Annotated in this window: 37 protein-coding genes, 2 tRNA genes and 1 pseudogene (2 of these 40 running past the window's edge); 17 read left to right on the top strand and 23 right to left on the bottom strand. The window is 61.3% G+C overall.

Annotated elements, in window-relative coordinates; all coding sequences use genetic code 11:
- Window positions 1-1,460, top strand: the 3' portion of a protein-coding gene (locus tag CLV65_RS01070; RefSeq protein ID WP_158216095.1) for an ABC transporter ATP-binding protein. The gene continues 223 nt to the left of window position 1, outside the view; 1,460 of the gene's 1,683 nt are visible here — the last part of the coding sequence; the start codon falls outside the window, past its left edge; it ends in the stop codon at window positions 1,458-1,460.
- A gap of 140 nt (window positions 1,461-1,600) precedes the next feature.
- Here the strand turns inward: CLV65_RS01070 and hisN are convergent, their stop codons facing one another.
- From hisN to CLV65_RS01045, 5 genes are all read right to left on the bottom strand, one after another.
- Window positions 1,601-2,437 carry a histidinol-phosphatase gene (gene hisN / locus CLV65_RS01065; protein WP_244569120.1) on the bottom strand — a complete coding sequence of 279 codons (837 nt, stop codon included), beginning with the start codon at window positions 2,435-2,437 and terminating at the stop codon, window positions 1,601-1,603.
- Between the two features lie 218 nt (window positions 2,438-2,655).
- Window positions 2,656-4,173 (bottom strand): 3-phosphoshikimate 1-carboxyvinyltransferase, encoded by a 1,518-nt coding sequence (locus CLV65_RS01060; protein WP_094691222.1) that lies wholly within the window; start codon window positions 4,171-4,173, stop codon window positions 2,656-2,658.
- Window positions 4,174-4,589: 416 nt separating this feature from the next.
- The gene (locus tag CLV65_RS09170) at window positions 4,590-4,898 is read right to left on the bottom strand and encodes a hypothetical protein (RefSeq protein WP_420848388.1); all 309 of its coding nucleotides are present in this window, start codon (window positions 4,896-4,898) and stop codon (window positions 4,590-4,592) included.
- 209 nt (window positions 4,899-5,107) lie between these two features.
- On the bottom strand, window positions 5,108-7,201 hold the full coding sequence (locus tag CLV65_RS01050) for an ATP-dependent nuclease (protein ID WP_094691000.1): 2,094 nt from the start codon (window positions 7,199-7,201) through the stop codon (window positions 5,108-5,110).
- 310 nt (window positions 7,202-7,511) lie between these two features.
- Window positions 7,512-7,585, bottom strand: a tRNA-Pro gene (locus CLV65_RS01045).
- A gap of 283 nt (window positions 7,586-7,868) precedes the next feature.
- Between CLV65_RS01045 and CLV65_RS01040 the strand changes: the two genes are divergently transcribed.
- On the top strand, window positions 7,869-9,287 hold the full coding sequence (locus tag CLV65_RS01040; RefSeq protein ID WP_094691001.1) for a hypothetical protein: 1,419 nt from the start codon (window positions 7,869-7,871) through the stop codon (window positions 9,285-9,287).
- Window positions 9,288-9,304: 17 nt separating this feature from the next.
- Here the strand turns inward: CLV65_RS01040 and glgX are convergent, their stop codons facing one another.
- The 5 genes from glgX to CLV65_RS01015 form a co-directional block, all read right to left on the bottom strand.
- The gene (gene glgX / locus CLV65_RS01035) at window positions 9,305-11,425 is read right to left on the bottom strand and encodes a glycogen debranching protein GlgX (protein WP_211278406.1); all 2,121 of its coding nucleotides are present in this window, start codon (window positions 11,423-11,425) and stop codon (window positions 9,305-9,307) included.
- A gap of 91 nt (window positions 11,426-11,516) precedes the next feature.
- Window positions 11,517-12,470, bottom strand: coding sequence for a Nif3-like dinuclear metal center hexameric protein (locus tag CLV65_RS01030; protein WP_094691223.1), 954 nt, complete (start codon window positions 12,468-12,470; stop codon window positions 11,517-11,519).
- Window positions 12,471-12,547: 77 nt separating this feature from the next.
- Window positions 12,548-15,592, bottom strand: a complete 3,045-nt coding sequence (gene polA, locus CLV65_RS01025; protein ID WP_244569121.1) for a DNA polymerase I — start codon at window positions 15,590-15,592, stop codon at window positions 12,548-12,550.
- Window positions 15,593-15,816: 224 nt separating this feature from the next.
- Window positions 15,817-15,890: transfer RNA gene (locus CLV65_RS01020), tRNA-Leu, on the bottom strand.
- Window positions 15,891-16,106: 216 nt separating this feature from the next.
- Window positions 16,107-16,799, bottom strand: coding sequence for an ANTAR domain-containing response regulator (locus CLV65_RS01015; RefSeq protein ID WP_094691003.1), 693 nt, complete (start codon window positions 16,797-16,799; stop codon window positions 16,107-16,109).
- 325 nt (window positions 16,800-17,124) lie between these two features.
- Here CLV65_RS01015 and CLV65_RS01010 point away from each other — a divergent pair, with 325 nt between their 5' ends.
- The 4 genes from CLV65_RS01010 (at window position 17,125) to CLV65_RS00995 (ending at window position 25,162) form a co-directional block, all read left to right on the top strand.
- On the top strand, window positions 17,125-17,784 hold the full coding sequence (locus CLV65_RS01010) for an NUDIX domain-containing protein (RefSeq protein ID WP_094691004.1): 660 nt from the start codon (window positions 17,125-17,127) through the stop codon (window positions 17,782-17,784).
- 192 nt (window positions 17,785-17,976) lie between these two features.
- On the top strand, window positions 17,977-18,996 hold the full coding sequence (locus CLV65_RS01005; RefSeq protein ID WP_244569122.1) for a class C sortase: 1,020 nt from the start codon (window positions 17,977-17,979) through the stop codon (window positions 18,994-18,996).
- Window positions 18,997-19,659: 663 nt separating this feature from the next.
- Window positions 19,660-23,217, top strand: coding sequence for an MSCRAMM family protein (locus CLV65_RS01000; protein ID WP_094691006.1), 3,558 nt, complete (start codon window positions 19,660-19,662; stop codon window positions 23,215-23,217).
- Window positions 23,218-23,332: 115 nt separating this feature from the next.
- Window positions 23,333-25,162 (top strand): SpaA isopeptide-forming pilin-related protein, encoded by a 1,830-nt coding sequence (locus CLV65_RS00995; RefSeq protein WP_094691007.1) that lies wholly within the window; start codon window positions 23,333-23,335, stop codon window positions 25,160-25,162.
- 301 nt (window positions 25,163-25,463) lie between these two features.
- Here CLV65_RS00995 and pyk read toward each other — a convergent pair whose 3' ends face one another.
- The 6 genes and pseudogenes from pyk to CLV65_RS00965 all read right to left on the bottom strand — a co-directional run bounded on the left by pyk (window position 25,464) and on the right by CLV65_RS00965 (window position 34,501).
- On the bottom strand, window positions 25,464-26,909 hold the full coding sequence (gene pyk, locus CLV65_RS00990) for a pyruvate kinase (protein WP_094691008.1): 1,446 nt from the start codon (window positions 26,907-26,909) through the stop codon (window positions 25,464-25,466).
- Window positions 26,910-27,275: 366 nt separating this feature from the next.
- A pseudogene (locus CLV65_RS00985) lies at window positions 27,276-28,259 on the bottom strand (TerC family protein); the annotation flags it as partial.
- Between the two features lie 117 nt (window positions 28,260-28,376).
- On the bottom strand, window positions 28,377-30,485 hold the full coding sequence (gene uvrB / locus CLV65_RS00980) for an excinuclease ABC subunit UvrB (RefSeq protein WP_094691010.1): 2,109 nt from the start codon (window positions 30,483-30,485) through the stop codon (window positions 28,377-28,379).
- Between the two features lie 81 nt (window positions 30,486-30,566).
- Complete coding sequence (coaE, locus tag CLV65_RS00975) at window positions 30,567-31,187, bottom strand: dephospho-CoA kinase (RefSeq protein ID WP_157847180.1); 621 nt, start codon at window positions 31,185-31,187, stop codon at window positions 30,567-30,569.
- 674 nt (window positions 31,188-31,861) lie between these two features.
- Window positions 31,862-33,349 carry a 30S ribosomal protein S1 gene (rpsA, locus tag CLV65_RS00970; protein ID WP_094691012.1) on the bottom strand — a complete coding sequence of 496 codons (1,488 nt, stop codon included), beginning with the start codon at window positions 33,347-33,349 and terminating at the stop codon, window positions 31,862-31,864.
- A 240-nt stretch (window positions 33,350-33,589) separates the two neighbouring features.
- Window positions 33,590-34,501 carry a bifunctional methylenetetrahydrofolate dehydrogenase/methenyltetrahydrofolate cyclohydrolase gene (locus tag CLV65_RS00965; protein ID WP_094691013.1) on the bottom strand — a complete coding sequence of 304 codons (912 nt, stop codon included), beginning with the start codon at window positions 34,499-34,501 and terminating at the stop codon, window positions 33,590-33,592.
- A gap of 205 nt (window positions 34,502-34,706) precedes the next feature.
- Between CLV65_RS00965 and CLV65_RS00960 the strand changes: the two genes are divergently transcribed.
- The 3 genes from CLV65_RS00960 (at window position 34,707) to CLV65_RS00950 (ending at window position 37,710) form a co-directional block, all read left to right on the top strand.
- Window positions 34,707-35,750 carry a metal ABC transporter solute-binding protein, Zn/Mn family gene (locus tag CLV65_RS00960; RefSeq protein ID WP_157847179.1) on the top strand — a complete coding sequence of 348 codons (1,044 nt, stop codon included), beginning with the start codon at window positions 34,707-34,709 and terminating at the stop codon, window positions 35,748-35,750.
- Window positions 35,751-35,885: 135 nt separating this feature from the next.
- Complete coding sequence (locus CLV65_RS00955; protein ID WP_094691015.1) at window positions 35,886-36,878, top strand: metal ABC transporter ATP-binding protein; 993 nt, start codon at window positions 35,886-35,888, stop codon at window positions 36,876-36,878.
- A 1-nt stretch (window position 36,879) separates the two neighbouring features.
- A complete protein-coding gene (locus CLV65_RS00950; RefSeq protein ID WP_094691016.1) occupies window positions 36,880-37,710 on the top strand; it encodes a metal ABC transporter permease in 831 nt (276 codons plus the stop codon).
- A gap of 105 nt (window positions 37,711-37,815) precedes the next feature.
- On the opposite strand, the gene CLV65_RS00945 is transcribed toward CLV65_RS00950, so the two are convergent.
- A complete protein-coding gene (locus CLV65_RS00945; protein WP_211278407.1) occupies window positions 37,816-38,358 on the bottom strand; it encodes a 2-C-methyl-D-erythritol 2,4-cyclodiphosphate synthase in 543 nt (180 codons plus the stop codon).
- A 25-nt stretch (window positions 38,359-38,383) separates the two neighbouring features.
- On the bottom strand, window positions 38,384-39,001 hold the full coding sequence (locus CLV65_RS00940) for a CarD family transcriptional regulator (RefSeq protein WP_094691017.1): 618 nt from the start codon (window positions 38,999-39,001) through the stop codon (window positions 38,384-38,386).
- Window positions 39,002-39,268: 267 nt separating this feature from the next.
- Between CLV65_RS00940 and glgB the strand changes: the two genes are divergently transcribed.
- From glgB to CLV65_RS00915, 5 genes are all read left to right on the top strand, one after another.
- On the top strand, window positions 39,269-41,521 hold the full coding sequence (glgB, locus tag CLV65_RS00935; RefSeq protein ID WP_094691018.1) for a 1,4-alpha-glucan branching protein GlgB: 2,253 nt from the start codon (window positions 39,269-39,271) through the stop codon (window positions 41,519-41,521).
- Window positions 41,522-41,612: 91 nt separating this feature from the next.
- The gene (locus CLV65_RS00930; protein WP_094691019.1) at window positions 41,613-42,359 is read left to right on the top strand and encodes a response regulator transcription factor; all 747 of its coding nucleotides are present in this window, start codon (window positions 41,613-41,615) and stop codon (window positions 42,357-42,359) included.
- Window positions 42,352-43,527, top strand: a complete 1,176-nt coding sequence (locus tag CLV65_RS00925) for a sensor histidine kinase (RefSeq protein WP_094691020.1) — start codon at window positions 42,352-42,354, stop codon at window positions 43,525-43,527. The genes CLV65_RS00930 and CLV65_RS00925 overlap by 8 nt, the downstream gene beginning before the upstream one ends.
- A gap of 231 nt (window positions 43,528-43,758) precedes the next feature.
- Window positions 43,759-44,307, top strand: coding sequence for a LexA family protein (locus CLV65_RS00920; protein ID WP_094691021.1), 549 nt, complete (start codon window positions 43,759-43,761; stop codon window positions 44,305-44,307).
- A gap of 187 nt (window positions 44,308-44,494) precedes the next feature.
- Window positions 44,495-46,057, top strand: a complete 1,563-nt coding sequence (locus tag CLV65_RS00915; protein ID WP_244569124.1) for a Y-family DNA polymerase — start codon at window positions 44,495-44,497, stop codon at window positions 46,055-46,057.
- 238 nt (window positions 46,058-46,295) lie between these two features.
- On the opposite strand, the gene CLV65_RS08840 is transcribed toward CLV65_RS00915, so the two are convergent.
- Together CLV65_RS08840 and CLV65_RS00905 are read right to left on the bottom strand one after the other, a co-directional pair.
- Window positions 46,296-47,147, bottom strand: coding sequence for a ComF family protein (locus tag CLV65_RS08840; RefSeq protein ID WP_169925497.1), 852 nt, complete (start codon window positions 47,145-47,147; stop codon window positions 46,296-46,298).
- Window positions 47,148-47,576: 429 nt separating this feature from the next.
- On the bottom strand, window positions 47,577-48,395 hold the full coding sequence (locus CLV65_RS00905) for an HAD-IIB family hydrolase (protein WP_094691023.1): 819 nt from the start codon (window positions 48,393-48,395) through the stop codon (window positions 47,577-47,579).
- Between the two features lie 175 nt (window positions 48,396-48,570).
- Between CLV65_RS00905 and CLV65_RS00900 the strand changes: the two genes are divergently transcribed.
- The gene (locus tag CLV65_RS00900) at window positions 48,571-49,074 is read left to right on the top strand and encodes a metallopeptidase family protein (RefSeq protein ID WP_244569125.1); all 504 of its coding nucleotides are present in this window, start codon (window positions 48,571-48,573) and stop codon (window positions 49,072-49,074) included.
- Between the two features lie 258 nt (window positions 49,075-49,332).
- Here the strand turns inward: CLV65_RS00900 and CLV65_RS00895 are convergent, their stop codons facing one another.
- The 3 genes from CLV65_RS00895 to CLV65_RS00885 form a co-directional block, all read right to left on the bottom strand.
- Window positions 49,333-51,111 carry a DUF5719 family protein gene (locus CLV65_RS00895; RefSeq protein WP_094691024.1) on the bottom strand — a complete coding sequence of 593 codons (1,779 nt, stop codon included), beginning with the start codon at window positions 51,109-51,111 and terminating at the stop codon, window positions 49,333-49,335.
- Window positions 51,104-54,256, bottom strand: coding sequence for a glycosyltransferase family protein (locus tag CLV65_RS00890; protein WP_094691025.1), 3,153 nt, complete (start codon window positions 54,254-54,256; stop codon window positions 51,104-51,106). The genes CLV65_RS00895 and CLV65_RS00890 overlap by 8 nt, the downstream gene beginning before the upstream one ends.
- A 323-nt stretch (window positions 54,257-54,579) precedes the next feature.
- Window positions 54,580-54,885: a WhiB family transcriptional regulator gene (locus CLV65_RS00885; protein ID WP_094691228.1), complete on the bottom strand. Its 306-nt coding sequence runs from the start codon at window positions 54,883-54,885 to the stop codon at window positions 54,580-54,582.
- Between the two features lie 554 nt (window positions 54,886-55,439).
- Here CLV65_RS00885 and CLV65_RS00880 point away from each other — a divergent pair.
- Both CLV65_RS00880 and CLV65_RS00875 read left to right on the top strand, forming a co-directional pair.
- Window positions 55,440-56,927 (top strand): LCP family protein, encoded by a 1,488-nt coding sequence (locus tag CLV65_RS00880; RefSeq protein WP_094691026.1) that lies wholly within the window; start codon window positions 55,440-55,442, stop codon window positions 56,925-56,927.
- An 88-nt stretch (window positions 56,928-57,015) separates the two neighbouring features.
- Window positions 57,016-57,671, top strand: the 5' end (the start) of a protein-coding gene (locus CLV65_RS00875) for an LCP family protein (protein ID WP_094691027.1). Its footprint extends 745 nt past the window's final position; the window shows 656 of its 1,401 coding nt (coding positions 1-656); it begins with the start codon at window positions 57,016-57,018; its stop codon lies off the right edge, out of view.

Below are 57,671 nucleotides of genomic sequence, written 5' to 3'. Positions count from 1 at the left end.
CCCGCAACGCCGACATCGCGGCCCTTGCCAAGCAAGTGGGATCCGTGTTCCAAAATCCCAACACCCAGTTCTTCACGATGAACGTGCGTGACGAGCTGGCTTTCGCCTGCGAAAACTTCGCCATGCCGCCTGATGAAATCCGCGCACGAGTGGAATCCACCGCCCGCCGATTCCATCTGGAAGGCCTTCTGGACCGTCCGCTCGCCGACATGAGCGGAGGGCAACTGCAGCGCGTCGCCTGCGCGGCGGTCTCCACCACCAACCCTGGCATCCTCGTGCTGGACGAGCCGACGAGCAACCTTGACGCAACCGCCATCGCCGCCCTACGCGCCATCGTCGCAACATGGAAAAGCGAAGGCCGCACCATCGTCATCGCCGAACACCGCCTCGCCTGGCTCGACGGTCTCGTCGATACCGCGATCCTATTGGATGGCGGACGGATTGCACGTGTGTTCTCCCGCGAGGAATGGCAAAGGCTGACCGACGCCGAACGGCGGAGCTTCGGGCTGCGGCCGCTCACGCTGCAGCAGTTGCGCGATGACTGCGAGCGCAAGGAGCACACACCGTTGCATGCACCGGTTCACGCAACCGAGCATGCCACGCCCGCTGCTGTTGATACCGGACGCATAATCGCGCATGTTGATACCGGACGCATGCCTGCCGCTGTCGACACTGCCAGTACGTCCACGCCGATTGACGCCGGCCACACATCCGTGTGCGGGGAACCGCTCGCGCCTGAGACAACGTTAGTGCGCGGGGCAACGCCCGCCTATCACGTCCGCGGATTTCGCTACCGGTATCCTCACGCGCGGCGCGACAGCCTTGACATCGCGGCACTGGACCTGCCGTGCGGCGCCGTCACGACCATCGTGGGATTGAATAGCGCGGGCAAATCGACATTCGCACGCTGCCTCCAAGGTCTCGACCGCCGATGCAAGGGCACGCTCATCACCCCTGACGGCGTGCGCCTGCAGGCACGGCAACGGCTGGACGTCTGCACCACCGTGCTGCAGGACGTCAACCGTGAGCTGTTCACCGAATCCGTGCTCGCCGAGGTCATGCTCTCGCAGCCGCATGAAAATGAGCAGGCGGCGCTGAATGTACTGGACTCGTTGGGATTGCGCGAGTGCGCCGACCGGCATCCGCTGTCGCTGTCCGGCGGGCAAAAGCAGCGTGTGGCGATTGCCGCGGCAATCGCCAGCGAACGACCGGTCATCATCGTGGACGAGCCGACCAGCGGGCTGGATTTGCATCACATGCATGAGGTGTCGCAGCTGATTCGCGGGCTCGCCCGGCGTGGCAGGACGATTGTCGCGGTCACGCATGACCCCGAGTTCGCGTTCGAGGTCTCGGATTATGTGGCGCATATCGTCAACGGGCGTCTTGCCGACTGGTATCCCCTTGCATCCCCGGGCAGTGCCGGCAAGCTGTTTGACGCGCTGGTGCCGCACATCGCATGACCTGTCCACGCCGGATAGGATGCAGCGCGTGGCCCGGATAGACGCGCAGTCCGTCTAAGCAGCGCCGCATCCTGCAGTGCGGCCTGACGCTGCCGCATTCGACGCTGCTGCGCCGGACCGCGTCATCACGCCGCCGCGCGCTACCGAAGTGCGTCGAGAATCTGCTGATGCAGCAGGCCGTTGGTCGCCAGACCGCAGCCACCCCACGGGCCGGGGTTGCCGTCAAGGTCGGTGAAAGTGCCACCCGCCTCGGTCACGATAGGCACGAGCGCGCCCATGTCATACAGGTCGAGCTCGGGTTCTGCCGCAGCATCCACCGCCCCCTGCGCCACAAGCATGTACTGCCAGAAATCGCCAAAGCCGCGCAGACGCCACATCGAATCCGTCAGGTCAAGCAACTGCTGGCGGTCCCCGCGCTCTTTCCACCCGGTCAGGCTCGACAGCGACATGGACGCATCCTCGAGCTTCGCCACGCGGGAGACGTGGATGCGCACCGCGTCATCCACGCCGCGGCCCATGTACGCGCCGCCGTCCTTGATGGCGAACCAACGGTTGTGCAATGCCGGTGCCGAGACAACGCCCGCCACAATCTGCCCGCCCACCTGCAGGCCAATGAGGGTCGCCCACACGGGCACGCCGCGCACATAGTTCTTCGTGCCATCGATGGGGTCGAGAATCCAACGGCGGCCAGTGGATTCCGCCTTGCCCAGCTCCTCGCCGTACACGGCGTCCCCGGGGCGATGCTTGGCGATTTGCTCACGGATGGCGCGTTCGACAGCACGGTCGGCGTCGGAGACCGGCGTGTGGTCAGGCTTGGACTCGACGTGCAGGTCAAGGGCGCCGAAGCGCGCGAGACTGATGGCGTCCGCGCGGTCCGCCATCGAAAGCGCCAATTCGAGGTCTGCGAACAGCGGGTTGACTTTCAAATCGTCGCGGTAGGAATGCGTGTCGTAGATGGATGCTGTTGTGCCAGTCAAAGGATGGCCCTCTTTCCGTGATTGTGTGTTGTGTGACGTGTTGTGGCAGGTGCCGTGGCAGGTGTTGCATGACGCGCATGACGTGCATGACACTGGATGCGACTGGTTCTGCAGCTGCTGCCAACCGACTACATGCGGGAGGATTGGGGGTGTCAGTGGATTCGGACGCCAATGGATCTGGGTGTCAACGAATCCACAGCACCTGCGAATCCACGATGTCAGCGGTGCTGCGCCAGCATAGCGTTCCACATGCCGGGGAAGTCCGGGATCGTCTTGCGCGTCGTGGCGACGTTCGTGACCTCCACCCCGGGCACCACGAGACCGATCATCGCCGCGAACGTAGCCATGCGGTGGTCGGCGTAGGTTTCCATCACAGCGCCATGCAAGCTCGCCAAGGGCACGGAACCGATGCGGATGCCGTCGTCGAGTTCCTCCGCGTCCCCGCCGATGCGGGTGATCTCGGCGACGAGCGCCGCCAACCGGTTTGTCTCATGGCCGCGCAGGTGGGCGATGCCATGCAGCGCGGTGTCGCCGTGGGCAAGGACGGCGATCGCGGCAAGTGACGGGGCTATCTCCCCGGCAGCCGACAGGTCGAAGTCCCCCAGGCCGTGCACGCCACCGGATGCGACGCCGTCGCTGGTGACGGTCATCACGCCGTCGGCAGAACGCTGAGCGTCCGCGCCGAAGTTGCGCAGGTATTGCGGCAGCAAGCCGCCCGGCTGCGTGGTGTTTTCCGGCCAATTGGGCACTCTCACCGTGCCGCCGGCGATAAGCGCGGCACCCAAGAACGGCGCGGCGTTCGACAGATCGGGTTCCACGACCACACGGCTGGGCAGCTGAACCTCGCCCGGCGTCACATGCCAGGTGACCGCGTGCACCGCCGCGGTGGCAGAATCGCCCGCCGTGGCATCCACGGTGTCGCCCGGTTTGCCATCCGCCGTGGCATCCATCGTCACGCTGATGCCGGAGGCTTGGAGGTCGGCCATCGTCATGCGGATGTGCGGAAGGCTCGGCAGGTGCGCGCCCCTGTGGGTAATGGCGACCGGTCGGGGGAAGCGCGACGCCGCCATGAGCAGGCCGGAGATGAATTGGGACGATCCCGAGGAATCGATGGTGACGTGAAGCTCGGTGGCGGCAGCGGAATCAGCGGAATCAGCAGAATCGGCAGAATCGGCAGAATCCGCAGAATCCGCAGAATCCGCAGAATCCGCAGAATCCGCAGAATCAATCACCTGCGGCGGCGTGATGGTAAACGGCAGGAACCCCTCCTCGCCTTCGTAATCCACACGCGCGCCCATCTGCGTAAGACCGTCGAGCAGCGGTTTCATCGGACGCTTGTATGCCTGCGCATCGCCATCAAAGCGCACCGGCGCGTCAGCGTGCAATGCCAGACCGGGCACGAAACGCATGACGGTCCCGGCGAGGCCGCAATACACGGTTTCGCCGCCATGGAAGCGTCCGCTCGCCGGCGGGATGACCGTGACCGTCGTCTCGTCGTCAGGGTCAACGTCGCATTTAACGCCAAAGGCCTTGAGCGCGCCCATCATCAGGTCGGTGTCGCGCGAGCGCAACAGGCCGACGAGCGTCACAGGGCGCGTGCCCAAGGTCGAGAGAATCAGGTATCGGTTCGACAGCGACTTGCTGCCGGGGATCGTCACCGTGGCGTCAAGCGGATGCGCGGCAAGCGGTGCGGGCCATGGATCGGGATATGCACGAGTGCTGTTCGAATCGGTCATGCTTCCCATCGTAGCGTCCGCCCTGCCGCGCCGCCGCAGCCACCACCGGAACCCACCCGCGGTATCCGTCTCCGGCAGCCCATTCATAGGTCGCCGAAGACGGCAGTTACACGCCCCAGAGATGGGTTCCTAACCTCCATCTTCGGCGACCCGCCAACCCACTCGCCGAGGATGGCAGTTACAGACACCAAAAATGGGTTCCTAACCTCCATCATCGGCGAACCCCGAAACCGTCGCCGAAGACGGAAGTCCGCAGGATGATTCAACCCCACCAGACCTCCACCATCGGCGACCCAACACAGGAATCGCCGAAGACGGCAGTTACACACCTCGGAAATGGGTTCCTAACCTCCATCTTCGGCGACCCACCAATCCACTCGCCGAAAACGGCAGTCACGGACTTCCAAACGGCACTCCTAGCCTCCATCATCGGCGACAAATCCGCGAGTCGCCGAAAACGGAAGATACAGACCCACAGAAGGGTCATCTAACCTCCATCTTCGGCGACTCATGGCCGGCGCCACGGGCGACACGTGAACTGCATACCAGGCAACGTCCTCCTGCGTCCAGCCGATGCGCCTAAAGTGCTGGTTCTCCGCCTTATTCAGGATGTAATTATGCGCGCCAGTCCTCGCGCCCGGATTGTATTCACAATACAGGGGGCTTCCGTCTCCACTCTCCACGAAATGCCAGCCGACACTCGAGATGACACAGCCGCAGCTCATCCTGCACCTTGATATCACCCGACGATTGTCCAGAATCGAACGTCCAGAATCAAGTGCCTAAATCCAACCATTAGAAGTCAATGATCTAACATCGAACAATCTGAGCCACGATTCTGAGCCAACAACTCAGCGTCAAACCGTCAAACATCTGGCTCTGCATTCGGAGGCGGTCTTCTGGGACTTTCTTACGCTGCCTTCGGAGGCCGCTTTCAGGCTTTCTGACCGGTCGCTGCATCAAGAAGGCGGGCGATGGAGTTGATCCGCAGGGCGGATTGCGGGGTGATGCAATCGAGCACTGAGAGCGCCGAAGGCACCTTGTTGTTGCTGGAACGGCAGAATTCCGCCACTTGTTCCATGGTCGGAGGCTCTTGCGGCAGCGAATCATCCGCCTGTGGATCCCGCAGCAAGGAATCATGCGCCAGTAGGTTCCTCGCCAGCGGATCTCGCGACAACGAATCCTGCAGCAAGGAATTCTCCACCCGTGAATCCCGCGCCTGCGAATCCTGCGGCAACGAATCGTGCACCCGCGAATCACCAACCTGTGGATTCCGCACCCGCAAATCCTTCGCCCGCGAATCCTGCACCCGCGGATCGCCCAACCATGCACCCTGAGGCAGTGACGCATCCTGCTGTGCATTGTGCTGAGCGGTCTCCCGCGCCTGAGCGCGCCACTGCGCCCGCCATGCTTTGAGCACGCTGAGCGCCACAAGCCCGCCTTCTCGCAATGCGCCCCACACAACGTCCGCGCCCAGACCGCGCACATACTCGTCCTCAAGGTCGCGCTGACTCACGAACACATGGCGCGTTTCCAGCTTGCTCACCGGCACGTGCATACGCTCGGCGGCATCCTGCGCCGCATCGCTGTCGATGAGCCGATAAATCGGCACGTCGAAGCCTTCCGAGCCAAACACTTTGTCAAATGGGATCATCTTGCCCACTCCGTCGGTTTGCACCAGCGAAACGCCCAGCCGGTCAAGATCACGCCCGGTCACCTGCGCCACGCGCTCCACGATGAGCCGGTCGGTGATGCCCTCCACCAAAATGATGCGCCGCGCGGTGAGCGGCTCCAGACGATCGTGCGTCCACAGGCGCATGCGCACACGCGCGTCATCATCCAGCGAACCGCGGCGCAGCTGTTTGGCGACGCCCGCTCGCATCGTCACGACGCAATCAGGGTCGAACGCGCTCACGATATCCGCGGAATGAGTGGAGATCACGCATTGAGCCCCTCCGCGCTCCAGCATGCGCGCCAGACTGCGCTGGCTGCTGGGATGCAAATGAAGCTCCGGCTCGTCAATCGCAAGAATCCCCGCGCCTTGGGCGGCGAGCACGAACTGCGCGATGGAGCCCATCACCTCGGAACGCTCGGTACGCCGGTCGCCGCCCACGTTGACACGCAGCATCACGCCCTCCATCGGGTTGCGCGGATTGCGCGGCAGCCCCGCGTAGACGAACTCGACGTCATCCTCGGTCACCGGCTGGGGAAAAATCTGCGCCAATTGCTCGGCGAGCTTGGCGCGCACGGCACCCAGCTCCTCTGATCGCTCCAGCCGCACGTCCACACCGCTGTATGCCTGGCTGATGGATTCGGATTCCTCACAAGACAATGCGATCGCCGACACCGCGCTGTTAAGGTACAGGTCGCCCGGCATGCCCAAGCGGTGCAGACGGCGCAGGCGCATGATGATCTCTTCGTCCGCCGTGGGTTGCGACAGCGTGTGGCGGCGTTGCGAGCTGGCGAAGCGCCATCCAATTGCTGCAAGCCTTGCATCGTCCACCGGTCCCACTTCATGCCTTCCAAAGATGTCGCGCACCATGAAGCTGCGGGTGATGTGCACGGCAGCATCGGTGGAATCCGCGGTGCCCGTCATGCCTGCGGTTGCTGCACTGCCGCCCGTACCGCCGGCACCGGAGCCGGCGCCAGTGCCGATCCCCGCACCACTACCCATGCCACCGAACGCCCCTTGCGGCGGATCGACGCGCAATGTGAGCGCGAACACCGGGCCGTCGTCGCAGCGAGCATCCTTGAACGTCACGTCGGCGAACTGGCGGCGCTCCTTAGAAGTCAGGCTGGCGAACTCGCAGGTGACGCGGAATTCCTCGTTGCGGTCGCGCAAATCATCGAGGCTGATGCGCAGCGGCAGTTCCTCCGGCGCAGCCCCCAGAAGCAGATCCAGGCAGCGCAGTATCGAGGATTTGCCTGAATCATTGGGACCCACGAGCACCAGGTGGCGTCGCACCTCGATGTCGATGTCGCGCACGAGCCTGCTGTGATTGTGAATACGCAAGCGAACCAACCGCATGCCACGCCTCCTGCCGGGCAAGTGTGCGTGCACCTCATGCCGGCGGACCATCGACGACGAGTGCATGCACGATGACGTTCCCGATTCTACCCATCCGCGCGGCCAGAGTCGCAAGAATCACAATCACGAGAACCGCCCGTTTCAAAACAGGCAGACAGCGAAACAGACAACAGAGGAACTAAAGAAACAAAGTCAAAAGGACAACAGGGTCAACGACGACAAGGGACAAGGTTACAGAGGCAACAGGATTGAAAGGACAAAGGCAACAAAGCGAAAAGACGAGAAATACTAAGTCGCAAACCATAAAAAGTCGGGCCGGCGGGATTTGAACCCGCGACATCCTGCTCCCAAAGCAGGCGCGCTACCAAGCTGCGCTACGGCCCGAACTGAATGCCTGTGCACACACTGGTGCACGGAGACACTTCACACAACTATAACCCACCGTCCGACAATTCAAAACCATGATCCCTGCGCCGCGCCGCCCAACGCAGCCCGTACCATCACAATTCCCTTGCGACTCCCCGCCATGCCGCAAGACAAAGCCGCCACCGCAACCCTGCCAGTGTCGAGCCACAACGAAATAATGGGCATGTTCAGCATGCAATCACGCCTGCCACGGCGAATGGCGTCACGCCCGCCGGCAGACATGATACAGGGAGGAGCAGCAATGACATCAGGCAGCATACAGGCTTCCCCCGCAGCAACCGAGCAGCAGTCCGCCCCGGAAGACACGGGAAAAGACACAGAAGACACAAAAGGCACAAAGAACACACAGGGCACAAAGAACACACAGAAGAGCGCGAAAAAAGGCACGAAGCGCCGCCACATGCGCCGCACGCCCATGGGCAGCCATCAAAAAACTGAGACCCGCGCGCTGCTTGCCGCGATGGTGAGCCTCGCCATCGCCTACGTCGCCACCACCGTCTTCCTTGAGCAGGCGTCCGCAATCTGGCTCATCAGTGGCCGCAAGATGCTGGCTGCGGCGACCATCATCGCTGTTTCATCGTTCATCATGTTCATCATCGGCTACGCCCGCACCCCCATGATGCCGGCCCCCAAAGCGGTCCGCACACTGCGGCGGCTCCCCTTGCGGGTGCTGCGTCGGGTGATTGAGGCGTGCGCACTGTCGATCGTGTTCTCCGCCACCGCATTCTTCATGTCGTACGCGCTGCTCTCGGCGGTGGACACGATGATGGGCAAGGATCTTTTCGACTCGCTGATGCCCGGCATCGTGGGCGCGTTCGCAGGCGTGGCGTCATACCTTGGCTTCATACAGGCCTCGTCGCTGAGCGCGAAGGCCATCGCCACGATGCTGCCTCTGTTTGTGATATCCGGTGTCACGGTCGCCGCTCTGACAAGCGACGACCCGTGGTGGTGGCACAACAACTTCTCGCAGCTGGGTGACCGCACGACGTTCGCCGCGCAACTGTTCAACGCAACGCTGATACTCGCCGGGCTGTGCATCATCATCGTCACGTATTTCGCAAGTTTCGAGCTGACGACCACGCAGATGGTCTCCAAAGGCGAGGATGATTCACCCGATGTCACGAAGAAATCGCGCACCAATGTGGCGCGCATCGTCATCTTCTCGCTGCTGCTTTCCCTGACCGGCGTGGGGCTCATCGGCGTGGGATCGTTCCGTTACACGCCGCATCCGGTGCTGCACAATGTGTTCGCGCGCGGCATGAGCGTGCCGATGGGGTTGCTGCTCGTTCTGTTGCCGTGGCTCATGCCGCAGCTTTCACGCTTCCTGTATGCGTTTTCATACATCATTGTGGCGGTGGATTGCTGTGACCTCCTCCGCTGGCTCAAAGGCGATACGACGCTCACCAGCGTGGAGGCGCTGGCATGCCTGACGCTGTTCGCATGGGTGATTGCGTTTTCGAGGCAGATTGCCGCGATACAGGCCGACCGCATCCAGGCGCGCATCCTTGCCGCAGCGCGCAGCGCCGACCTGATGGTGAGCGACGAGGCCGACGAACTGGCAGGCATGACCGACCCCCAACGGGCGCGGCGTCCCCTGACAGCGGATACAGCGAACGCATCGGATTCCCCCGTCACCGATTCACAACCCACGAATCCGTGACGATCCGGGCACAGTCCTCAGTCGTCGTCGCTCATCAGCACGATGAGGCTGCGCGGCTGCGCGGTGATCGAGAACTTCGCCTCATAAGCCAGCATCGGCGCGTCCGAATCGGAGGTGTCGATGATGAGCTGCCACTTGCGGGTGTAGTCCTCCCCCGGCAGCGTGAACACCATGGGCTCGTAATACGCGTTGAAGATGAGCAGGAAGTCATTGTCGTCCTGATGGAATCCATTGGGATCCGGCTCAGGGATGTCATGGCCGTTGAGGAACAGCATGAGCGACATGGCATGCGTGTTCGCCCAATCGGCACGATCCATGATCTCGCCGTTGGGGCTGAACCATTCGGCCTGCGGAATCTTCGACGATGAATCGCCCGCCGCACGTCCGGTGAAGAAGTGACGACGGTGCAGCACCGGATGGTCGAGGCGCAGGTGCACGACCTTCTTCGTGAACTCCAGGAAGTCCTTCTGGTACTGGTCGAGGTCCCAGTTCGTCCATGAGATCGCATTGTCCTGGCAGTACGCGTTGTTGTTGCCTCGCTGGGTGCGCGCCACCTCGTCGCCGCCGCAAATCATCGGGATGCCTTGGCTCACCATGAGCGTCGTCATGAAGTTGCGCATCTGGCGGGCGCGCAGCTCGTTGATGTCATGCAGGAGCGTGGGGCCTTCCACACCGCAGTTCCACGAGCGGTTGTCGTTGGTGCCGTCGCGTCCGCCTTCGCCGTTGGCTTCGTTGTGCTTGCCGTTGTAGCTCACCAAGTCGTTGAGGGTGAAGCCGTCGTGCGCGGTGATGAAGTTGATGGACGCCACCGGCTTGCGGCCGTTCGTCTGATACAGGTCGGAGCTGCCCATGAGGCGGGATGCGAATTCCGGCATCGTGGATGGCTGCGAGCGCCAGAAGTCGCGCACGCAGTCACGGTAACGGCCGTTCCATTCGCTCCACAGCGACGGGAAGCCACCCACTTGATAGCCTCCGTTGCCCAGATCCCATGGTTCGGCGATGAGCTTGACGCGGGAGAGCACCGGATCTTGCTGCACGATGTCGAAAAACGCCGAAAGCTTGTCCACGTCGCCCAGCTGGCGGGCGAGCGTGGCGGCGAGATCGAAGCGGAAGCCATCGACGTGCATTTCCGTCACCCAGTAGCGCAGGGAGTCGGTGATGAGCTGGAGCGTGTGCGGCGAGCGCATGAGCAGCGAGTTGCCGGTGCCGGTCGTGTCGAAGTAGTGGCGCCTGTCGCCGTCCACGAGACGGTAGTAACTTCTGTTGTCGATGCCGCGGAAGCTTAGCGTGGGGCCCATGTCGTTGCCTTCGGCGGTGTGGTTGTAGACCACGTCGAGGATTATCTCGATGCCGGCGGCATGGTAGGCCTTCACCATGGATTTGAATTCGTTGACCTGTTCGCCGCGCGAGCCTGCGCTTGAGTAGGCGTTGTGCGGGGCGAAGTAGCCGATCGTGTTGTATCCCCAGTAGTTGCTCAGGCCTTTTTCGCGCAGCATCGTGTCGTCGATGAACTGGTGGACGGGCATGAGCTCGAGGGCGGTGATGCCCAGCTTCTTGAGGTATGAGACGACCGAGGGGTATGCAAGGCCGGCGTACGTGCCGCGGATCTGCGCCGGCACCCGCTCGTTGAGGTTCGTCATGCCGCGCACATGCGCTTCGTATATGACCGAATCGTTGTAGTCGATGTTGGGGCGGCGGTCGTCGTTCCAGTCGAAGAACGGGTTGACGACGACGGACTTCATCGTGTGAGGCGCGGAATCCTCGGTGTTGCGCCCTTCAGGATTCGTCGGATCCATGATGTCGTATGAAAACAGGCTGGCGTCGCCGTCAATCATGCCGTCGATGGCCTTGGCATAGGGGTCGAGCAGCAGTTTGCTCGGGTCGCAGCGGTCACCGTTGTCGGGGTCGTATTTGCCGTAGATGCGGTATCCGTAGCGCTGCCCGGGCTGGATTCCAGGAAGATAGACATGCCACACATAGGAGTTCTGCTCGGTCACCTCGACGCGCGTCTCGTTGTCGTCATCGTCGAAGAGGCACAGTTGCACGCGTTCAGCAGCTTGAGAGAACAACGCGAAGTTGACACCCGCCCCATCGTAGGTTGCACCGAGTGGAAACATGGAACCTGGTTGGATACGCATGCTCCCATTGTCTCACGACGACACCCCGACACAGCCATGGTTGCGCGAATGGCGGAAGTATGCTCTGTATCTGAGGCGATTCCGGGCGTGTTCACCGAAGGCTCAGCGCCCACGGATCGGTGCTGGTGGGGCTCATGCGCATCTCGACGCGCACCCCGAAGCGTTCCTGCACTGCGCGGGTCACGTCGGGGATCGCGTAACGGAACAGCATGCGTTCGATGGCGGAATGCGGCGTGTTGATGAAGGCCGGCCGGGGCGTGGCGTCGCTGGTGCCCGCCTGCGCGTCGCCCGCCGTGCCCATCGCGATTCCTTTGGCGCGCATCCTGGCTTCATACGCCGCTTGCTGGAACGCATCCGTCACCGGATGGTGGCGTAGGTCGCTCGTCACATAGACGTCGGCGCCCAGACGGCGTACGTCATCGAACATCGAATCGCCAGACCCCGGCAGCACCGCCACCTTGGACACCAGTGCATCAAGGTCGCCCGCCACCTGCACCCCCAGTTGCGTGGGGATGAGGGCATCATGCACGCGCTGTGCAAAATCGCGCAGCGTCATCGGCTGCGGCAGTCTGCCCACACGACCTGTGCCGACGGGACCTAGAGCGGATGGGTCGTCGATGGGGACCATCGGACCTTCATCCACCAGCCCAAATGCATCACACGCCGCCTGCGCTTGCCCGCGGTAGGCGGCATCCGCATTCGTATGCCCCACCCACAGGCCGCAATGCGCTTGGCAGAGCGCAGAGACGATCTCGCCGCGGAACCCCTGCCCGCCCACCGTGTGCACGGAACGGAAAAACAACGGATGGTGCGTGAACAGCAGGTCGGCGTGCCAGGCGAGCGCCTCCTGCACCACCGTGTAGGTGGGGTCCACGGCGCAGTAGATGCGACGCACCGGCCAGTCCAACTCCCCCACGATCAGCCCCGGCTCGTCCCAGGATTCCGCGTAGCGCAAGGGATACAGCGTTTCGAGCACATCCATCGCCTGCTTGAGCGTGATGGACTCCCCCAACGGGCGTCCATTCGGGTCATTGACTGTGCTCATCTGTGGGTTTTCCATATGGTCTCCTTCCGGCTTGCGACGTGGGATGTGTGGCTGTGGATCGAGCGGGCCGGCGGGCGTCAGTGGGCGGCGAGCTGCCAGTCGGAGCCCACGCCCGTGGAAACATCCAACGGCACGCTCAGCTCCACGGCGTGTTCCATCGCGTCCTTGACGAGGTTCGTCACTTCATCCTGCTCGCCTGGGGCGAGTTCCAGCACGAGTTCGTCATGGATCTGCAGCACGACGCGGCTTCGTGCATGCGCCGCGCTCAGGGCCTGGTCCACGCGGATCATCGCGATCTTCATGATGTCGGCGGCGGTGCCTTGGATCGGGGCGTTCAGGGCTGCGCGTTCCGCCGCATCGCGCCGCTGCCAGCTTTTTGCGGTGAGGTCGGGGATGTAGCGGCGCCTGCCGAACATCGTCTCGGTGTAGCCTTTGCGACGCGCATCCGCCACCAAGGATTCAAGGTAATCGTGCACCTTGCCGAAGGTCGAGAAATACTTGGATTTGAGCACATCCGCCGCCGCCGGCGAAATGCGCAGCTGCTGGGCTAGGCCGTAGGTGCTCAACCCGTAGGCGAGGCCATAGCTCATGGCCTTCACGTGGCTGCGCTGGTCGGGAGTGATCTGGTCGACGGGGACTTGGTAGACGAGGCTCGCCACATAACGGTGGAAGTCCTTGCCGGAACGGAATGCCTCAATGAGCGCCTGGTCGCCGGAAAGATGCGCCATGATGCGCAGTTCCACCTGCGAGTAATCCGAGCTGAGCAGGCTGACGAAACCGTCCCCGGGCACGAAGGCGCTGCGGATTTCTCGCCCCTGCGCATTGCGGTTGGGCACGTTCTGCAGGTTGGGGTTGGCGGAACTGAGTCTGCCGGTCGCGGTGACGGCTTGTTCGAAGGTCGTGTGGATCAGACCGTCGTCCGGGTCCACGGATTTTTGCAATGTTTCGACGCATTGCTTGAGTTTGACGATCTCACGGTAGCGCAGCAGTGCCGTGATGAAGCCGCTGGCGCGCTCGTCGCCGGCGTTGCGGATCGCCAGTTCCATCAGCGAATCGCTGTCGGTCTTGTAACCGCCTGATTTCGTGCGCCCCACGGGGGCGAGCTTGAAATCGTCGAACAGCACTCCCTGCACCTGCTTGGGGCTTTGAAGATTGAGCTGTCTGCCGGCGGCATCCCATGCGGCGTCCTCCGCTTGGTGGGCGCCTGCCGCGAATGTGTCGAACAGGTCCCGCAGGCGTTGCCCGTCCACCGCGGCCCCGGTGGATTCCATGCGTGCCAGGATGCGTGAGACCGGGTATTCGATGTCATGCAGCAGGCGGGTCTCGTGGCGTTCCTCGATGCGTCCCGCCAGCACGTGGGCGAGCGCCGCCACCGCAACCGTGCGACGCGCGGCTTGCTGCACCTCGGCGGTGGAATCAAGGGGGTCGTCGAACAACGACAGTTCTTCCGTCGCTGTGTCGGGAGCGGCGGATTCCAGCGCGCCGGTGGGCAGCACACGGGTGATCACGTCCTCGAGGTCCTGCTTGGAACCGGCGGAGTCCAGATATGCGGCGAGCTTCGTGTCGATCCACGGTTCGGGCATGGTGAGTCCGGCGGAGTCAAAGAGGTGGATTGCCTCCTTATAGCCGTGCACGGCAAGCGAACCGGCGCGATTGGCGAATTCCTGGGACAGCTCCTTCGCGATCTGTGGGGTGATGTTAGATGCGCTCAGGGATGCCACGTGGCTGTCCGGGGCGAGGATCGTGAGGCGAGCGAGCCGCGGCATGACGTTGCTCTCCTTGCCCGTCTGGCGGGGCTGTGCGTCAAGCGACCAGATGGCATCTGCCGGCACGCCTGCATGCTGCGGCGCGTCGGAAGCGTCGGAAGCGTCTTCCGATACGGCATCAGCGCCATTGGCTTCGGTGTCAGCGGCGGACGCCTTCCCCGTCTCGGGCGCCAATGCTGCCAAGCAATGCTCGCGCAGCCATTGCGGCACATCCGCGGCTGCCACATCATCGATGATTGGCGTGCGCACCGGCGTGTCATCCTTCGCAGCATCCGACGGCGCCGCTTGGAGGCCTGACAGATCGAGCTTCACCCGTTCTGATGCCTCGCCCTTGGGGAACGGCTTGAGGATCGTGCCCTCGGTGCGTTTGCTGAATTCCAAATGGGCGAACAGCTCATCCACGGCAGCGCGGTCAGGCGCCTTCATGCGCAAATCCTCGACGCTCACCCCTAGGTCAAGGTCGCGCACGAGAGCGTTCACCCGACGGTTGAGTCGCACCTGATCGATGCTGTCGCGCAGCGCTTCGCCTTTCTTGCCGGTGATTTCGTCGGCATGCTCGATGATCTGCTCGAGCCCACCATACTGATTAATCCATTTCGCGGCGAAACCATCGCCCACGCCGGGGACTCCCGGGATGTTGTCCGCCTGTTCGCCTCGCATCGCGGCAAGGTCGGGATACTGCTGGGGCGTGACCTTGTATTTCTCCTCGATCGCCTGCGGCGTCATGTGTTTGAGATCCTTGAAATGATGCCCCGGATACAGCACGGTGATGCGCGAATCCACCAACTGGAAGGCGTCGCGGTCACCGGACAGCACCAGCGTGTCGAAGCCGGCGTTCTCGCCCATCGTGGCGAGCGTGCCGATGATGTCGTCGCCCTCGTACCCCTGCTTTTCGATGTAGGTGACGCCCATCGCCTTGAGCATCTGCTGGATGATGGGCAGCTGGCTGAGCAATTCCTCCGGCGCGGCGTCACGCGTACCCTTGTATTGCGGCAGCATCTTCTGGCGGAACGTGCCGCCCGCCATGTCGAACGCAACCCCGATATGCGTTGGTTTCTCGGTGGCGATCACATTGGAGAGCATCTTGGCGAAACCCCACACGGCGTTCGTGGGCTGCCCCCATGAGGTCGAGAAGTTGTCGACCGGCAGCGCGAAGAACGCGCGGAATGCAAGCGAATGGCCGTCGACGACCAGAAGACGGCCGTTGGATGCGACGAGCGTGTCGGCTGACGCACCTGTCGCAGCATCGCCGTGCGCACCGTCGGAAGCGCTGCCTTCGGTGGCTTCCGTATTGAGAGGTTCCTCGTTGATTGATTCCTTGTTCATGGATTCGCCGTCTTCGATCTGCTGCGCCATCCGCAACCTCCTGCCCATTGCACGGCGACTTCCACCGCTCTGCGGCAATCATAACCGCCAGCCGTCCACCGCACCACCCGTACGGTGCCACAGCCAGGAACCACACATCGAAAAGCAGATGGAAAAGCAGAATTGCGAAAAACTGAAATTACAGCGAAAACGCAGCGAAAGAAAACCTTGGGGAAATACAGCAATGGGAAAACACGGCAATGTGCAAAAGAAAGTGCCCCGGGTGGGACTCGAACCCACACTGTACAGATTTTGAGGCTGTCTCCTCTACCAATTGGGATACCGGGGCATCACCGTTATGCTACATGCACCAACCGGTGCCATCGCACGACGACAAAGGAACACATTACCCCATTGCCATGATTTTCGCAAAACAAAACGCCGCCGCGGCACAACCGCAGGCGGCGCAAACAACACGTGGGAATCATGAACACGTGGGAATCACGGAAAGACGGGAAAGTCCGGCAACCTGTGATTCCCAACCGGCCCCAACCGTGGGCGGAGGCTAGTCTTCGAGCTCGTCCCCTTCGATCTGGGCGATCACAGCGTCCGCGACCTCCTGCATCGTCAGGCGGCGGTCCATGGACGTCTTCTGGATCCAGCGGAACGCTTCCTGCTCCGTAAGCCCCATGTGCTCCATGAGCAGGCCCTTGGCACGGTCCACATGCTTGCGGGATTCCAGACGGCCCTTGAGGTCCTCGACCTGCTCACGCAGCTTGGCGACCTCTTCGTCGGATCCCTCAGCAGCGGTCTGCTCCGGGGAGATGCCGGACAGACGACCGCGCAGAGCGACCATCTGCTGCCAGCGCTGCATGGCGACCTCGATGGTCGGGAACAGCTTGCCCGGTACGAACGGCTTGACCAGATATGCCATCACGCCGGCGTCCACGGCCTCAGCCACGAGATCCTTCTGAGAGAAAGCGGTGAGCATGACGACGGGAGCGATGAACTCCTCGTTGATTTCACGGGCAGCGGTGATGCCGTCCTTCACCGGCATCTTGATGTCCATGACAACGACGTCCGGATGGGTCTTCTTGACGAGATCGACGGCTTCCTGGCCGTTGGCGGCCTCGCCCACCACTTCGTAACCGGCGGATTCCAACGACTCGACGATATCCATGCGGTTGAGGGCTTCGTCCTCGGCGACCACAACACGCGGAGCGGCTTTCTTGGTGCTTTCTGCTTCTGCAGCGCTCATTGCTCCTCCTCAGGGCTAGACAGACATAATCGATTTCGGCACGACGCGGCAATCCTGAAAACATGCCGACGCATACGAGCCGTGGCGCACATCACCGACCACTCGGCCACCATGCCTGATGGACGGCCGGCGCATCGCCAAACCGATGATTCATGCATACTTGAAGCGATGATACCACCCCGGTGATACCGACACCCCGCCCGCGACGCGCGGTCGAAGCTCTCATCACGCGACTATGAAACACGGCAACACGCCTGAAGAGCGACGCGTGTCCTAATATGGATTGCAGGAAGAGCACCCGCAACCTTTCGAAGGAGAAACGGCCATGGACAGCGAAACATTCAAAGCAACGAAGAGCAAGATCAAGAAGACGGCCAGCGAGCTGCTTGACAAGGCGAAGACGTACCGGCCTTTCGACCGCTGGCGCAGCGCCCCTGTCAAGGAAGAGGCACGCAAGCAGGTGCTGTCGACCCACTACTTCGACATCGACCTGGTGTCGATGGAAGCGGAGAACATCGGGCATTTTGACCGCTATGTGCTGCGCGAGAACGATGGCGACACGGTGGCGGTGCTGGCCATAACCGACGATGGGCGCATCCCGCTGGTCGAACAGTTCCGCATCCCCAACCATTCGTGGACGTTGGAGCTGCCGGCCGGCCACGCCGTGACCAAGGACGAGCGCCCCCTTGATGTGGCACGGCGCAAGCTGCGCGAAGAAGCCGGCTTCGAAGCGCAGACGTTCGACCAGTTCCTGCGCTTCGTCAACACGCCGAGCTTCTCGACGCAGCACACGGCGATTTACCGCGCGACCGGGCTCAAGCCCGCTGAGCGCACCATGCTCGGCCCGGAATCACCGGTGTCGAACGTGCGTCTCGTACCCATCCAGGACGCCTATGAGATGGTGCTCAACGGAACGATCGTCGACGCGAAGTCCGTCATCGCTATCCAGCACGAGCACATCTTGATGCTCGAATCCGACCGGTGACCATCGGTCATTGGCCTTCCTTGGATTCACAATAACTTCCCAGCGCAAGAAGCAACATCGGCCATGAATCACGGAGCCTCAGCCGCCCGATTCATGGCCGATAGCATGATAGGCACCCCTCGACGCAGGCAAACCTCGCAAGAGTCGAGAGTATTGTATGGGGTAATGGAGGGACGAGAGCCGGGAGCTGGCATGGGAGAACTTACTGACGGCGAACGCGCTGATGCGGAAGAACGGCATGCTGCAGGGAGCCGCATAGACATCGAGCATGGCCGGCGTGACCACGTCGATTCCATCCGTGTCGAATCCGACCAGGCTCGGTCCGCCATCTCGACGTCCCCCGCGTCCACGCATCGCATCACGCCTCGTATCACACCGCGCATCACACCGCGGACAGTGATTGCGCTCCTGTGCATCGTCGTGGGTTCGTGCATATTGCTCTACCCCATCGTCACGCAACTGCAATCCGCCTCGCATGAAACGCATCTGGCCAACACCTATCTCGATGACGCCGCGCGACTGCAAGCGCAAGAAAAAAGCAGGCTCATCGCGAATGCCGAGGATTACAACAGCCGCGTGTACAACGGCCTCACACCGCAAGCGAATCTCAATGACGAATCGTTCCACGCCGACTCCGACTACATGAACCAGCTTTCGGTGCGCGGTGTCATCGCCACGATCGACATTCCCAAGATCTCGGTATCGCTGCCCATCTACCATGGCACTGACGAAGCCACGCTGTCGGCAGGCGCCGGGCATCTGTACGGCACAAGCCTGCCGATCGGCGGCACGGACACGAACAGCGTCATCGCCGCGCACCGAGGACTGCCCAACGCGCTCATGTTCACACGCCTCAACGAGCTTTCCGCAGGCGACACGTTCGCCATCGAAGTGCTTGGAGAAACACACTGGTACCGTGTGGACGCCACATGGGTCGTCGCCCCCGACGACACGTCGCATTTCGCCATCGTCAATGGCAAGGACTATGTGACGCTGCTCACCTGCACGCCGTATGGCATCAACACGCAACGCCTGCTGGTGCGCGGCGAACGCATCAGCGCCCCCGCCGCCACCCAACCCGACACAGGCTTCTATCCCGCCGGCACCTATGCCTTGGTCTGCACAGGGATTTTGGCAGTCATCGGATGCACCGCCGTATGGCTGAGGCGACGCATGGCAAATGAGCCGACGCCGCATCACGCTCGCCGCTGAGACTCGCCGCTGAAGCCCGCGCCCCTGACAACCAAAGGCCGCGTCTGAAGACCCACCATGCGATGCGCCGCGAAACACGCGTTCTCGAACACAGACACACGTTGAAGGCCATTCCGAGCGCGGACATCCTTGCTCACTACAGCAATACGTGCACAGTTGAGACGCATTTGCGCAAATATTGCAGATTTCAATGATTTCGAGAATGTTCGATATATCGAACGACTATTCTATCAATCAGGTTCCGAATCAACGGCAGCCAGATCCACGCACGTCTCAACCAGCACGGTTCAACAGTACGGCGCAGCGAAGGTCACCGCAACGGAGCACACCAAAAAAGCAGGAGCCAGAGCTGTTCATCAGCCGCCACCATGCGAAGGGGTGCCATACAGGCAACGCATGGAATGCGAGGGCGAAACACAGAAGTGCGTCCTTCCGCCGAGGAATAACCACAACGGCTTGGCCATCACAGGGCGACGCCGCGACATGCCCCTGCACAAAGATAGGGCACAGGAGACAACGCCGCGCCGTGGATCTCCAGCACAACTCGACGGTTAGGGACTGCCGAGCACGCTGCGGATCACATGGCCCGACGCATGAAGGGACCAGGTAACCGTGAACCAAGCACGTCACAGAGAGCACATCGCACTAACGCGACACCTTCTCATGGTCATATCATTCCTCGTATCCGTTGCGCTCATCATCTCCGCTTGCATCGGCTCCACGTATCTTGCAAAGGCCGCGATTCCCACAAGCGACAATCTGTATCACTTCGTCAGGGACGTCGACATCTCCGGCGTGGAACAGGATTCGAAAGGCGCGTACCGCTACCATGACGGCGACGAAGTGAGCATGAAGTTCACCTTCAACGAAGACCAGACGATCCAATTCGCCAACTCGCAGTTGTATTACACTCTTCCCGATGGCTTCGAGGCAGTCGACGTCTCCGGCGCATTCGATGTGCCCGTCACACAGAACGGCACGGTTTACACCGTCAAGGGCAACACATGGAAAATCCGCAACGGCAAGCTGCTCATCGACTGGAACAACGAGGATTCGAACATCGATCGTCTGCGCAGCTCCGCGAACGCCCAGGTGGTGCTGGACCTGCGGTTCGCCCTTCATGGTGTGAATGGCAAGGTCAAGCTTGGCGACAGCGTGGAGAAAACGTTCACACTCGATACGAGCAATGATCTTGCAGTTGCCAAACAGTCGACCTTTGACGAGACGAACGGGAAGATGCATTACACTGTCACGCTCACGTCCACCGGCATCAGCACGAACGTGCAGCTCACTGACGCAATCAGCGGCAGCGCCATCACCTACGACCCGTCGAGCCTCAAGGTCTCCGGCAATTCCGCCGACTACACCGCCACGACGAACGGCAATGGCTTCGCGTTCTCCACGGCGACGATGAAGAACGGCGAGACAATCACCCTTACCTACGACGGCGCCATCGATTACACGAAGTTCAACGGCAGCGTGACCGCCGACAACACACGCAACACGGTCATCGCCACAAGCACCGACCATCCCGACGCATCCGAACACACCGCCACGACGGACGAGACGCACACAATCCGCCTATCCGATCTGGGCAAGAGCGGCACGGCTGACACGTCAGACACGTCGACCAGCTCGAATCGCATCATCCATTGGACCATCACCGCCAATTCCCTGCGCCACGTCTCGATGGCGGGAGGCACAATCAGCGACACGATCGACGAAGCGTCGCAATCCACGACGCACTACGCCGGCGACGGCATCACGATGGATGTCTACGACGCCTCCCGCAACAAAGTGGAGACGCGCACCATCCCGTGGTCGCAATTGGGCGTCACCGACACCGCGAGCGCCACGGGCTGGAAGTACGACGTGCCGGCGACCGATGGCATCTACTCGTATTCCATCAGCTATGACACGACGACGGATAGTTCTCGGACCGTCGCCGACCTGCCGGTGGGAAACAGCACGGCATCCGATTCCCCAGAAGCCGGCTCGTATTCGGCCAATGCCAACGTGACCGTCAGCAAGGACTTCGACATGAAGGCCACCAAGAGCGTCGTCGCATCCAAATCCGATTATGACAAAACGACATGGAAGATCACATCGAAGGTTTCGACGAAGGGCTTCTCCAGCTTTGTCATCACCGACACACTGCCGAATGTGTGGGACGACAGCAACCATCATCTCATCGACGCCTACGTGGACGGTTCCGCGGCAGTAACAGGACTCGCCCCCGGCGAATCGTACACCGTGGATTCCTCCGATTCGTCGAAGGTCGTCATCACGTTCTACCAAGACGAAGCGCACACGACGCCCGGCCTCAAGGCGAGCGCCGAGAACCGCACGATCAGTGTGACGCTCGAGACCAAGAACGACAAGGCATGGCTGGCGTTGGTAAAGAGCAATCCCACCGATTGGCGCGCCTCCCATCAGAACAACGCAACGGTGGCAGCGAACGGCCAAGAGCAAAACGTGAGTGCCTCCACGATACCGGTGCAGCAATCCATTTCGAAGAAATGCGAGCAGGCCGGCACCTATGACGCCGATGGCGTGCAGCTGCCGCTGTACAAGTTCACGCTGACACTGCAAGGCGTATCTGCCGACGAGTTCGACATCGACGATCAGTTCGATACATCGCTGCTCGCCTATGCCTCGACCGCTCAGGTCGGCGTCTGGAACCAAGACAGGATCGCTGGCAGCAACGACCAGTATTATCAAGGAAACTATGGCACCGCCGCGGTCACCCACACCGACACGAGCACAGGCGCCACCATTCACGTGCCCTCCGGCGCCATTGCCAAGAACGGCGACGCCTACTACACGTATTACGCACTCACCTACTACCTGATCGTCAAGGATGCCACGGCGTTGCAGACGCTGAACCAGCAGGCGGCGGATTCCGACAACGGCACGGTGACGCTCACCAACACAGCGAACTGGGGCTCCGCCAGCTCCGGCGCCGTGAACTTCACCTACACGAAGAAGACCGTGAGCAAGGAGCAGACGTCCTTTGATCCGACGACGCGCATCGTCACGTTCAAGCTCAACCTCAACCCTGCGGGCGCCGACATCAATCATTCCGGCGATACGCTCACGCTCGAGGATGTGATGTCAAGCAACCTGCTGCTCGATGTGACCTCGCTCCAGGCAACACCCAGCGAAGGCGTCTCCTATCACATGGATAGTGTTTCGAATACGCTGGCGATCACGTTCCCTGACAAGACGCCGGTGACCGTGAGGTATGCGGCGTATCTCAAGGGAACTGGCAGCGTGACATATTCGAACAAGGCGTCGTTGTATGGACAGTCCGACAGCGTGCAGCAATCGGCGCAAATCTCACAGAGTTCCTCGAGCCGCGCCTCGGTGCCGAGCATCAAAATCCTCAAGACCGATTCCGGCGACATCACCAAGCCTCTGCAGGGCGCAAAGTTCCAGCTGTACAAGGCAGCCGACAATTCACTGGTGACCGACAAGGAGTTCACGACCGGTCCGGACGGCGTCACGACCATCTACGGCGATCAGGACAAGGACGGCTGGTCATTGGTCACCGGCACGCAATATTACCTTGTGGAGACCGTGGCCCCCGATGGCTACAACCTGCGTTCGGACCGCATCTACTTCACTGTGACCGACAACCCGACGACAGCTGACGAATACCCCGACGCCTCCACCATTTCGTGGGCGAACACGCCGCAGAACCACACCACGTCGCTCGCCATCCACAAGACGGATTCCGTGAACCCCTCCACCGGTCTTAGCGGAGCGGAGTTCACGCTCACCGGCACCGATGACGGCGGCACGACGGTCTCACTTGACCAGACGACCGGCACGAACGGCTACCTGTTCTTCAGCAACCTGCAGCCTGGCACTTACACGCTGACTGAAACGAAGGCTCCGAGTGGCTACGAGACGCCCTCCCAGACACATACCGTGACGATTGCCACCGATCTGAGCGTCACCTTCGACGGCACGAAGGTCGTCGACTCGGTGCCGAACACCTCATCCCATGAGGCAGCGGTGCCCGTCATCACCCTGACCAATGAACGCAAGCGGTACTTCCTGCCCAACACCGGGCGCGCAGGCGGCCTGTGCCTCATCATGGGGCTCGGCGGAGCCGTGCTTCTGGGCGGCACGATGCTGGCGTTCACGGATTCACGCAAGGCACGGCACCGCGGCACCGCCTCGCGGCACGCACGACGCAGGAGGTCAGCCGAATGACACGGAATCCATGAAGCGCCGACGAACCATTCCGGTTCACCCCACGCCTCCCCAAAACACCAATACAACACTTGTCACATTGATGAATTCATCAGAAGAGAAAGGAACCGACACCATGAGTGTCACAACCAATAAATCCCGCGGCACGCTGCTCGCAGCCATCGCGGCCATCGTCGCGATGGTAGCGGCGGTGCTGCTCCCGGCCACCTTGGCAAACGCCGCGACCACCGGCAGCATTACGTTGGAATCCTCAAGCAGTCTCAAAGACCGCACGTTCGAAGCCTGGGAGCCCATTCGCATCACCGGCACCAGCTCCAACGGCGCGCTCAATTCCAACGGCACGCTCAATGTCGATATCAGCGACGCCTATCTGCCGTACGTGCGCACGGCAGCCGAGGGACTCCCCATCACATCGAGCAGCGACAGCGCCACGATCAGCTCCACATCCTCCGAGGACGATGTGATCGCCGCCATCTCGCTGCTTGCCCAGAACCAGGAAAGCCTCTCGGACACCGATGCTCACAACTTTGCAAACAAGCTGTACAAAGCACTGGTCGACAACAACGTGGCGGCGTCAAAGACAGACACGGACTTCTCTCATGAAACAGATGGAAGCCGCAAACTGTCAGGCATCGAATACGGCTGGTACCTCATCGCCGAAACAACCAACCCCGATACCGCAGCTCCTTCCCGCACCGTGGACAACTCCCCACTATCGCTCGTCATCACCAAGCCAATCGCCGGTGACGTGACCGTGAACGTCAAGTCCTCCACGCCTGTCTCCCACAAGAACATCGTGGACGCCCCGACGAGCGGCGATCTTTCCTCGAAGGATTACACGAACCAGCGCAAGGCTGCGATCGTCAACGAAAACACGCCGATCCACTACCAGCTGACGTTCCACATCCCCAGCGATTGGACGACTAATTTCCAGGACAATGGCTTCTGGTTTACCATGAACGACACCCTTGACAGCAGCCTTGTGTATGAGAAGACGGATGCGATCGAAGTCGGCACGGATTTCGCAACAACCACCGACGACACGGCGTTCAGCGAGAAAAACAGCCTGTATGACATGGAGCTCGAGCCGCAGCTCAAGCAGACTGACCCCTCGACGGGCGCGACATCCCTCGTGTGGCAGTTCGGCAGCAACACCACCACGAGCGATGCCTACAAGAACAACAAGACGAATCTCAACCTCGCTGGCAAGTGGGTCAAGCTCTATTACACCGCGCATCTTTCCCAGGATGCCCCGATCAACACAGCCATCGGCAATGAGTATGACGTGACCTACCAGCACAACCCGAACGCTGCAGCTGACGGCGAGAAGACCCCCGCCGAGCACCCGTATGTCTACACGTATAACCTCGTGGCCAACAAGCAGGACGGCAACACCGACGACCCGCTCGAAGGCGTGGAGTTCGCGATGTACTCCGACTCGAAGTGCACGGACGCGAGCCTGCTGCGCTTCACCAAGAACGAGGCAAGTGACGGAACGACAACCTATGAGTACGATCCGAACGGTAAGGAAACCGTCCTCTCGACGAATTCCAAAGGCGCTATCAATGTGGAAGGCCTGGCTGCCAGCTCCACGGGCACGGCGTATTACCTCAAGGAGACCAAGACCAAGGACGGTTACCGCCTGTCAAATGCGACGATCACCGCCACTCTCAAGGTCGCACAGAAATCCGACAGCAGCAAGCCGTTCTCCGAGCAGAAGAAAGAGGAGACCACCGACTGGACCACGCAAGATGGCCAAAAACAGACGCTTGTCTATGAGCTCACCGCCACCGGCGACCATTCTTCGGCAAGCGACAGCGTGCTGCTTGTGAAGAACTACCGCGGCGTCCTTCCCACCACGGGTGCTCAGGGCATTGCGCTCCTGTGCGTGGTGGGCGTGATGTTCATCGCTGGCGGCGTGCTCCTGCTGCGCAAGCACCGGTAGCGTCCATTGCGCCGATTGCGCCGATCGCGCCGACCACGCCGTGAGCTGGTAGCGCTTGGAACCGCGCGATAGGCAATAACACCACTGCAGATACACGTGTGGGGTGCCGTAGAGATTACGGCACCCCACACGTGTATCTATCCCATGGTTCACCATCCCCCATGGTTCACCATCTCAAGGAATGGCTGTCCCCGGGCATGAAAAAGCTGGGCAGCTAGGCATATCGCCTGGCCACTCAGCCTGAAACTACACACCCGCATACGAAACGCGGCATTGCACCGGCTTCGCTATGCGCGTGAACTCACTCCTCGGAGTTGCCCACGGTGTGGACGTAGATGGAGTTCGTCTTGCCGGGGATGTGAGAGCGGTCGGAGCTGCCGAGCACCACGATGGTGTCGCCGTCCTGAACCTTGCCCTGCTCCTTGAGCACGCTGTCAGCGAGGTCCATGAGCTGGTTGCGCAGCAGGCCGTGGTATTCGGTCTGCAGCGTGAAGGACTCGGTGCCCCACGAGAGAGCCAGCCAACGGGTGGTGTGCTCATTGTTGGACAGGCCGTAGATCGGGCAGGACGGACGCTGAGCGGAGATGCGGTGCACGGTGTCGCCGGTCATGGAGAAGGCGGCGATGCACTTGGCGTTGATTGTGCGGGCCAGCTGCACGGCGGCGTCAGCCACTGCGGAGGAATCGGTCACGACCATGTCGTTGATCGCCGGGATGCGGTCGAATCCGTGATCGGTGGCGTAGTTGGAGATGCGGGCCATCGTGGCGACGGTCTCAACCGGGTATTCGCCGACAGCGGTCTCGTTGGAGGTCATCGTTGCGTCAGCGCCGTCAAGCACAGCGTTGGAGCAATCGGAGGCTTCTGCACGGGACGGAACCGGAGAGTGCACCATGGAGCCGAGGACTTCGGTTGCCACGATGACCGGCTTGCCGTAGCGACGAGCAAGGGTGATGCATTCCTTGGTGATGAGCGGAACCTCTTCGAACGGCATTTCGACAGCCATATCGCCACGGGCCACCATGATGCCGTCGAAGGTCTTGACGATCTCTTCGAGGTTCTCGACTGCCTGCGGCTTCTCGATCTTTGCCACGATCGGGATGCGGCGGCCTTCCTCGTCCATGATCTCATGGGCGCGGTCGATGTCGGTGGCGAAACGCACGAAGGACATGGCGATGATGTCGGCGCCGGTGCGGATTGCCCAGCGCAGATCCTCCTGGTCCTTCTCGGTCAGGGCGGGCAGGCTCACGGCCACGCCCGGCAGGTTGATGCCCTTGTGGGAGGACACGGGGCCGGCGACGACAACCTTGGTGTACACGTCGTTGCCTTCGACCTTGGTGACCTCGAGGCGCACCTTGCCATCGTCGATCAGGATCGGGTCGCCAGGCTTGCAATCGCCCGGGAGGCCCTTGAACGTGGTGGAGACGCGATCCTTGTTGCCGATGATGTCATCGGTCGTGATGATGAACTGCTGGCCCGGCTCCAGCTGCACCTTGTCCTCGCCCTCGGCGTTCTTCTCGAACCAGCCGCAGCGAATCTTCGGGCCCTGGAGGTCCACGAGCACGGCCACGTTACGGCCGACGTTCTTTGCTGCCTGGCGGATGTTCTTGTACACGGCGTTGTGTTCCTCGGTGGTGCCGTGCGAACGGTTGATGCGGGCCACGTCCATGCCGGCCTTGACAAGTTCTGTCAGTACTTCAAGAGAGCTGGTCGCGGGACCGATGGTGTCGACGATTTTTGCTTTGCGCATGGAAATGCCTACCTGTTTCTTGTTATGTATGGAATGGGAGCGAATCCCAAATTTCACAATTGACATACTACAGATTCTTCACGACGGAGCAAGGCGAACACGCGGCACGTCACCCAATGTTCAGCCTCAGCACAATTCCCCCAAAACGGGGTTGTATGTCCGCACCCTGTGCAACTGAGTCGTCAAACGATTTTCAATAGGAAATTCCACGGAAAAATCCGTCTTCCCTGCCTAGCGGAGTGCTTGAGCGCCGTCCTTGCCATGGTCTGGCTGGACGCCCGAGGCGAGCTGCTCGCGGACCAGCTCCTCGCCTTCCGCGGCCGCGGAACGGGACACCGCCTCGCCCTTGGCTGTCCCCGCCTCCGCCGCGGTCTCCCGGGACGCCATCTGGCGCATCTTGATGACCGATGCCACGGATGCCAGTCCCAGGCACACGACGATGACCACCAGCGACAGCCACGTGGGAATCTCCGGCACCGCTTCGAATCCGTGGCCACCATTGATGAACGGCAGCGTGTTGCCGTGCAACGCCTCCATGATGAGCTTGACGCCGATGAACGCGAGCACCGCGGAAAGACCCAGCGGCAGGTAGACGAGTTCGTCGATGAGCTTGCCAAGGAGGAAGTACAGCTGCTGCAAGCCAAGGAGGGCGAAGATGTTGGAGGTGAACACGATGAACGGATCGCGGGTCAGGCCGAAGATCGCGGGGATCGAATCGAACGCGAACATCACGTCGGTGGTGCCGATGGCGAAGAACACGATGAGCATGGGTGTGAACACCTTGCGACCATCGACGACGGTGCGCAGCTTCTCTCCGTCGTATTCGTCGGAAATCGGCATGATCTTGCGCAGGCCGCGGATCAGGACGTTCTCATGGTATTCCTCGTCGTCATCGTCGCCCTTGAGCAGCTTGGCGGCGGTGACGAGCAGGAATGCGCCGAACAGGAAGAACACCCAGGTGAACCGGGTGAGGATGGCGGCGCCGAGGGCGATGAAGATGCCACGCAGCACCAACGCGATCGTGATGCCGATGGACAGCACGTATTTTTGCAGCTTGCGGGGCACTGCGAAGTTCGACATGATGATGACGAACACGAACAGGTTGTCGATGCTCAGCGAATACTCGGTGAGCCAGCCCGAATAGAACTCCACCGCAGGCTTGGGGCCGGCGACCGCCCACATGATGCCGCCGAAGATCAGGGCGGCGGCGACGAAGAACGCGATGTGCTGCACGCATTCCTTCGTGCTGGGCACGTGGGGGCGCCGGCCGATGATGAGGATGTCGACGACGAAGAACACCGCGAGCACGGCGTAGGTGATGACCATGAAGAGCACAGGTGTTTCAGACATACATCCCAGTGTACATAACGGCCTCACGCGCCAGCGCCCATCCATGTTTGCCGGCGCCCGCCCATGTGTGAAGGCGATGGCCCATGTCCGCAGGCGCCCAACCATGCTCGCAGGTGTTCACTTCGCTGCGTCGTTCATCTGCCGCAGCTCCTTCTTCAGGTCGCGAATCTCGTCGCGCAACCGCGCCGCCAGCTCGAACTGCAGCTGCTCGGCCGCGGTGTGCATCTGGTCGGACAGCTGGCGGATGAGCTCGGCGAGGTCCTTGGCCGGCAGCCCGGCGGTCTCGAGGTCGCCGCGCACAGCCGCCGCCTGTTTCGCGTCGGTCGCGGGAAGCCCGTAATGCGAATTGCCCGCCTTGCCGGCGTTGCGATAGCCGCCGGCAAGCAGCGTCTCCGTGTCGACGTCCTCCTTGGCGAGCATGTCGTTGACATCGCTGATTTTCTTGCGCAGCGGCTGCGGGTCGATGTGGTGCTCCTTGTTGTAGGCGATCTGGATGCGACGGCGGCGTTCCGTCTCGTCGATGGCCTTTTGCATGGATTCCGTGATGTCATCCGCATACATGATGACGGTACCGTTGACGTTTCGCGCCGCGCGACCGATTGTCTGAATCAGCGAACGGTAGGAACGCAGGAAGCCTTCCTTGTCGGCGTCGAGGATCGCCACAAGCGACACCTCAGGCAGGTCGAGGCCCTCGCGCAGCAGGTTGATGCCAACAATCACGTCGATCGTGCCTTCGCGCAATTCGCGCAGCAGCTCGACGCGCTTCAAGGTGTCGACGTCGGAATGCAGGTATTCGACCTTGATGTCACGTTCGAGCAGATAGTCGGTGAGGTCCTCCGCCATCTTCTTCGTGAGCGTCGTGACGAGCACACGCTCCCCCTTCGCCACGCGGTCCTTGATCTGACCGAGCAGATCGTCGACCTGCCCTTCGACAGGCTTAACCTCGATCTTGGGGTCGAGCAGGCCGGTGGGTCGGATGATCTGCTCCACCACCCCATCGGACAGACCCAGTTCGTAGTCACCCGGCGTGGCGGACAGATACACCGTCTGCCCCACACGCTGGAGGAATTCATCCCATTTGAGAGGACGGTTGTCCATTGCGCTGGGCAGGCGGAAACCATGTTCGACAAGCGTGCGCTTGCGACTGGCGTCGCCTTCATACATGGCGCCGATCTGGGGCACCGTGACATGGGATTCGTCAATGACGAGCAGGAAGTCGTCAGGAAAGAAATCAAGCAGTGTGTGCGGCGGTGTGCCCGGCGCTCGTCCGTCAAGATGCCGCGAGTAGTTCTCGACACCCGAGCATGTGCCGATTTGCTCGAGCATCTCGAGGTCATACGTCGTGCGCATCGTCAGGCGCTGCGCTTCAAGCTCCTTGCCTTGCTTGCGCAGCTCCGCCGTGCGGTCCTTGAGTTCGGCTCGTATGGAATCGATCGCTCGCGACAGCCTTTCCTCACCCGCGATGTAATGGGACGCGGGGAAGATATGCACGTCATGCACCCGTTCGATCACATCGCCGGTGAGAGGATGCAGAGTGGAAATCGCGTCGATTTCATCGCCGAAGAACTCGATGCGCACCGCGAGCTCCTCATAGACCGGAATGATCTCGACGGTATCGCCGCGCACACGGAAGGTGCCGCGGGTGAACGCGATGTCATTGCGCTTGTATTGCATCGAAACAAACGTGCGCAACAGGTCGTCGCGGTCGATCTGGTCGCCCTCATGGAGGAACAGCATCCTCCCCGCGTATTCCTCCGGCGTGCCCAAGCCGTAGATGCATGAGACCGTGGCGACGACCACGCAGTCGCGGCGTGTGAGCAAATCGGCGGTCGCGCGGTGGCGCAAGCGCTCCACATCGTCGTTGATGTTGGAATCCTTCTCGATGTATGTGTCTGTCTGGGGTATGTATGCCTCCGGCTGGTAATAGTCGTAGTACGACACGAAGTAGTTGACGGCATTGTCGGGCATCAGTTCGCGGAATTCAGCGCACAGCTGCGCAGCAAGCGTCTTGTTGGGCTCGAGGATGAGCGTGGGGCGCTGCAATTTCTCAATGAGCCACGCGGTGGTGGCGGTCTTGCCCGTGCCGGTGGCGCCCATGAGCACGACGTCGTTTTCGCCGTTTTCGATGCGCTCGGCGAGTTCCTTGATAGCCTTCGGCTGGTCGCCTGCCGGCTTGTATGGCGACTTGACGACGAACGGCTTGTTCGTGCGGATTATCTCACCCATGATGTGTTGCTTTCTGCTGTCTGGTGGTGTGTCCGGATAATGGCGATACTGCATCGCCAGGGCGGCACGCTGTATCCCGGGTCACGCGGCGTGGGTGATTTCCCGCTGCCATTGGTCCCACAGGATGTCGAGCCTCGCATGCAAGGCAGCGATGCCGTCGTTGTTGGCAACTATCGCATCCGCCAAGTCGCGCCGTGAGTCTTCAGCGCTTTGGGAATTGATCCTCTCCTGCGCCTGATGCCGCGTCATTGAGCGGTTTTCCATCAACCGCTCTATCCGTATCTCGTCATCGGTTTCCACTACCACGATATGGTCGAACGAAAAGGGAATCGTGTCGATGACTTCCGCCAACAGCGGAATGTCATGGATCACGACGCTTCCCGCAGGAACCTGCGAATCAAGGCGCTGTGCGGCGGCATAGACGAGTGGGTGGATGATGGATTCAAGGCGATGCCGCATCTGTTCCGCCTGTGCGGTCTCGGCGAACACATGCCTGGCCACCCACGCACGGTCCATGGAGCCGTCAGCTGCAATCGCTTCATCGCCGAACGCTACTCGCACAGGTTCAATCGCCGCGCCTCCTGCCGCAGTGAGGTCGCGCGAAATCGCATCATAATCCACCACCACTGCCCCCAGTTGCTGCAGATACGCAGAAACCGTGCTTTTGCCCGCTCCGATTCCACCGGTCAGCGCGATTCTCATGACACTCCTCGCATTCGCCGATGCATTGCATTCACTTGTGCATCGCATCCCATCGTTGCATCCCCTCATTGTAGAGCGCCCATGTGGCAATAAACCATTGCCCAACCGCACACAGGTTCCCTGCCATCCGACCTTCCGACCTCCTGACCAGTCATCCGGCCTTCCGACATCCCAGCATCCCGGCATCCCGATCACCGAACCTCCAAATCTCTGACCTTCCTAACTTCCCAAACCGGCGACAAATTTAGGATTCGCCGAAGACGGAGGTTACAGACCCCCAAACAGACCCTTAACCTCCGTCATCGACGACATATTCAGGATTCGCCGAACAAAGCAGTTATGGACCTCAAAAAGGATTCTTTAACCTCCGACATCGGCGACACACCAACCCACTCGCCGAAAATGGAAGTTACGGGCCTCAAAAAGGATTCCCCAACCTCCGTCTTCAGCGACACACCGACAAGCCTCACACCGACAACCCGCGCGTCATCCCAACAGACAGCCCCAAACCGGTATGCAAAAAGCCCAGGCCTTTCGGTCTGGGCTTTGGCTTAAGCGCTGTGAACCAGCGGCTTCAACGGTTTCGGGAATCCATCAAAGCGCTGGTTCACTGATGTATGCTGCAATGTTTACAGCGTCTACCGTAACGTAACGCGAGTTACCGAGTTACTGAGTTACTTGGACTGGTGCAGCAGTTCGTCGCGCAGTGCAGCGAGCTTGTCGTCGGAGGCAAGGGTGCCTTCGCCGGACGCCGGAGACGAGTAGTTGCTCGGCTCTTCCTCGGCCTCGTGCGCAGCGTGGTTCTCGGTCTGGCCGTCGGCAGCAGCAGAAGCTTCTGCGTTGGCGAGCTCCTTGGCCACGAAGGCTTTGTGCTCTTCCCACAGATCGTGGGCGGCCGCGTACTGGGACTCCCACTCTTCGCGCTGCTTCTCGTAGCCTTCGATCCACTCGTTGGTCTCGGGATCGAAGCCTTCGGGGTACTTGTAGTTGCCGTTCTCGTCGTACTCGGCCGGCATGCCGTACAGAGCCGGATCGAAGTCCTCGGAGTTCGGGTCGACGGAGTCGTTGGCCTGCTTGAGGGACAGGGAGATGCGGCGACGATCGAGATCGACGTCGATCACCTTGACGAACACCTCTTCGCCGGGCTTGACAACGGTCTCCGGGTTCTCGACATGGCGGTTCGCGAGCTCGGAGATGTGCACCAGGCCCTCGATGCCGTCGTCGACGGAGATGAACACACCGAACTGCACGATCTTGGTGACCTTGCCCTTGACGATCTGGCCGGGCACATGGGTGCGTGCGAAGCGCTGCCACGGATCCTCCTGCGTCGCCTTGAGCGACAGGGAGATACGCTCGCGCTCGAGATCCACGTCGAGAACCTCGACGGTGACCTTGTCGCCGACCTTGACGACCTCGGACGGGTGGTCGATGTGCTTCCAAGAGAGCTCGGAGACGTGGATGAGTCCGTCCACACCGCCGAGGTCGACGAATGCGCCGAAGTTGACGATGGAGGACACGACGCCTTCGCGGATCTGGCCCTTCTTGAGCTGCGAGAGGAAGGTCTCGCGCACTTCGGACTGGGTCTCCTCGAGGTACTGGCGACGGGAGAGGACCACGTTGTTGCGGTTCTTGTCGAGCTCGAGGATCTTGGCCTTGATCTTCTGGCCGATGTACGGCTGAAGGTCGCGGACACGACGCATCTCGACGAGGGATGCGGGCAGGAAGCCGCGCAGACCGATGTCGACGATGAGGCCGCCCTTGACGGCTTCGATGACGGTACCTTCGACGACGCCGTCGGATTCCTTGATCTTCTCGACTTCGCCCCAAGCGCGCTCGTACTGTGCACGCTTCTTGGACAGGATCAGGCGTCCTTCCTTGTCTTCCTTGGTGATGACAAGGGCCTCGACGGTGTCGCCAACCTTAACGACATCATCGGGATCGACGTCCTTCTTGATGGAAAGTTCGCGGGAAGGAATCACGCCTTCCGTCTTGTAGCCGATATCCAGGAGGACTTCGTCATGATCGATCTTGACGACAGTGCCTTCGACCAGATCACCATCGCCGAAATTCTTGATGGTGGAATCGACTGCCTTGATGAAGTCATCGACGGTGCCGATGTCATTGATGGCAACCTGCGGGACTTCTTTAGTGTTTTCTGCCATTGGGTTGGTTGTTTCTCATAGTTTGTGGATAATATCGTTTTTCACTTTTGCGACATCATCCCGCAGGCATCCGTTAACCGGCTGCAGCGGAAATTCAGTTGCACGGCGCGCGGTGGATACACTCCGCCCACGCACGCAAAACATAAGCATACACGAATGCCCTGCCACAGGCATCCAAGACACGCCGCAATCACGCACAGCGGAATACGGCGATGCAACACGCAACCCCGAGGAATCCGTTCACTCCCCCGCAGCGCCGACGGCATCAGGGCCGATGCCGGCACTCCGCTCCGCGATACGCACGACGTTGCGCAGCAGCATGGCGCGGGTCATCGGCCCAACACCACCGGGGTTGGGCGAATACGCAGCGCACACGTCATGGCACGCCGGGTCCACATCGCCCTGCACGCGCCAGCGCCCCGCCGCTTCGTCATAGACGCGCGACACGCCCACATCCATGAGCACCGCGTTGGGGTTGACGTCCTCGGGCTTGACGAAGTGCGCCTTGCCCACCGCCGCCACGATCACATCGGCGCTGCGCATGATTTCATGCAGATTGCGCGTATGCGTGTGGCATAGCGTCACCGTCGCATCCACGTTGCGGTTGGTGAGCATGAGCCCGATCGTGCGTCCGATCGTCACCCCGCGTCCCAGCACGACGACGTGCTTGCCATCGAGGTCGATTCCGTTGCGTTCCATGAGATCAATGACGCCGCTGGGAGTGCACGGCAACGGATAGCAGGAGTCCCCGTTTGTATGAAGCACAAGCTGGCCCAGGTTGTAAGGATGCATTCCATCCGCGTCCTTTGCCGGATCGACCATTTCGACGATGCGGTTGGAGTCGATGCCCTGCGGCAGCGGCAGTTGCACGATGTAACCGGTGCATTCGGGGTTCTCGTTGAGGCGGCGCACAGCCGCGGCGATGTCATCGAACGTCGCATCGGCAGGAAGATCCTCCCGGATGGAATCAATTCCCACGTCGGCGCAATCACGGTGCTTCCCCGCGACGTATTTGACGGACCCGGCGTCCTGCCCCACGAGCAACGTGCCCAGGCCAACCGGATGCCCCGCCTTGCGCAGACGTTCCACGCGGCGTGCCAGATCAGCCTTGATCTGCTGCGCCGCGGCCTTGCCATCGAGTACCTGTGCCATGCTCCTCCTGCCCGTGACATGCCGCCGAAGCGTCATATCACCAATCAAATTCGGGTTTTAGGCTACTCTAGCAAGTAGCTTCATGTGCCGACCGTCCTCTATGCGAAACGCCAACCGCCATGGGTTCGCACAGCGAGGAACGTCGCCACAGCCCAGATGCAAGGCCACCGAGACGGGCCACGGAAAGCCGAGAAAAGAGCGGAGAATGCGCATCACCACACGAATCACAACCACAGTAGCGAAGGTGGTCGCATGCCTGACGGGCATCGCGCTTGTCGCCGCCACGGCAGCGTGCGGCATCGGAGGCGGCGCGCAGCCTTCCAAAACGCCCTCATCCAGCTCGCCCACGCAACCGGACTCCCCCATCTCCATCGTCGCCGCCGAAAACACGTGGGGGTCGGTCGCGACGCAACTCGCCGGAGACAAGGCCACCGTGACATCCATCGTCACCGACACGACCACCGACATGTCAACCTTTGCGCCCAATTCCGATCAGAAGACGCAAATCGCCGACGCTCAGATCGTCATCATGACCGGTGCTGGCTACGATTCATGGGCCAGCGACATGACGAGCCAAGGCCAGTCCGTCATCAATGCAGCGGCCACGATAGGCGCCGGCACCGGTGACAACGCCTACCTGTGGATGTCCTCCGACGCGCGCAAGGCGGTGGCGAAGGCCATCGTCGACGCCCTCACCAAGCTCGAGCCGGATTCCTCTGACGCTTTCGCCGCCAACCTTGATGCTTGGCAGGACGAAGAAGACAAGGCCGAAATCGCCATCAGCGATTTGCGCAAATCCCACGACGACCTCACATACGCTGCGACCACGCCCGTCGCGTACTACCTCATGTCGGAAATTGACGCAACCGACGCCACGCCCGACGAATGGACTGCCGCGGAGACCAAGGGCACGACACCGGATGCCACTGCGATTGCAAAATTCACTCTCGCGCTCAAAGACGGCACTGACCTGATCATCACCGATTCGCAGCGGTCCAACAGCGCCGTCGACTCGGTGTTGCAAACCGCCCAGCAGCGCAACGTGCCGACGGTGAGCCTCACGGAAATCATGCCCAGCTCGCAGGAATCGCTCCCGAATTGGATCGAAGACATCGTTTCTTCGATGGATGAGGCGCTCACGCAGGCATCTGCATCTGCATCCGCTTCCGCTTCGGCGAGCGCTTCCGACGGCGCTTCCGCTTCGGCGAGCGCCTCCGCCACGGACGCGCCATCCCAATCCTCGAACTGATTTTCCATCAGTGATTTTCACTGAAACGCGCAGCCATAGCACCACAACACCACACAGCCACAACGGCAACGCAAGTAATGTCCACGCCATTGCCCACTATTATTTGAGAATGTTTCTCAATTATTGGAGGCGTGCATGGAGAAAGAAGCGGAGCCCTGCATCGAGTTTCGACAGGCCGCCGTCCAACGCGGCGGTCGCACGATATGGTCGGAGGGAACATTCGCCATACAGCGCGGCACCGTCACGGCAATCGTAGGAACCAACGGTGCAGGCAAAACCACAATGATCGACGTGGAGCTGGGCCTGCTGCCCCTGTGCCACGGCTCGGTGACGGTCCTGGGCCGTCCCGCAGGGCAAGCCAACGGGCGCATCGGCTACGTGCCGCAGAACTACATGGATGATGTGGATTCGAACGTGACGGTCGACCAATCCATTCTGCTGGGAATCACCGGCACCAGATTCGGATTTCACCGCGTCACCCGCGAGCAGCGCGGCGCCGTCGCCGACATCATCGATTTCGTGGGATTGCACGGCAAGGAGCGCATGCGGCTCAACGAACTGTCGGGAGGCCTGCGTCAAAGGGCAGCCATTGCCCAGGCGCTGGTGAGTCACCCGGATCTGCTGCTTCTCGACGAACCGCTGGCCAACCTTGACCTCGCCAGCCAGAGCGCGATCGTGGAGCTGTTCGCCCGCCTCAACCGCGAGTGGGGCATGACCATACAAATCGTGTCGCATGACCTTAACATGCTGCTGCCGATCCTTACGGGAGCGGTATATCTGCTGGATGGGCATCCGCACTATTCCGGCATGTCCACTGTGCTTGACTCCCAGCTGCTCACCCATCTGTACGGCACGAAGGTGGAGGTCGTCACCACGCCGCAGGGCGATATGTTCGTCACGCCTAACCCCGACATGGAGCCGGCCGGCCACGGAGACGGCACTTTGGACGCATCGGAAGCCGCATGCTTCTTCAAGCAGCATTACGCGCATTCGCATCCCGCAGGCCAGCAATCGCAAGGCGCAACGCCATCCCGCGCAACGCCACAGTCCGCTGCAGCCACGCAGCCTGATACGGCCACTCAGGGATCCACTCAGGGATCCACACAGGGATTCACACAGGAGGACTGACATGACGACTTTTTCTTACAACCCTGACTGGTGGCATCTCCTCACCGGTTCCTTTATGTCGAACGCGTTGATCGCCGGTGTGCTCATCGCAGTGGCAGCGGGCGCCGTGGGGTATTTCACGATCACGCGGCGTTCGACGTTCGCCGCCCACGCGCTGGCGCATATCGGGCTGCCAGGCGCCACCGGCGCGGTGTTGCTCGGACTGCCGGTTTCATGGGGCATGGGCGTGTTTGCTCTGGGAGGCGCGCTGGCGATCGGCGCATTGGGCAAAAAGGCCTCCCAGAGGGAAATCGCCACGGGAACGGTTTTGGCCTTCGCCACCGGTCTCGGCCTGTTTTTCGCGCGAATGTCTTCTAGCGCCACCAAGCAGATGCAATCGATTCTCTTCGGCTCCATCCTGACGATTTCACGATCCGAACTTTTGGGGTTCGCGGTGTTCGATGCGGTGCTGCTCGTGGTGCTGGCATGCGCATATCGTCCGCTGCTGTTCAGCTCGCTCAACGAGCAGGTCGCCCAAGCCAAGGGCGTGCCGGTGCGTCTGATGGGGCTGCTGTATATGGCGCTCATGGCAGGGGTCATCACGGTTGCCACGCCCGCCGTGGGCACGCTGCTCGTGTTCGCGCTCGTGGTGACGCCTTCCGCCACTGCCATCATGCTCACCCGTTCGCCGCTGTCCGCGATGGTGTGTTCGACGCTGCTGTGCCTTGGCAGCATCTGGGGCGGTCTGCTGCTTGCAGCAATGTTCCCGTTCCCGCCGAGCTTCATCATTGTGACGATCAGCGCCGCCCTGTGGCTGGTTGTGCGGCTTGTGACCGGCAGGAACCAGCATTAAGCGGATGCAATGCAGGTGCGGGTGCGCCAGAGACCAGCAGATGTTATGCCGATTGATGCTACCGGTTATGTAATGCCGATCCGTGATATCGATCGGTGATGCCGGTCATTGGGCGACGCGCACGGCAAGGGCGGTGGCGATGGCAGCCACGCCTTCGCCGGCCCCTGTAAAGCCCATGTGATCGGTAGTGGTAGCCAGCAGGCTCACCGGCATTCCCGCAGCCTGGCTCATCACACGCATTGCCTCATCGCGGTGCTTGGTCACATGAGGGTTATTGCATACAAGCGTGACTGTGGCGTTTGCGAACGCCCACCCGTGCTCGGCGCATGCCCGGGACACCTCCTGCAGCATGGACGCCCCATGGCGTCCCGCTCCCGCGCTGTCGGAACCAACGCCGAAGAATTCACCGATGTCCCCCAGTCCGCATGCCGACAGCATGGCATCAATCAGCGCATGGGCGGCCACATCCCCGTCGGAATCGCCAGCGAGCCCCGGCACTCCCCTGGCCTCGTCATCTCTCCATCGGATGCACGCCAGCCATAGTTCTCGCGCTGCGCCACTCGACGATTGAGTATCGGAAGATACAGCAAAGCGGTGCGCGTCGAAGCCTTGCCCGACCCGCACCGCCTGAAGGATGCTTGTTTGCATGGGATCTGCTGGATTCACAGCTGTTTCAGCGCGCTTTCTTGGAACTGCGCTTCTTCGACTTGAGGCTCTGCTCCTCGATGCGATGCAGCGTCTCGCTCGCCGGCTCGTCCGGGGCCATGGTGTGATGCTTCTCATCGCCCGGCTCAGGATCCGCAAAGCCCAGGTTGACGTCCAGCAAGCGCTGTGTCTCTTCCTCGGAAAGCTTCTCCGACAGGGAAATCTCCGCCGAAAGCACCTTGCGGGCCTTGGTCAGCATGCGCTTCTCACCAGCCGAAAGCCCGTGGGCGTCGTCATCACGCTGGGCAAGGTCACGCACCACGTGGGCGATCTGCTGCAGGTCACCGGACGCGATACGCTCCTGATTGAGCTTGTAGCGGCGCGACCAGTTCGTCTTTTCCTCTTCGATCGGCGTGCGAAGAATTTCGAAAACCTTGCCCACATCGTTTCCATCGGCGATGTCGCGTACGCCGATGCTTTCGACGTTCTCTTCGGGGACGAAAATCACAAGGCCATCGGTGGACAGCACGTCGAGCTTGAGATACGTTCTTGTCTGGCCGTCCGGCGTCTTACGGTCCTCGATGTCCTCGACACGAGCCGCGCCGTGGCGGGGATATACTACCGTGTCGCCGATTTGATAAGCCATGTATTCCTCCAAAAGTTACCCAAGCTTTAATAGTATGCCATGATGCCTCGACCGCATCCCGGGGTTCGCCATCAGCTGACCGAGCCATCCCATCCATGGAATGCGCGCCCCTTTTTGTAACGATTCGAGCAACCGCAGCAACCCCGACGAATGGTAGTCAGCCGCTCACAGCGAAAGCTGATCGAATACCCGCAAGGCAATGGAAAAATCCTCAAGAATCGCGTTTCTCGTTGTACTTTTCGGCGCGCCGCCTTTAGACTTTTGAATATGGAGAAGACATTGATTACCAATGTGGCGCCTCTCGAGGCAGACCACGAGGCTCTCGACAGAGTCAGCAATGGCGTTTTCTACGACCCGCATGAGGTCCTCGGCGCGCATCTCAATGCCGCACCGGACGACGCATACGCAACTGTGCGCGTGCTTCGCCCCATGGCAAAGAGCGTCGGAATCGTCACCGTAGACGGAACCGAGTACGAGGCGCAGCACGAATGGAACGGCGTTTTCGTCGCAGTCATTCCCGCAGCGACGCGGAAAGACGGATCCCATTCAGTTCCCGATTACCGCATTCATGCGATGTATGAGGACGGCAGCGAAACCACCCTCGACGACCCCTACCGTTACCTGCCCACCGTCGGCGACGTGGACATGTATCTGTTCGGCGAAGGTCGCCACTACCGCCTGTGGGAGGTCATGGGCGCGCACGTGCGCACGTACATCGACCCGATGGGCTCGCCGGACGGATCCTCCTCGGATTCCATCACTGGCGTTTCGTTCGTCGTGTGGGCACCGAACGCCCACTGCGTGCGTGTCGTCGGCGATTTCAACGGATGGAACGGTCGCACTCACGCCATGCGCGAACTGGGCAACTCCGGCATCTGGGAGCTATTCATCCCCGGTCTCAAAGGCGGCGACCGATATAAGTTCGAGCTGCTCAACGCCAACAACGAATGGAAGCAGAAGGCCGACCCCTACGAGCGCCATCACCAGATTCCGCCGGAGACCGCATCTATCGTGTCCGACTCCCATTACGACTGGGAGGACAGCGAGTGGATGCAGCATCGCGCGACCACGAACCCGCATACCGGCCCGGTGAGCATCTACGAGGTGCACGCCGGCTCGTGGAAGCAGGGCTATACCTATCGCCAGCTCGCCGATGAGCTTGTGCGCTATGTCAAGGACATGGGCTTCACCCATGTGGAGTTCCTGCCTCTCGCCGAGCATCCGTTCGCCGGATCGTGGGGCTATCAGGTGACCGGTTACTACGCACCGGATTCCCGCTTCGGCGACGTGGATGACTTCAAGTACATGGTCGATTGCTTCCACAAGGCTGGCATCGGCGTCATCATGGACTGGGTGCCCGCACACTTCCCCAAGGATGACTTCGCCTTGGGACGCTTCGACGGCACGCCGCTGTACGAGGACCCCGATCCGCTGCGCGGCGAGCATCCCGACTGGGGCACGTACGTGTTCAACTTCGGGCGCAACGAGGTGCGCAACTTCCTCGTGGCGAACGCCTGCTACTGGCTTGACGAATACCATGTGGACGCCCTGCGCGTCGACGCCGTGTCGTCCATGCTCTACCTCGATTACAGCCGCAAGCCCGGCCAGTGGAGGCCGAACATCTACGGCGGCCGCGAGAACCTCGAGGCAATCGAATTCCTCAAGGAAGCCACCGGCACGTGCTACCTCAACTACCCCGGCATCATGATGATCGCCGAGGAATCCACCGCCTGGCCCGGAGTCACCGCTCCCACAAGCGCCAACGGCTTGGGATTCGGCCTCAAGTGGAACATGGGCTGGATGCATGACACCCTGCAGTACCTGCAGTATCCGCCGATTGACCGCAAGTGGCACCATGACGAGATCACCTTCTCGATGGTCTACGCCTACTCCGAGCATTACGTGCTGCCGATCTCGCATGATGAGGTCGTGCACGGCAAGGGTTCGCTCATCGGCCGTATGCCGGGCAACGACTGGCAGCGTTTCGCAGGCGTGCGCGCGCTCTTCGCATACCAGTGGACGCATCCGGGCAAGAAGCTCACGTTCATGGGCAATGAACTGGCTCAGTTCGGCGAATGGAACGAGAACTGGAGCATCGACTGGGATTCCCTCAACTGGCAGGATCACCAGGGCGTGCAGCGTCTCGTGCGTGACCTCAACACCGTCTACCGTGAGAACCCGGCGCTGTGGCAAGTCGACAATGACCCCTCTGGATTCCAGTGGCTCACATCCGACGATGCCGATCACAACACGCTCAGCTACATGCGTCTGGACAAGGATGGGAACCCGATCGTGGTGGTCGTCAACTTCTCCGGCACCGCATGGAGCGACTATCAGGTTCCGCTCCCCCGCGGCGGCAAGTGGAAGGAAATCCTGACCACCGATGACCTCGCGTACGGCGGCTCGAACATCCACAACGACAATATCGTCGCGGACCAAGGTGAATACCATTCGCGCCCGTACTCGACGAAACTCACCGTTCCGGCGCTCGGTGCGATATTGTTGAAGCCAGAAGACTGAACGCGAGTTCCAGTCACATGGCATGATTTATGAGACTTTGGGGCAGTCAGCGTGAAGCTGGCTGCCCCAAAGTCGGAAAGACGATCGCATAATGTGCACTTTCAGCTCTGCAGCAGGGCAAACGACGGCAAGCACGATCCTCGTGGTGGAGGATGAACCGACCCTTGCCACCGCTATTGCGCAACGGCTGGCGGCGGAAGGATGGTCGGCGCGCGTCTGCGGCGATGGCGCAAGCGCGGTGCAGACCGCTGCACAGATCAGCCCCGACTTGGTGATCATGGACGTCATGCTGCCCGTCATGGACGGTTTGGAAGCGACGCGGCGCATCACCGCTGCACGCCCCGTGCCCGTGCTCATGCTCACCGCCCGCGATGATGAATCCGACAAACTCATCGGCCTTGCAGCCGGAGCCGATGATTACATGACGAAACCGTTTTCGATGCGTGAGCTCGTTGCCCGCTGCAAGGCATTGCTGCGACGCGTCGAACGAGCGAAGCAGCTGGCGGAAAACCCCGAAGACGAGCAAGTGCTGCGCTTTGGAAACATCACGATAGATCCGGCGCAGCGCATCGTGACGGTCGACGGCGAGGATGTGCATATGACCCCTACGGAGTTCGACTTGTTGCTCACTCTCGCTCGCAAGCCACGGTCAGTGCTCAGCCGCGACCAACTGCTCAAGGACGTGTGGGGCTGGGTGGACGGCTCCGGCACACGCACCGTTGACTCGCATGTCAAATCGCTGCGCCACAAGCTAGGCGCTGAGACAATCCGCACAGTGCATGGCGTGGGTTATGCTTTCGAACCTCCAGAGGGTGAAACGGCGCGGAATCATGCATGAGGTGAATGACCCGGCTGGCGTGCGCGGCGCCTCCCCCACATCTGACGACTCGCACGCCAGCGGTTCACAGACCGCGGACACGCAGCAGCACATCGAGCAAGAAGCCAGAGCAACGCGCCGGGGCTCGGAGCGTCATTCCGTGCTTATCGGTTCGCTGTCGTCCATCAAGGCCGAGCTGAGCGTGCTCATCATCATCGACACGATCATCGTGTTCATCCTTTCATGGGTCATGCTCAAGTGGGGGTTGAGCGAATGGATTTCGTTCCCCGTCACGATGCTCGTGGCTCTGGGAATCACCTATGTTTTTTCGCGAGGGCTCACCGCACAGCTGCGTGAAATCCGGGATGCGGCCGAATCCGTGTCTGACGGTGATTATCAGGCGCGTGTCTATGGTGCTACGCACAGCCGGGATGAAATAGGTCAGCTCGCCAGGTCCTTCAACATCATGGCTGAGGAATTGGAGCATTCCGACTCGATGCGACGCGACCTCATCGCGAATGTGAGCCATGAGCTGCGCACGCCCGTCGCCGCTTTGCAAGCCCAGGTCGAAAACATGGCGGATGGCATCACCAAGCCCACTCCCGCCAATCTGGAAAGCATACTGACCCAGACCCAGCGTCTCAGCGACCTCATCGCGTTTCTGCTTGACCTGTCCCGCATGGAGGCGGGCGCCGCCAGTCTGGAAATCATTGATTTCGACCTGCGGGACTTCCTTGATGAAACAATCGAGCCCTTGGAAATCGCCGATGGTGGCCATAACCACACCATCACCCTTTCCATGCGGCATGACATCACGATGCAAGGTGACCCTGATCGCCTGCGCCAACTTTTCACGAACATTATCTCGAACGCTCTCAAGCATTCCGCAGACAATACCGAAGTGCTCATCGAGACACGCGAAGATCGCCAGCATGACACCGTTGTGGTGAACGTCGTCAACTTCGGCTCGCAGATTCCCGTGTCTGCGCGCAACGACATCTTCCGCCGCTATGTAAAGGACAAGGGCGGACGACCGGGCACGGAATCCGGTGGCACCGGTCTGGGGCTTCCCATCGCCCGGTGGGCTGCGCAACTGCATGGCGGCAATGTCAAGGTCGTCGATGACCCGCGTGGCGCCGATTTTGAAATCACCTTGCCCAAGCATCACCCGGATTCGGACAAAGCCTGACCGCACTGCCCGATGGTGGCGGAATGACCCGCTGCGGCAGATGAAACATCGGATGATAGTGGTGCAAACTGCCTTGCCGCAAACTGCCTTGCCGCAAACCAACATGCTGCAAATGACCATGCTGCAGGTAATGCATATGGCAATCATGGAAAACTGAAACACGACACACCTCCACTCCTTTCGAACATATGTTCTATATAATAGCTCATATGTTCGAAAGGAGTGACCATCATGAGTGATTCGGCGTGTTCTAACGATTCAGCCCACCGCAACGGTTCGGTCTGCCTCGGCAGTTCAACCGAGACAAGAAGCGTGCGTGGGCTCCCCCGGCCTCTGTCACCCGCCCCACGCCCCATTCCGCATGCGTTGGAGGCTGTGCATGCGGGGTTTCCCTCGGTGGCGCAGGATTATTTCAATGGGGATTTCTCGTTGGATGAGAATCTCATAGCCCATCCGGATACAACGTTCGCCGTCACAGTTGCAGGCGATTCGATGACGGGATGCGGCATATTCGACGGCGACATCCTGTTGGTGGACCGATCGCTGACGCCTCAGAACCACGACGTCGTCATTGCGGCAGTCAACGGCGAGCTCACCGTCAAGCGCCTTCTCATACGTGCGGACGGCATGTCGGTGCTCCATCCAGAGAACCCCTCCTATCCCGACATTGCGCTACCCAGGGCGGACGACATCGATGGGGATGCCGACGGCACATGCATGTGGGGAGTGGTCATAGGCAATTATCACTGGCAGTGCAGCCGGGCGCATTTCAAGGTGTAATCCAAAGCCCGAAGATTGCATCCGAAGCGCGAAGATTTAAGGCGTGAATCCAAGGCACGCAGCCGATGCACGGAATCGAAAATACGGAATCCAAAGCACAGAATCCGAAACGCACTCACAGATAACTCGTAAATGACGCCACATTCACAGGCAACGCCACACTCGCAGACGATGCTAAGGAGGCAAAATGAGGGAGACGCCGATGACGAGCCTCACGACAACAGGCATGGGATGCGATGACGACCGCGAGCGCGCTGCTATCCGCTGCACCGCCATACACCGGACCGTCGCCCATCGCACTGCCGCGTATCAGACCGCTGACCATCAAACCGTAACGGGCAGCGGCGAGACTGCCGTCGTGCTTGCGGACGCAAATAGCTTCTTTGCCTCGTGCGAATGCGTATTCGACCCATCGCTAGCGGAACGCCCCGTGGTGGTGCTGTCTAACAACGATGGATGCGTGGTGGCGCGTAGTGCCCAGGCCAAGGCGATGGGAATACCTGAGGGCGTGCCGTGGTTCAAGATACGAGAATGGGCCTGCGACCATGGTGTGGTGGCGAGGAGTTCGAACTATGAGCTGTATGCGAGCCTATCAGCCAGGATGATGTCGGTGATGCGACGTTTCTTCGCCCACCAAGAGGTGTATTCCATCGACGAATGCTTCCTCAGCCAGCAGGAACCCCTACGATCCGAATGCAACAGCAAGGCGGACATGCCAGCGGTCGGCACAGAGTCGCTCGATGAGACCGGGGCCATGCGTGCGGCCTCGCCTTCCAGTCTCGAGTCCCTCACCCAACGGTGTCTGCGTATGCGCACCGCCGTTTTGCAAGGTGTGGGCATTCCCGTATCGGTCGGCATAGCTCCTACGAAAACACTGGCGAAAATCACAAACCATTGGGTCAAGAAACATGACGCGAGGCATGGCGTTGATTCGTGGGATGAACTTTTGGCCCATCTTGATCACGATCCTTTGCGAGATGTCAGTGTGGCCGATGTATGGGGCATCGGTCGCCGTCTGGCCCCGCGCCTCATGAGCCATGGAATCCTCACCGCAGCGGACCTGCGTGACGCCGACCCCGCCGCGATACGCCGCCAATACTCCGTGCTCGTGGAACAAACAGTGTTGGAACTGCGCGGCATCAAATGCATCAGCGATGCACCCGACGCGGCACGGGGACGTCGCACGTCCCAAATCATGTGCTCGCGCATGTTTTCCCATGCGATCACCGACGAGGCAACGATGCGGCAGGCAGTGGCGGTCTATGCGCAGAAAGCGACGCAACGCCTCATGCGTCAACGTAGCCTGTGCTGCGAAGTCTCCGTGTTTTGCGGCACCGGCCCCACGGACGATGACGGGACAGGCCGCATGATGGTGCATGGTTGCGCAACACTGCCCGACCCCACGGATGATGCGCTGCTCATATGCCAAGGGGCGTATGAGGCATTGCGCTCTTGTATGATTCCCGGACTGAGATACGTGCGGGCAGGCGTCATGCTGTCAGGATTGATGCAAGCTGACGACTATCAACCCTTGGACGGCTTCAAAGCCAAACGAGACACCGGCCTGTCGGATGCCATGGCACGCATCAACAAGCGATTCGGCTCAGCTCATGTGGGCATCGGTTACGGCGGGGTTCGCGGCAAGGGCAGGTGGAATGAAGACACTGGCGCCACATGGAGCATGAAACGCGCCATGATGTCGCCACGATGCACGACCCGCTGGGACGAGATGGCGGTGGTTCACGCATGAGACTTGCAAACAATGACGATACGCTGCCGCTGCTGCAGCTGCATGTCTGCCAGCAGCCCATGCATAAGCGCAGTGACAGCCCATGCGCAAGCGCGATGACAGCCCCATGCGTAAGCGCGATGACACCGATTGAACGCATCCAGCTAGCCCGCGGCATCCAATCGACTCCCAGTGTCCAATCAAGGCTCAGCGTTCAATCGATGCTCAGTATCCAATCAACGCTCAGCATCCAATCGATTCACAGGCAACCGTCGCCGCTTGTACGCAGCGGAACTGAGGCCAATGTGAAAACGGCGACAACGTCAGCCCCATGCCGGTGCAGCACCTCGGCGCATTCACGAATCGTGGCTCCGGAAGTCACAATGTCATCCACGAGAATGACCGGCGAACGCAGATCTGCGTCACGCTTCACCCTCACCCGACCCCGGATGCGCACCGCACGGTCGTCGCGACCGGACGCAACGACGGATTTGGAGGAGACGCCATGCAAATCAAGCACGTCCGCGTAAACTGCCTCGCCTACGCATACGCGCAGCTGCGCAGCCACTGCCTTGGCCAATGTCTTGGTCTGGAAACGTCCCCGGGCGCGTTTGGATTCGGCAGAGGAGGGCACGGGCACCACCAGAATCGGTGGGAATCCTCGGATTCCGTACATATCCGCGTGCCTATCCCCCGCGTGCCTATCCCCCGCCCGAACATCACTCGTCTGAATATCACTCGCCGAGCCGCCAGCCCTTGCAAGGCTGCCAGCGCTTGCGCCACCATCGACCTGGACCATACCGTCACCGCGCGCCATACCGTAGCTGCGCGCCACAAGCCTGCGCAACAGCGTGGCACGATGCTGCACAAGTTCACGCAGCAAAGCGCACAACGGAGCGTCCGCCTCCTCATCTCCATGGTCCTTCCAACGCAGCACGGCTTGGCGCGCCGATCCCCGATACCATGCGCACGCCCACACCTCGCCGCTGCGCACAGGCGCGGAAACCGGTCGCTCAGGGTACTGTCGGAATTCTTCCGTGCATTGCCGACACAGCACCTCATCCGGAGCATCACATCCGGCGCATCCCCGGGGAAACAGAACGAAAGACACAGCCTTCCAGACGCATTGTGCAAACGCACAGGCAGACGACACGTGCGCTTGCACGCCTTGGGGCACGGCTTCATGCCGAGTACCAAGGCGAGCCCCGTGCAGACCAGCATGCCGAGCCTCATGCCGAGCCCCATTCAGGCGAGTATGCCGAGCAGCATGCCCAACATGGGACGAAACCGGTCTCGGCGAACGAATCTGCAGGTGACAGCGATTGACGATCATGCGCACATGCTAACGGTTCCTCGCTGTTCGCACACAGCGGTAATGGCAAATGTGCAAAAGTATCAGTCCAACGGCACACGCATGCGGCACCTGTGGATAACTACGCCTTATTGTGGGCACGATGTTGGTCGCATCAGCCAAGCATCTCAACCCAGCCGACCATTGCAGCCCAGCCGAGCATTGCGATCCAACGGCGCATACGGAGCATCAGGCAGACTGCGGAAGGTTCTCGATGATGCGTCCGATGCATTCGATGGTCTGTTCCGGACCATCCACATGGATGCTTGTCGTGCCGGCCTGCACGGCAGGGTAATCATTGCCTTCCGGACCCATGCGGTCGCCGATGTAGCAGATTTGCGGCACATCTATGTCCAAGATCTTGGCAAGCTCGCGCACCGCATACGCCTTGTCAATGCCTTTGAGCGAAATATCCACGCTTGTGGAACCACCGGCGTGCACCGCCAAATCGGGCAAATCCTTCTGGCACGCCTCGGCAAGCATTCGGCGTTTCTCACCGGTGGGATCCCAGGCTTCCTTCTCGGCGACAGGAGCGCTCTGCCCCAATGCCGAATACGTGATTTGGCTGCCACGGTCCTCGATGCGGCCACCCCATGTATGCTCTTCCCAAACGCCAAGCTCCTTCGCGCGTCGTTCGAGAGAAGCGATGGCTTGTTCACGCTCGGAAGCGGACAAATCATGCTCGAAGACCTTCGTCCACTCCCCCGCGCCTGCATCCCAGCGGATGTATTGCGTGCCGCTTGTGGGCATGAGATGCAGATGGGACTTGTCGGAATCCTCCTGGACCATCTGCACGACCTGGCTGTCGACGAGCTCCCATCGCCCACCGGAGATGACCGCAACGGGAAGCTTATGCGTCAGCTCCGCGAATTTCGCAGCGATCGGCGGCTTCATCGGCTGCTTGGAACGCGCCAATGTGCCGTCCAAATCAAACGCCACCGCCTTGATGCGGCTGCACACGTCGGCATAATCGACATCATTCCATTGCGTTGGCTTCAGTTCGCTCATGGTCCTCCTACGAATTGCCTATACACAGCATGCAGGCACACGTGTGGCGTCAGCATACATGCGATTTCTTGCAATCACGCGCAATCATTCATACAAAGACTTGTCAATGCCCGGCTTGGCCGCGCAGCAATAGCATTGATTGTATACGTCACCGCGGATGCGTAGGGTAAAAAGCATGAGCATGCCTTCGAACGAATCCGGTTCCCCACAGGATCATACGCACAGCCACCCCGTGGGATGGCAGCGCAAGACCCCCGTGGCGCCGTGGGAACGCAAGCATTACCGCAACCGCCATGGGCGGGGCCAGCGGCAGCCGATGTTCGGCGTGCGCATGCCACGATATCGCACGAAATCCGGCGCGTTCGATGATCTGGTCGCCTCACATATCAAGCGCCTGCGCGCCGCGTGGCCGGAACTGTTCGTGAACCTCCAATGCGCCGTCGAGGATGTGCCGCCATCCGATCCGTTGGATTGGGAGGAACACAAGGTCCCGCTCTCCAGGGCATTCCCCGCCGGCAATGGGATTCCAGCACGCATCGTGCTCTACAGCATGCCGTTACAATCACGCGCTGCGAGCTGGAGTGACTTGGAATTCCTGGTGCGTGATGAAATCGTGTTCCAACTGGCCAACCTCAACGGCATGCATCCAGAAGACATCGACCCCGATTGGGGCATGTAAGCGACGCCGTCCGAGCCCAGAATCGAGAGCACCCTCGGCCCGAACCCGCCGCACGGCTTCAACCGATAACGGCTCCGCCTGATGCCGCTCCAGCTAATGGCCCCCTCAGCCAACTGCCATTCGAACGATGACTGCTCGAACGACAACCACTCCGACCGATGATCACTCGGCCAAGGATGGTTCCCACCGATTGCCGGTCAGCCATGGCCATTCAGCAGATTGTCGCTCCGCCCGATGGCCATTCAGCCCAATGGCCGCTCAGCTGATGATCCGCTGATCGCGGGATGCGGTGACCAAGCTCGTCGCCGCATCCAGGGATGCGCCTTCGATGACGGCGATGCCTTGCAAAGACGCTGCCGAAACATCGGACTGGCTTACGGACGCCGCCACATGAAGTCCTGTCTCCGCCTTGTCAGTTGCCTCGGTGGCGTCAGTGGTGCCCGCCTCGTCAGCTGTGCCAGTTGTATCAGCTGCTCCAGCAGCCTGCCCAGCGGATGATGCGGCATCCGAGTCCGAGACGACGACCATCGCCGCCCCAGTGCCCAGTTTGGCAGGATCGAGCACGGCAGCGCCTCCAGCCGTCACCTTCATCGTCGTGGTGCCCACCTTCTTGCCGGAGGCATCATACCCGGTCAGCGCAGTGGTGATGTCGGCATCGGAGGAATTCGACAGCACCAGCGTGGCGGTCAGGTTCCCCGGCAGCGCGATACCGAAGACGCGCGCGGACTCCTGCGAACCGCTGACGGCGAAATCCGATTGCTTGCCTCCGTCCCGCGTGCCTATGGCCTGGGCAGTTATGGCACTGTCCGATGTGGCTTCGAGCGCGTACGCACCGTCCGGCACAGCGCCCAGATCAACGAGAGTGACCTGCTGGGAATAGACCTTGACCTGCTGCGCTTGCGTGCGACCGCTCTTCGTGAGCCATGACACGTCCACCATGGCATCATCCATGCTGAACAACGCCACCGTCACCGTGCCAAGGGACGCCACCGTCGGCATGACCTGCGTCGTCGACGCAGCGGCGCTCGCCGTCACATAATCCGAACCGTTGGGATTAAGCCCATCCATCGACACGGAACGCACGACGGCCGCAACCGGCACGGTGTGGCTGTCCACGTCGACCACCAGTCCACGCTGGGCATTGGCTGCCGCCGAAAGATTCACCGTCGTCTCGCTCTGGGCCTGCACGGTGACGGTGGCTGCCGTCGCCAAGCTCAAAGCGCCCTGCTGCGACGTTCCCCACGCGGTGAGGCTTACGGCGGCTGCGGTGGAGCCGGGATTGGCGATGACCAGCTGCTGCGTCCATCCAGTCTGGGTGGAAGGCACGACGAAACGCTGCTGCGTGGCCGCCGCCACGCATTGGGTGGCCGAAAGGCCTGAAAGGTCACCCTGCGTCGCCCACGAGGCGACGCTGCCGAACATGCCGGTCCCGTCCGACGAATCAGCAAGTTTCGCGCTCACCACAAGGGAATTGGAATTCATGGACGCCGAAGCCACTGAAAGCGAACCATCCCCCTGTGCTTGCTGAGACGCTGACTGCAAGGGCGTGGATTGGGTGCCGGCGAGATTGACCAGTGCGGCGCTCTCGACGGAGCCAGCGGCAGCCACCAACGCCTGCGACGTGATATTGCCTTCGGACACCTGGAACGCCGAATCGCCATAGCTTGCAGTATCGGCGAGAGCCATGCGCTGCGGACAATACGACTGCTGCTGTGTGCGGCTGACCTGGGCCGCGAAAACCGCCGACCCCTGGACGTCAGCGCCCCGCCATGGCACGATCGTCGCACCAAGCGTCGCGACAATGAGCAACGCAGCGCTGATGACCGCCACGGTCACCGTGCGTGCCTTTTTCAAACGTCGCTTGGTGACGGCGCGGCGTCCAATGGGTGCTTGCACCACAGGCATCGCCTGGGTGAAGTCGTAGCGCGAATCATCATCGAAGTCCAAATCCGCCTGCGCGGTTTCGGCACCATCGGTATTTTGTGGCAACCCATCGTGATAATGGTTGTCCTCGGATGTGTGCATTCCCTCAGTCATCGAATTCTCCTCCCTCATAGCCGCGCCTGCCGAATGGAATCGCCACCAAGCAGTAGAACACGAACACCAGTGCGGATCCGATTGCCCATGCCTTGCGGTGGGGGCTGGCTGCCGCCTTTGCTTCCTCGCTGATGTCAATGCCCTGCTGGTCGACAGGGAATGTGGTGAACCGCAGGTAGGATGACGAATCCTTGTCGATCACCGATTGCGTGTTGCCGCTCGAGAGAAGATTCGTGACAAGCGCCGCACCGCCCTGCTGATCGGAATCAAGCACGTAGACGCCGCCGAAGCCCATGGATTCGAGGTCGGCGCTGGCTGCAGGGTCTGCGCCGACAAGAAGCTGCACGAGGTCCGAGGAGATGCGCTTGTCTGTGACGTCCATGCCATTGCGCGCGAGGAGCGCCTGCGCAGCCGCGGACGAGTCAATCAGATCGCCGCGCGCCGTACGCATGACCGCATAGTCAAGGGAAGTGGTCGACGTGGCTTTGACGGCGATCACACGATGCGCATTTGATTTCGACAGGTATTCGGTCGCAACCATGGGCAGCTGCACATCGGAGGAACGAGTGCTGGATTCAGTTGCGAGCCTGGCTCCGCACGCACCCCACGACAGCGCCACGAGCGCCATGAGCGCGCACAGGAAGACGCGGCCGGTGACGGCGATGGACTTGGCCGGCCGGGAGTCGTCGGCGACGTAGTTCTCGAACGGCGACGCCGCGGTTCCCGCCGACATGCACATGCAGCACAGCAATGCCATGAAAGCCAACGACAGTCCCGGAAGCATGGAGCCTGTCACCGTGCCGGAGGCGTCCGCGCCAATCGCAGTGGTCGCCGAGAACGCCGCGAGAGCGAAGCCGGTGACCGCCAGCACCCACATCATGCGGCTGATGCGCAACACCGATGGCATGGCCAGGCTTGCCACCGCGAATCCCACCACGATGATGAGAGCGGCGAGCGTAAAACATGCCAGCACTGTGACGAGTGCGCTATCATCCGAACCCGCTTGCCCCAGTCCCACGAGGGATGTGAGGCGAGTCAACACTGCGGAGCCCTGGGCGTCGGAATCGGACACGGGCACCATGGAGCTGCCAAACAATTGCGTCCACTGCTGCTTGTCCCATCCGCGGACACAGCTGGCCAGCGTCGGCGCGATCATGAACGCGGCGGGCACAGGCACAAGCACAAGCACGGAACGATGGGACCGCACGAGAAAGAAGAACATGACGAACGCCACAAAGAACGCCACAACGTATTGGGGTTCGCTCGCCACAACGAACGCCAGGCACAGCGCGGCCAACGCCGCAGACTGGGCGGAGGGGCGCGGCACGGCGCGATCCTCGGTGCGGTACATTCCCACCGCCTTGAACACGAATGCGATGCCTGCCGGCAAGAACACGCACACCGTGAGCATCGGCAGGTTGGCGTGGGCATAGAATCCTGCCATTGCACCGAACGCTACCCATGCCAAGGCGGAGAACACGCGCACGGGGTTCGACCTGGTGACGATACCAGCGAGCGCCCAGAATGACAGTGCCGCCAACGGCGCGGCGAGCACAAGCATGACGAGGGCGGCGAGCTGCACATGGCCCCAGCACAATGCGCTCACAACGAGCAGTATGAGGAGGAACGGCGTGGGCGCCGCAGCGAGACCGGTGCCGGAAGCGTACGTCCACGATGTGGTGGCAGCCTGGGCGAGCTGGCGCATCGTGGCGCCGGTGGGCAGCAGTGTGTCGGACACGATCTGCCCGCCCATGATGGCGCCGCGCACCGCCATGGCGTTGACGGCGAGGCCCAGGACGAACGCCGCGATGGTCATCCACGCCGCCCAACGGTGTTTGATGGCGGCCTGTGCATGCAGATGCCCTTCGACGAGCTGGTCCATGGGCTCGGTGCTGCGCTCGGATGCGAACGCCTGGCGTCGAGACTTCCACGATTCCATCTGCTCGTGGTTCGCCGCGAGCATGGACACCGCTTTGGCGGAGACGATGGTCTGCGCACTCACGTTGCGCCTGACGCGGAACATGGTGCGTATATGCAAAAGGTTGATCCACGGCGCGGCGAATTCGCAGACGGCTGCGAAAGGCCGCTTGCGGATGAGCAGCCTCACGAAGCTCACCAACGCCCCCAGCAGCCTCCATAGCCACAGCGGCACCCACAGTCCGCGCGACACGTCGGAATACACATACAGGTCACGGCTGCGGCGCAGCGCGGGATACGTGCGGGCATATACGCCCTTGGGCATCGCGGCGCCGGAAGCGGACCGCAATCCTTCATAGCGCGCGCGGCAGTGTTCGATGCGCGCGCGTGGCGCGACGACCACGCGCCCTCCTGACAGGCAGATGCGCCGGCAGAAGTCGCGGGAATCCCCCAAGGTGCCCACATGTGGTTCGCCGCCGGACACCCTTTCCCATTCGTTGTCGGAGACGAGGGCGCCGGCCAGGGACACCGCGAACACATCCTGGCGGGCGTCGTATTGCTCTTGGTCGGGCTCGCCGTCGACGACGAGGCTTGCAAGACGGTGGTGCGGGGCCTTGTAATACCCCACGTTGTGCAGCCTCGAGCCGGTCCAGTCCAGCTGCTTGGCGCCGATGACGGACACCGTGGGCGTGTTGTGGCACACCCGCTCGAGTTCCTCGAGGCAGTGTTCGTCTGCCGGCCGGGAATCATCGTGCAGCAGCCACATGTGGTGGGCGCCCAACGGCAGCGGCACTCGTTCGAGGACGCGGCCCACCGCGTCGGTGAAGCTCGCGGCGCCTTGGACGGAGGCGATATACACGGTCAGCCGCGACTGCCCTGCCGCATCACTTACTTCGCCGTGCGTGGCAGGAGCGGGCGGCGCAGGCGGGGCAGGCACCGGATCGGCAGGAGCCGCCGCACCGGTAGGCGCGAAACGAAGCCTCGACGGCGTAACGATGACGGTGCGACGGTCCACGGTTGAGGATTTATCGGCGCAGTCAGCGATGATGACGGTGCCGGGGAGCACGGTCTGGCGAAACACCGCGCCGAGTGTGGTGGGCAGATAGCGCAAGTCCGATTCCACGGTGACGATCGCAGCGACCTCATCGTCCACCACACGCCCTTCGAGAGGCCCCGCGGCCATGATCGCCGCATCAATCGCCTGTCTTACGCTGCGCGCACTGTCCATGAGGAATCCTTCGCCGCCTTATCCGTTGCCGTATTCAAGGCTTGCAATAGCCATAACAATCAAGATGCCACGCATGCACGCCGTTCGCGCGGCCTGCACCGCGCGCAGCCAGCTGACAGTCTGGCATGGCGGTGTTCGCATGCGCCGCCCTTTCATTGTAGAGGCTACGGCAGATTGGCCGGCTCCCCGTCTTTCCGTCCGAATCCGGCTGCTTCCGCCAACGCCCGTCCGTGACCATTCACGACGGTTCATGGCCGTCCGCCGCCATCCACAAGGATCCGTGACTGCCCGCGCTGCAGACCCGATGGCGCCGAAGGGTGAGCTCACGCCCGACGCGCGCGACGCAACTTTTTGCGTTCCTGCTGCGACAGGCCTCCCCAGATGCCGAAACGCTCGTTGTGTTCGATGGCCCAGTCCAGGCATTTCTCCCTGACGGCGCAGTCCTCGCACACTTTTTTGGCATCCTGCGCCGAACGCCCACGGTCAGGGAAGAACGCATCGGGATCGGTTTGCGCACACCTGGCCTCAAGCTGCCACGACAGGTCCCCCACCTGTTTGACAAGCCGGCGCAGCAGCGCCTCCGCCCCGTCCTCATCCGTGGTGTGCGAAACATGGCCGTCACAGGGCATCCATACCGCTTTGCCGGTCGAATGGTCATGGCCACCATCGGTCAGACGACCGCCAGATGCCGTCGTGTGTCGTTCCGCCTGAATCCCCGATTCCGAGCATCCGACTTCACTGTGAGTGTCACCACGCATGCAGTCTCCCTCGAACATCGCTGTCTATCTCGTACGATTACACTCTTTGTTCGAGACATTGTCAAGCTTTGCGCGAGTCAGCGTCTTGCCACCCAGGGGAACGTTGCCCCGGGGAACGTTCCCCCCCCTGACGCACCCCAAGCCGACCGCCTCGGCAACAAGGGAAGCGAGAGAAGGAAGCGGCAGAGAAGATAAAGGCGTTCCGCATCTCGGTATCGCCACAGCACGCCACAGATGCATAAAAACCATGCCGCAGACCCCTGAGATGGTGATAATTATGTGTAGATATCGCGTTTTCAAGCCTTCTTTCAGGAAAACTGTTGGCATGTGCGCATAAAATGGGTTCGTTTGTCCACTATGCCCCGGGTGGGGCGCATGCGACGGATGCGACAATGCGTCCGTGCAGAAAGGTAGCCGGTGATTCCATGACGGGGAGCAATCTCAACAACACCCGATCTGATTCCGCCCCCAAGCATGCGAAGCACTACCGCACATCGCACACCCTGCGCACCGTCATCACATGTTTCGTGCTGGCGATCATCGCATTCATCCTGTGCTTCGCCGGTTCGGTGTATGCGCAGCTCAACGGCAAGATCAGCAGCACAAGCGTGGGATTCATCGACCAGGACAGCGGCTCCGGTGACACGAAGAACGACGTCCTGGACCCTTATGACGGACAGTCGATCACAATGCTCATCCTGGGGCAGGATACGCGCGATGGCGCGGCGAACGCCGCGCTGGGCGGCGGCGAGCTGGCGAACGAACACCAGGCGGACACGACGATCGTGGCACAGATCTCGGCGGACCGCTCCTACATCAACCTCGTGTCGATTCCCCGCGATTCCATCGTCGACCGACCCTCGTGCAAGATGTCGGATGGCTCGACCCTGGCCGCCGAAGACGGCGTGATGTTCAACTCGATCTTCGCCACCGCGTATTCGCAAGGCGGCGACCTAGCGAGCGCCGCCAGTTGCGCGGTGCATTCCGTCAACTATCTGACGGGGCTCAACATCAACCAATTCGTCGTCGTGGACTTCGCCGGCATGAGCGAGATGGTCAACGCCCTGGGTGGCGTGGACATCTGCCTGCCCACGGACGTGGATGACGCCTACTCCGGCCTGAAGCTGTCGGCAGGCGTGCAGCATCTCGACGGCACGCAGGCGACGCAATACGCCCGCACCCGTCACGGTCTGGGCGACGGGTCCGACATCATGCGCACGACGCGCCAGCAGTATCTCATCAAACGCCTCATCCGGACGGCGTTGCAAAAGAACATCGTCTCCCAGTCAAACCAGCTGTACCAGTTCGCGCTATCCGCGCTCAACAACCTGTCGCTCAGCTCCGGTTTGGCGAGCGCCAGCACGCTCGTGGGATTGGCGTCCACCCTCACGAATCTGGATGTCAACCGCATCTACTCGCGCACGATCCCCATCACGTCGAGTCCCGACGACCCGTACCGAGTCGTGTGGGATGATTCCGCCGCCGACGTATGGAAGCTTTTGCGTGACGGGAATCCGCTGCAGACGGACGCCACGTCAAGCGACGCGTCCTCCGACACCTCAAGCAGCTCCTCCGACACGTCCAGTGCAGCCAGCGGCGATGCTTCCTCAAGCGCCGAAGAGACCTCGCCGGACACGTCCAGCGAACCCAGCGCCAGCGACGATTCCTCCTCGGACTCGGTGGACCTGTCGACGATGACCGCACAGCAGCGCATCGATTACTACACCGCCCAAGGCGGCACGTATGATGCCACGACGCAGGTCATCACGACCGCCGACGGCACGCTCATCGACCCGGGCACCGGCGGCACGGTCGATCCCTCCGACGGCACGATCCGCGACCCCAACACGGGATACGCGACAGGCATTTCGTACGGCTATCTGACGGCGACCTTCTGCCCGACGTTGCAATGACCTGGCGTCGGCAAGCGCCGTTCGCAGGGACTTCAGACGACTCCCCGCGAACGGCCCAGCAGGACCTGCGATAAGAAAGGACTTCGCTATGGCTTATTCGGGCAGCCAACTTCCGCCCAGCTTCTCGCCATCGAACCGTGATGGCGACGGACGGCAGCGACACACCGACGCCTCAGCACAGTCATCCCGGCACCAGCAGTCCCGCCAAGCGCCGCCGAGCTTCGCCCCTGGCGGCCAGCGCGCCTCCGGGGCCTCTCAGCAACCCCGACAATTCCAACCGGCGTCATTCGCCCCGAACTCTGCCGGCACTCGCGCATCCGGCACCGCACGCACGGGATCAGCGCGCAACAGCTCCGCGCCCGCCCCTGACCGTCTGCCCTCCTACATCGCCCCCACACCCGGCATGAACGGCAGCGGCATCAATGGGAGCGCCGGTTCGGCACGGCTGCGCGGCAGACAATCCACCGCCATACCGAATGCCGAGCCCGCGGACCTCCCCCAGTCCGGCCCTCAACGTCCCCAGCGCCACCGTCGGCACCGCCACAGCGCACGGCGCATCATCGCCATTGTGCTCGTGGCGCTGCTCGCTGCGATTATCGTGTTCGTTTCAAGCCAAGTGATGTGGATCAACCGCAGCCTCAACCATCAGGACATGCTGTCAGGATCGGCGAACACCTCCGGCACCACATGGCTGATCCTGGGCTCTGACCAGCGAGACGGCACGGTCGGTGGCACGCAGGAGGA

It is taken from the genome of Pseudoscardovia suis (genome assembly GCF_002797875.1).
In the GTDB taxonomy this organism is placed as follows: domain Bacteria; phylum Actinomycetota; class Actinomycetes; order Actinomycetales; family Bifidobacteriaceae; genus Pseudoscardovia; species Pseudoscardovia suis.
Note: the sequence above shows the minus strand (reverse complement) of the source record. Positions and strands in the feature narration are given on the sequence as shown.

What these genes read in the sequence shown, in the direction of transcription:
- CLV65_RS01060 (WP_094691222.1), bottom strand. Translation starts at nt 4,173, where the DNA reads ATGACCGATTCGAACAGCACTCGTGCATATCCCGATCCATGGCCCGCA.
- CLV65_RS09170 (WP_420848388.1), bottom strand. Translation starts at nt 4,898, where the DNA reads ATGAGCTGCGGCTGTGTCATCTCGAGTGTCGGCTGGCATTTCGTGGAG.
- CLV65_RS01050 (WP_094691000.1), bottom strand. Translation starts at nt 7,201, where the DNA reads ATGCGGTTGGTTCGCTTGCGTATTCACAATCACAGCAGGCTCGTGCGC.
- CLV65_RS01040 (WP_094691001.1), top strand. Translation starts at nt 7,869, where the DNA reads ATGACATCAGGCAGCATACAGGCTTCCCCCGCAGCAACCGAGCAGCAG.
- glgX (WP_211278406.1), bottom strand. Translation starts at nt 11,425, where the DNA reads ATGCGTATCCAACCAGGTTCCATGTTTCCACTCGGTGCAACCTACGAT.
- CLV65_RS01030 (WP_094691223.1), bottom strand. Translation starts at nt 12,470, where the DNA reads ATGAGCACAGTCAATGACCCGAATGGACGCCCGTTGGGGGAGTCCATC.
- polA (WP_244569121.1), bottom strand. Translation starts at nt 15,592, where the DNA reads ATGGCGCAGCAGATCGAAGACGGCGAATCCATGAACAAGGAATCAATC.
- CLV65_RS01015 (WP_094691003.1), bottom strand. Translation starts at nt 16,799, where the DNA reads ATGAGCGCTGCAGAAGCAGAAAGCACCAAGAAAGCCGCTCCGCGTGTT.
- CLV65_RS01010 (WP_094691004.1), top strand. Translation starts at nt 17,125, where the DNA reads ATGGACAGCGAAACATTCAAAGCAACGAAGAGCAAGATCAAGAAGACG.
- CLV65_RS01005 (WP_244569122.1), top strand. Translation starts at nt 17,977, where the DNA reads ATGGGAGAACTTACTGACGGCGAACGCGCTGATGCGGAAGAACGGCAT.
- CLV65_RS01000 (WP_094691006.1), top strand. Translation starts at nt 19,660, where the DNA reads ATGGTCATATCATTCCTCGTATCCGTTGCGCTCATCATCTCCGCTTGC.
- CLV65_RS00995 (WP_094691007.1), top strand. Translation starts at nt 23,333, where the DNA reads ATGAGTGTCACAACCAATAAATCCCGCGGCACGCTGCTCGCAGCCATC.
- pyk (WP_094691008.1), bottom strand. Translation starts at nt 26,909, where the DNA reads ATGCGCAAAGCAAAAATCGTCGACACCATCGGTCCCGCGACCAGCTCT.
- uvrB (WP_094691010.1), bottom strand. Translation starts at nt 30,485, where the DNA reads ATGGGTGAGATAATCCGCACGAACAAGCCGTTCGTCGTCAAGTCGCCA.
- coaE (WP_157847180.1), bottom strand. Translation starts at nt 31,187, where the DNA reads ATGAGAATCGCGCTGACCGGTGGAATCGGAGCGGGCAAAAGCACGGTT.
- rpsA (WP_094691012.1), bottom strand. Translation starts at nt 33,349, where the DNA reads ATGGCAGAAAACACTAAAGAAGTCCCGCAGGTTGCCATCAATGACATC.
- CLV65_RS00965 (WP_094691013.1), bottom strand. Translation starts at nt 34,501, where the DNA reads ATGGCACAGGTACTCGATGGCAAGGCCGCGGCGCAGCAGATCAAGGCT.
- CLV65_RS00960 (WP_157847179.1), top strand. Translation starts at nt 34,707, where the DNA reads ATGCGCATCACCACACGAATCACAACCACAGTAGCGAAGGTGGTCGCA.
- CLV65_RS00955 (WP_094691015.1), top strand. Translation starts at nt 35,886, where the DNA reads ATGGAGAAAGAAGCGGAGCCCTGCATCGAGTTTCGACAGGCCGCCGTC.
- CLV65_RS00950 (WP_094691016.1), top strand. Translation starts at nt 36,880, where the DNA reads ATGACGACTTTTTCTTACAACCCTGACTGGTGGCATCTCCTCACCGGT.
- CLV65_RS00945 (WP_211278407.1), bottom strand. Translation starts at nt 38,358, where the DNA reads ATGCAAACAAGCATCCTTCAGGCGGTGCGGGTCGGGCAAGGCTTCGAC.
- CLV65_RS00940 (WP_094691017.1), bottom strand. Translation starts at nt 39,001, where the DNA reads ATGGCTTATCAAATCGGCGACACGGTAGTATATCCCCGCCACGGCGCG.
- glgB (WP_094691018.1), top strand. Translation starts at nt 39,269, where the DNA reads ATGGAGAAGACATTGATTACCAATGTGGCGCCTCTCGAGGCAGACCAC.
- CLV65_RS00930 (WP_094691019.1), top strand. Translation starts at nt 41,613, where the DNA reads ATGTGCACTTTCAGCTCTGCAGCAGGGCAAACGACGGCAAGCACGATC.
- CLV65_RS00925 (WP_094691020.1), top strand. Translation starts at nt 42,352, where the DNA reads ATGCATGAGGTGAATGACCCGGCTGGCGTGCGCGGCGCCTCCCCCACA.
- CLV65_RS00920 (WP_094691021.1), top strand. Translation starts at nt 43,759, where the DNA reads ATGAGTGATTCGGCGTGTTCTAACGATTCAGCCCACCGCAACGGTTCG.
- CLV65_RS00915 (WP_244569124.1), top strand. Translation starts at nt 44,495, where the DNA reads ATGAGGGAGACGCCGATGACGAGCCTCACGACAACAGGCATGGGATGC.
- CLV65_RS00905 (WP_094691023.1), bottom strand. Translation starts at nt 48,395, where the DNA reads ATGAGCGAACTGAAGCCAACGCAATGGAATGATGTCGATTATGCCGAC.
- CLV65_RS00900 (WP_244569125.1), top strand. Translation starts at nt 48,571, where the DNA reads ATGAGCATGCCTTCGAACGAATCCGGTTCCCCACAGGATCATACGCAC.
- CLV65_RS00895 (WP_094691024.1), bottom strand. Translation starts at nt 51,111, where the DNA reads ATGACTGAGGGAATGCACACATCCGAGGACAACCATTATCACGATGGG.
- CLV65_RS00890 (WP_094691025.1), bottom strand. Translation starts at nt 54,256, where the DNA reads ATGGACAGTGCGCGCAGCGTAAGACAGGCGATTGATGCGGCGATCATG.
- CLV65_RS00885 (WP_094691228.1), bottom strand. Translation starts at nt 54,885, where the DNA reads ATGCCCTGTGACGGCCATGTTTCGCACACCACGGATGAGGACGGGGCG.
- CLV65_RS00880 (WP_094691026.1), top strand. Translation starts at nt 55,440, where the DNA reads ATGACGGGGAGCAATCTCAACAACACCCGATCTGATTCCGCCCCCAAG.